We start from the raw sequence: 57671 nt of genomic DNA, 5'->3' as shown, positions 1-57671 counted from the left end.
TTCCTTCAGCAAGGATTCACCTTTATTGGCAACAACCAAACACATGCAGTTGCTTAGATTTTTAGCATTTTTCCTGATAGTCTCGACCATGTCCATCGACAGCTGACTAGTGACATACAGCAGACTCGAGGTGTTCATCTGCTGAAGCTCCCGGCCTATAGCCTGACCAACCGGTTTGTCCAAGTCGCTCTGCACTTTCGCCAAATGATACATCACCCGCTGCAGATGCTCCTCTGTTTGAATCAACGGGAAATAATTGCGATTTCGGCCAACTGACAGATAAGCCACGCTCGAATTGGCGCGCACAATCGACTGCAGGATAGAAGCTATCAGCTCTACCTGCAGCTCGAATTTTTCTGAAGGCTTTCGGTCATCCAGCAAAAAAAGTTCCTGCGACTGGCGATCCTCAAATTCTTTCGTCCGCAATGTCTGCGTGCGTGCATAAGATTTCCAGTGAATCCAAGATACACGGTCCCCAGGCTGGTAATCCCGAATTCCGCTGGCCATGGTCGTGTCCTTCACTAACGTAAACGGAGCCGCCATCGATCCTTGATCATAGCGGGATTCCATCGGCCGGTAAGCAATGTCTACTGTATTTGGATAAACCAGGACGATTTGTTGGATCGGCAGCAGGCGGTTTTTTTTCACCCATCCGAAAAAATCGGCAATTTCCAGGTGAATTCCTTCCAGCACATGCTCCCCCCTTGGCATCTGGTCGACAGTATAGGTCCAGGAATACTTTTTCCGAAATCCCGGAACAATCATTTTCTGCTGCTGGCCCGCCATTCTTTTATTCAGGGAAGATGAATTGGTTTGTTCGCTTAAAACAGTGTAAAGCAGCGGAAACGCGGTTTTCCGATTAATGGTCGTGGTAGCAGAAAAACTTCCGCCTTTCCGCACTTGGGCCGTATGAATTTTCCTCGATGCTTCAACATCCTGCAAGGGATAAAAAGTCAGCAAAACCGAATACAGGATAAACGGTAAGGACATGTAAAAGATAAACCAGCTGACAAAACCTCCCTGGAACATTGCAAAGGAAAATGTAAAAAAAAGGATGATTAAAACGATGAATAACCGTCCCCATAAACCTGTGATTTTTTTCAGTTGATTCATTGGCCTACTAGCCTTTGAACAGGTACACGGGTTTTCGCTAAGATTCGCTCTGTAATTTCCTCTGCGGTTATCCCGTCGTAACGGGCCTCCGACCGCAGCATGATGCGATGGCCAAAGACGAATTTCGCTAAATACTGCACATCATCCGGTGTCACATAATCCCGCCCCTTCAACAAAGCATAGGCTTGGGAAGCTTTCATCAGTGCAATCGAGCCGCGCGGGCTTACGCCCAAATAAACGTAAGCGTCCTGGCGGGTTTGTCTCGACAAATCGACAATATAGCTGCGGATGGTTTCGTCCACTTTAATCGTCTTCACCTGCTTTTGGAGTTCCAACAGCTCATTCAGGGAAATCACCGAAGTCAATTCTTCAATCGGTGCCGCAGATTGTGCACGATTCAACACTTCCATTTCTTCTTTTGGTGTCGGATACCCCATTTTTATTTTCAATAAAAAGCGGTCGAGCTGGGCTTCAGGCAGAGGATAAGTTCCTTCGTATTCGATCGGGTTTTGCGTTGCCATAACAAAGAATGGTTTGGGGATCTGCATCGTGACACCATCGATTGTCACAGAAGCTTCTTCCATCGCTTCCAGAAGAGAAGATTGTGTTTTTGGGGACGTCCGGTTGATTTCATCGGCTAAAATGATATTGCCCATGATCGGGCCGGGGCGAAAATGGAATTCCATGTCTTTTGGGTTGTAGATGGATACACCGATGACGTCCGACGGCAACAGATCCGGCGTAAACTGGATACGCTTAAAATCGGCGCCTACTGATTTAGCCAAAGCGCGGACCAGCATGGTTTTTCCGACCCCTGGAACATCCTCAAGCAGAACATGGCCATGAGACAGCATGGCAACGATGCTCAGCTCCGCAATATTGCGCTTGCCGATGATAACTTTTTCGATATTATCAATGACTTTTTCCAACCGTTCTTTTGCATTCATTTATAGTTCCTCCAATACAAATCAGAAAATGTTTTGAATTATCACAATCTTATCGTAATCATAACGAATTATGGATAATAACTCAACTGCACGGTTTTTCCCTCTAACGTTTTTCCCAAAACAAAAAACAGGACATCCCATAGGATCCCTGCTTTTTTGCTTATCATTTCCAAAAATCATCAAATACCGTAACAGGCATATGACGCTTATGCTGTGTTTTCAAATAATGGCCTTCCAGCGTTTCCTGAGCATCCGCCGGAATCTTCTTGCCTTCCAAATAATCATCGATCATTTCATAGGTGATTCCCAGAGCAACTTCGTCGGGGATTGCCGGTTTGTCATCTTCCAGATCCGCGGTCGGAATTTTCATGTACAGATGTTCAGGAGAACCGAGTTCCTTTAACATGGCACGCCCCTGACGCTTGTTCAAACGAAACAGCGGTGTCAAATCAGCTGCCCCGTCGCCGAACTTCGTATAAAATCCGGTGACAGCCTCTGCGGCATGATCTGTTCCCAATACGACGGCATTGTGCATTGCCGCCACCGAATATTGGACTTTCATCCGCTCACGAGCCTTTTCATTTCCTTTTGCAAAATCGGACAATTCGATGCCGACTTTTTCTAATGCCCGATCGCTCGCGTCGACAGCCTCTTTGATATTGATGGCATAAAGTTTGGTCGGCTGAATAAAATCCAGCGCATCTTTAGCATCATGTTCGTCAAACTGCATGCTGTATGGCAAACGGATGGCATAAAATCCGTAGTCCTGTCCACCAGTTTCTTCATTTAACTCATCAACTGCCATCTGGGCCATCTTGCCAAGCAATGTAGAATCCTGCCCGCCTGAAATTCCCAGCACAAATCCTTTTAAGAACGAATGATGCTTCAGGTACTCTTTTAAAAATGACACCGTGCGTTCAATTTCCACTTTTGGTTGAATAGAAGGCTGTACTTTCAGCTCTTCGATAATTTGCTGTTGTAAAGTAGTCATCTGAATCCTCCTTAGTCTCTGATATAATCTTGGACTGCCTGCCGCACTTCCTGAATATTCCTCATTTTATTGTCCCAGCATTTCTGGCTGAGATCAACTGGGTACTCTTCAGGATTCAATGAGCGTTTGTACTCTTCCCATAACAGGTCCATGTTTTTAATCGCGTAGGCCTGCATTTCCTTTAAGCTTGGATTTTCGTAGACAATCTTTCCATTTTCAATAACTTTGTGATGGATATTGACTGCTTCAAAATTCGTGACGAATTTCGATACAAAAGTATGGACAGGGTGGAACATTTTCAAACGTTCTTCGGCAGCGGGATCTTCATCATGCATGGCGATATAGTCACCTTCTGATTTCCCATTTTCCCTATCTATGATCCGGTAAACGTTTTTTAGTCCCGGAGTGGTAACTTTTTCTGCAGTTCCCGAAATTTTAATGGTATCTTCCATTTCGCCGTTGTCATTTTCAATCGCAACCAATTTATAAACCGCCCCCAATGCAGGTTGGTCATAGGCAGTAATCAGCTTTGTACCGATGCCCCACGAATCTACACGGGCACCCTGAGCTTTTAAATTTAAAATCGTGTATTCGTCCAAATCATTGGAAACCACTACTTCCGCATCCGGAAAACCTGCGGCATCCAGCATTTTCCGCGCTTCTTTGGACAAAAAAGCAATATCTCCGCTGTCCAGGCGAATCCCCAGGAAGTTGATCTTATCTCCCAGCTCCTTCGCTACCTTTATAGCGATGGGCAACCCGGATTTTAACGTATCGTATGTATCTACTAAAAACACACAGTCTTTGTGGCGTTTGGCATATGCGTGGAATGCTTCGTATTCGTCTTTATAAGCTTGTACCATAGAATGTGCATGGGTACCTGCTACCGGAATGCCGAATTTCTTTCCTGCCCGCGCGTTGCTGGTCGCTTCAAGACCGCCGATATAAGCCGCGCGTGTTCCCCAGATTGCAGCATCCATTTCCTGGGCACGCCTGGTTCCGAATTCCATAACCCGCTCATCTTTCACAATTTGCTTGATGCGGCTGGCTTTAGTCGCGATCAGTGTCTGGTAATTGACGATGTTCAATAAGGCGGTTTCAATCAATTGTGCTTCCACAAGCGGTGCCTCTATACGGATCAGCGCTTCATTTTGGAAAACCAGTTCACCTTCCAATACCGAATAAACATTTCCCGTAAACCGGATTGTCCGCAAATAGTCAATAAAATCCTGCTTATAGCCAAGCTCTTCCTGAAGGTATTCTAAATCACTTTCCGTAAATTTGAAGTTTTTCAAGTAGTCCAGCACACGTTCTAATCCAGCAAACAGGGCGTAACCATTGCCAAAAGGCAGTTTGCGGAAAAATAATTCAAATACCGCCTTCCGCTTATGCATGCCATCTGCCCAATAAGCCTCCGACATATTGATTTGATATAAATCTGTATGTAGCGCCAAACTGTCATCCGCATATTGCTTATCCATAAGAGTCTCCTTCTTCCACCATCAGTAATGCGTACAATTATACACCAATAAAGGAAAGACAAAAAATAAAAGTCATCTTGAGCTGTTTTATCGGCCCGATAGCCTAAATACTGGAAAATCTGAAATTGCTTGCTCTGCTCAACATATACAGTAGATTCATTTATCTCTACCAAGCCTATCCGTTGACATCTGTTTAAACATGTGAGATACTAATCTAGTTAACAAAAAGGTAACTGGTAAATTTTGATAATCTGGCATTCTACGATAATGTTTTTGAGAATACTTATTCACACTGGCGCGATTTGAGGATCGCAAGGACGTAAGAGAAGGTAGGGTTTACGTTGCTTAAGTTAGAAAGCACCCAGTGGAACAATGACCGCGGTACTGAAAGTAACACTTTCAATGGAAATGATTCTCCGATAAAACGGGTTGAAAAATTGAGTCAAAATAGATTATAGTTACCTTAAACAAACAAAGGGATGTCCTCTAATCGAGGACATCCCTTTTCCAATTCCACGCTTTAATATTTCAACGCCACATTCTTCAAAATGGTGTAATTGCGCAAAGCCTCCAGCCCTTTTTCACGCCCAAATCCACTCTTCTTGTAGCCGCCAAACGGCATTTGCACACCACCGCCTGCACCGTAATTATTAATGAAAACCTGGCCCGCGCGAATTTTGCTGGCCACACGATGTGCCCTTGCCCCATCTTTTGTCCAGACCCCAGTCACCAGCCCATAATCCGTGCCATTGGCCAGGTCAATCGCCTGCTGTTCCGTATCGAATGAAAACGAAGCAACAACCGGCGCAAAAATTTCTTCCTGAGCCACATAGCTTTTCGGTGCCAGCCCATCTATGACAGTTGGCTGGAAAAAGTAGCCATTTTCGAGTCCTACTGTTTCCTGGCGCCTGCCGCCTGTCAGAAATGTGGCGCCTTCTTTAGTGGCGACATTCATGAATTCGAGGATGCGTTCAAATTGTTTTTCATTAAGAATCGGACCGAGATCTAAATCGTCTATTCCTTTACCGATTTGAATCGCTTCCATTTTAGACACTACCTTTTTCAGAAACTCATCCTTGATCGTATGCTGTATCAACAAGCGGGAACCCGCCGAACAGGTTTGGCCGGCATTTTGGATTATGGATCGCACTACCCAATCCACTGCTTCCTCCTGATCGCAATCATCAAAGATGATGTTCGGTGACTTTCCGCCAAGTTCCAAAGTAACCGGTTTGACGTTTTTCGCAGCCCCCATCATGACAGCAGATCCTGTTTGGACAGAACCTGTGAACGTGATATGGTCGACATCCGGGTGTTCGGAAATTGCAGCTCCTGCTTCATAGCCATAGCCGGTCACCACATTAAAGACACCTTTCGGCAAATCCGTTTGATCAAAGATTTCCGCCAATTTGATGGCGGTCAATGGCGTGTCTTCCGCCGGTTTCGCTACGATTGTATTGCCGGTCGCAATTGCAGCGGCGGTAGAGCGTGAAATGATTTGCAACGGGTAGTTCCACGGAATAATATGAGCCGTTACGCCAATCGGTTCCCGCAGCGTATAATCGAGAATTCCCGGTTGAACCGGGATGGTTTCACCGAAAATCTTATCGGCCATTCCCGCATAATATTCAAAATACAGTGCCGAGCCCTCGACGTCTTTACGCGCCTGCGTCAAGGGTTTGCCGGTATCCAGGGTTTCCAGCAAAGCGATTTCTTCCGCATCCGCACGTAAGGCATCCGCCACTTTATGTAAGATGCGCCCTCTTTCAATCGGTGGGAAAGACTGCCATTCCTCCGACTCGAATGTTGTGCGGGCCGCTTCGACTGCCGCATCTACATCTTCTTTTTTCCCTCTTGGAATTTTTGCCAGCACTTCTCCAGTACCTGGATTTCTTGTTTCAAACTGTTCTTTTCCAATGCTTTCTACCCATTCTCCATTTATGTACATCTGCTGTTTTTTCACTTTTCTGCACCTCTCCTCGGTTAAATCCCACGTCCTCCGTCAACATTCACTACGCTGCCAGTCATCATTTTCGCCAAATCTGAACTGAGGTACAAGACACAATTAGCAATTGCTTCCGGTGTGATCAAGTCACCCAGCGGTACACTTTTGCGGAATGTATTTTCTTTTGTGTCGTCTTCATCACTTCCCGTTGCGGTAAATTCACCGAGCATCTTCGTATCCGCAGGGCCGGGATTGATGGCGTTGACGCGGATATTATAAGGCGCCAATTCAATGGCCAATGCTTTCGTCAATGAAATCGTCGCTCCCTTGGAAGCTACATAGGCATTCAAACCTGGACGCGGGCGATCTACAGAAACAGAGGCAATATTGATGATTGAGCCGCATTTTTGCTTTTTCATATAAGGCACTACGGCGCGCGAGGTTAAAAAGACGGCCGTTGAATTGATTGCCATGATGCGTTCCCAATCTCTCAAAGACACTTTTTCAATATCAGTTGCCGCTTGTGCAATTCCGGCTACATTTGCCAATACATCGACCTGTCCGAACAAATCAGCCGTTTTTTTAACCGCATCTTCCACGCTTTGTTCATCTGTCAAATTGCCTTCGATGACCAGCAATTGTTCTGGATATTGCGCTTTCAGTTCAGCGAGGCCATCGACTTGGATATCGATGCCTGCCACTTTTGCACCTTGTTCGAGAAATTGCTCTACAACCACTTTGCCCATTCCGCCGCCTGCACCGGTGACAATGGCTACTTTATTGTCTACTTCCATCCGACTCTCCCCCTATTTGGTTGCCAACTGTTCAAGCTTTTCCGCAATTGCGGATCCGACTTCCTGCGTCGTGGAACTGCCTCCCAAATCCGGTGTCAGCACCTTGCCTTCTTGGAGCACCTGTTCAATGGCTTCAACGATTGCTGTCGACAAGTCTGGCCGCCCCAAATGATCGAGCATTAAAGCTGCTGACCAGATTTGCGCGATCGGGTTGGCGATTCCTTTTCCTGCAATATCCGGTGCCGAACCGTGTATGGCTTCGAACATGGACGGGAAGTTGCCTTCAGGATTGATATTGCCTGACGGCGACACCCCCAAACCTCCAACTAAAGCCGCTCCCAGATCCGTCAAAATATCGCCGAACAGATTTGAAGCAACTACCACTTCAAATGATTCCGGACGCATGACAAAGTATGCCGCCAGGGCATCGATGAAATTGCTTTCCAGTTCGATGTCGCCATAGTCTTTTGCTACAGTCTCCACCACTTCATCCCATAGCTTCATTGAATGGATGATGGCGTTGGATTTAGTGGCGCTGGTCACTTTGGATTTGTTATTTTTCCGGGCATATTCGAATGCATATTTTGCAATGCGCTCAACGCCCTGCTTGGTAATGACTGTATTTTGAATAGCCATTTCCTGCGATTGCTGTTGGTACAGCCGGCCTCCTATATTCGAATACTCCCCTTCCGCATTTTCCCGGAACACCATGAAATCGATCGGCTGGTCATTTTTCAATGGCGATTCAATGCCTGCCAGCCGTCTGATCGGGCGCATATTTACGTATTGCTGGAAATTTTTGCGGATCGGCATGATCAGCTCCCATATGGTGATTTCATCCGGCACCCGTTTGTCACCCACTGCACCAAACAAAATTGCATCAAAGCGCTTTAGCTGATCCAATCCGTCTGCAGGCATGATGTGTCCATGTTCCAGGTAATATTCACTGCCCCACTCGAATTCCTGAAAGTCGATTTTAAAGGTGGCATCCTGTTGTTCCAGAGATTCCAAGACTTTGATCGCTTCTTTGGTGACATCCGGCCCAATCCCGTCCCCCGGAAGGACCGCTATTTTATAAGTTGCCATAAACTCTCCTCCAATTGCTTAGTCTCCAAGAAAGAATAAACTGATTCCTGGAATAAACGAAATAATGAGTACATCAATAATCATAATTAGGACAAATGGAATAATTGCTTTCACCAGGCTTTCAAATTTCGTGCCTGCTATGTTTGCAGCCACAAATAAATTGACGCCGACCGGAGGGGTGATAAACCCAATCCCCAAGTTGACGATCATGATGATTCCGAAGTGCACCAGGTCGATTCCAAGAGCACTGGCTATCGGCGCAAGAATCGGCGTTAAAATAATGATAGCCGCTGAAGTTTCCAGGAAAATACCACAAATCAGCAACAGCAGATTGATAATCAACAAAGCAATAATCCAATTATCCGTTATACTGAGCATCAACTCAGTCAGTTCCGCTGGAATCCGCTGCCGCGTCAAATAGTAGCCGAACACTGACGCTCCCGCAATAATGAACATGATGACTGCAGTCACTACAACGGAAGAAGAGAAAATTCTTGAAAGGTCTGCCAATTTGATTTCACGGTAAATGAAAATCCCGACAATCAATCCGTAAACAACCGCCACAACTGCAGCTTCCGTCGGTGTGAAAATCCCTCCATAAATACCGCCCAAAATGATCACTGGCATCATCAAAGCCAAAAATGCGTCAAAAAACGCTTTAAAGAAATCTTTGAACCCAAACTTTTCGCCTCCCCCATATCCTTCTTTCAAGGAAATCAGGTAGACCAGTAAAATCAGTGAAACCATAACAAACAAGCCTGGAATAATCCCTGCAATAAACAACTCACTGACAGAAACACCAGCTGCCACTCCGTAAAGCACCAGAGGAACACTTGGTGGAATCATGATGCCAATGGTTCCGCCTGCTGCCTGTATGGCCGTCGCAAAACTTTTGTCATAGCCTTTGTTGACCATCGCCGGAATCATTAAAGCCCCTACTGCTGCGGTTGTTGCAGCAGCAGAACCTGAAATGGCCGCAAAAAAGGCACAGGCGACAATCGATACAATACCAAGCCCTCCTTTGACACGGCCAAAAATGACATTAGCCAGATGGATCAACCGTCGGGAAATCCCTCCGCTCTCCATTAATTTACCTGCCAGAATAAAAAAGGGAATCGCCATCAGCGGAAACGAATCCACAGAATTGAACATCCGTTGGATAATAACAATTAATGAAAGGTTTCCATCGAGAAAGAATACGAGAGTGGAAGCCAGCCCAAGCGCCACAGCAATCGGAACATTAATTAAAAATAAAGCCATTAATAAGATAAACAGCACCAATGCCATCTTCAGACACCCCCGCTTTTAAAGTCTTTTGAAAACTGCGAGGCCATATTGATGATCAAAATTGCACCGCTGACCGGAATGACCATATAAATCACTCCCATTGGAATCCGCAAAACCGGCGATGTCTGGGACATCCCTTGCATTGCTAAGTCGTAGCCCTCGATCACCATTAACAGGAAAAAAAGCAAACTCGCAAATGTCGCTACTATATAGAGTACTTTTCGGATGGGGACACCAAATAAGTTCACAAAAAACTCCATTCCTATATGCGCCTTTGAAGACATTGCATAGGCTGCACCCAAAAATGTCAGCCAGATTAAGCTGTATCGAGCCAGTTCCTCGGTCCAGGCAAGCGGTGAATTCAAGAGAAAGCGAAAAATTACCTGGAGAAAAACAACCGTAACCAGTAATGCCATAATAAGGTTCAATACATATTTGATGCCGAAATTCATGTAGCCAATTAATTTGTTCATCGCCCTTCCCCCGATATAAAAAAAGAGAGAATAATCTCTCTCTTTCCAAATTTTCTTTTATTGATCTTTTTTACTGGGCATCCAGAATCTCATTTAGCAGATCCTGGTGTTCAATTGTTTCATAGACAGGCTGTACCGCTTCCTGGAAAGGAGCAGTATCAATATCTTCTATGATTTCCATCCCATTATCCTTCAAGGTCTGAAGCGATTCCTTCTCCATTTCGACAATCAGATCCCGTTCTCTTGCCCCTGCTTTTTGTCCTTCTTCGACAACAATATCACGCAATTCTTCCGGCAACTCATCGTATGTCTGCTGGCTCATCATGTAAATGGCTACCGAATAGACGTGGCCTGTTAAACTCATGTATTTCTGATTCGCATCGTATAGGCTAAACTGATCCGCAACGATCGCTGGATTTTCCTGTGCATCTACTACTCCCTGCTGCAACGCAGTAATCGCTTCGGTCCAAGCCATTGGAGTCGGTTGAGCACCTAGGGCTTCAAAAGCGGCTAAGTGAATCTCGTTTTCCTGCGTTCTGATTTTCAAGCCCTTCAAGTCTTCAGGCGTTTCAATCGGTCGAACTGCATTGGTGATATGGCGGTAGCCATTTTCTCCCCATGACAATCCTATTATTCCATTTTCTTCCATTTTTGCAAATAACTCATCTCCAATGTCACCTTCCAGAATTTCCACTGCCGATTCCCGATCCTGGAAGAGGAATGGCACGTCCAATACCCCTAGTTCCGGTACAAAGTTGGTGACGGGAGCTGTTGAAGAAACGACCAAATCGACTGTTCCCAATCCCATCCCTTCTGTCAATTCACGTTCTGCACCAATTTCACTGTTCGCAAAAACTTCAATTGTCACTTGGCCGTCAGTCCGTTCCTCAACGGCTTCTGCCATCTCTAGAAATCCAAGATGGTAAGGATGGTCATCGGGCAACGAATGCCCTGCCTGCAAAACATACGTTTCTCCCGAACCTTCTTCTCCTGATGAATCGCTGTCAGTTCCCCCACATGCCGTTAAGGCCAAGGTACTTGCCAACATCATTGAAACAAATCCAAACTTCTTCTTCGCCATCTTTATGTCCCCCTTTTTTATACTGCTCTAATTGCCCTGCCAATTGCACTTCTAATGAAATCCACCGGCTTTTAAAGTCAGGTTTGTTCAGCTTGCCTCTATTTGGAGACAACTTTTCTAAAAAATTTTTTCTATGTTAACTGGAACAATTCCGATGTATTCAATAAATTAAGCGGATCCAATTTTTAAGCGCTTGCATAATAGCCAACACACTGCCATGTTCAAGTTGCTGAAAGGATTCATCTTCGCTGTGCTGATCCAGAACTACATTGTTGGTGGAAAATCGATCAGCTGGAAGCAGATTTGCTAAGTCGTCAAAATAAATCTTGGCAACCTCTTTTAATACGCGTAATATTCCGATTCCTTAAATCAGAGTGGCTCAGCAAGAATTAAGAGAATCCTGCTGAGTACTTTTTCATCTGGCCTTTATTCAATTAAGCTCGGGAATCCGCTATACTTACCAGCTCATCTCTTGATCTTTGATCACCGATTTAAGTAATCAGTAACTGCTCCTTTTGAAGAACAAGAAACATTATGCGCATATTTGCCAAGTACGCCTTTTTTATGAAGCGGCGGAGCTACCCATTGCTTGCGGCGTTCTTCCAATTCGGCTTCGGAAACATCCATGGTAATTTCCTGCAACTCAGAATCGATGGTGACGACATCGCCTTCCTTCAGCAAGCCGATCGGTCCGCCGACTTGGGCTTCCGGAGAAATATGCCCAACCACCAAGCCATGTGTTCCGCCTGAAAAACGCCCGTCTGTCAATAACGCGACAGATGCATCCATGCCTTTGCCGACAAGAATTGCAGATACCGACAGCATTTCCGGCATTCCCGGACCGCCTTTTGGTCCTACATAGCGGATGACTAATACATCGCCTTCATTGATTTCGTTCGCCATAACGGCTTCAGTTGCTTCTTTTTCATTGTTGTAGACGCGAGCTGGACCCGTATGGCGTTTTACTTTCACCCCGGATACTTTCGCTACGGCACCGTTCGGAGAAAGATTGCCTTTCAGAACGATCAATGGGCCATCTTTGCGTTTCGGATTGTCGAAAGGCATGATGACTTTTTGCCCTTCCTCCAATGCCGGAGCTTCCTTCAGATTTTCCGCCACTGTTTTGCCGGTGACCGTCATGCAGTCCCCATGCAGGTAACCTCCTTCAAGCAGCATTTTCATCACAGCTTGTACGCCGCCGACCCGGTGAAGATCCTGCATGACGTATTTGCCGCTCGGCTTTAAATCGGCCAAATGCGGCACAGTTTTTTGCATGCGGTTAAAATCATCAATCGTCAGATCCACTTCTGCGGCATGGGCAATTGCCAATAGATGCAGGACGGCATTCGTCGATCCGCCAAGTGCCATGACTACCGTGATGGCATTTTCAAATGCTTCTTTGGTCATGATGTCTTTCGGGTAAATATCCAGTTCCAGTAGATTATGTACTGCTGCACCAGCTTTTTCGCAATCGACTAATTTTTCTGCAGATACCGCCGGATTGGAAGAACTTCCAGGCAAACTCATTCCCATCGCTTCAGCAGCCGATGCCATCGTGTTGGCTGTATACATCCCACCGCATGATCCCGCTCCCGGGCAGGCGCTGCATTCGATGCTGCGAAGCGTATCATCGTTGATGTCGCCATTATTGTGCTGGCCAACACCTTCAAATACCGATACAATGTCAATGTCCTGGCCATTGTGGCGCCCTGGAGCAATTGTCCCTCCGTAAACAAAAACAGCTGGCACTTCAGAGTTTGCGATAGCAATCAAACAACCCGGTATGTTCTTGTCACAGCCACCAATCGCCACTAAGCCATCCAGGCTTTCTGCCCCGACCACCGTTTCAATTGAATCGGCAATAACGTCGCGGCTTGACAAAGAATACTTCATGCCTGCTGTCCCCATTGAAATGCCGTCGGAAACTGTGATTGTATTAAAGATGAATGGTACGCCTCCCGCTTCCCTTGCTCCTTTTTTCGCGCTGATCGCTAAGTCATCAATATGTATATTACACGGCGTCACTTCACTCCACGTACTGGCGACGCCAATCATCGGTTTCTTGAAGTCTTCATCTGTAACCCCAACTGAACGCAGCATGGCACGATTGGGTGCTTTCATCGCTCCTTCACTAAATACTTTGCTGTTAATGCGCAAATCTTTTTTCATAATTATCCTATCCTTTCCTTTCTATATATTATAGAACACATTTATCAGAATTCAATGAATAAAAAAATAATATTTCATTATTTTTATAATCGTCAAATAACTTATACATGTATGCGGTTATATGTTACTATAACTTTTTTCTTTCTTGCTATATGCAATATATTTCTATATAATTACCATGTCTACAATAACTTTTCTTCAGAAAGCAGATAAACTTTCTTTCTCGATGTCATTGAAAACAATTATTCTTACTGAATATATTGACCAGCCATATTTTTTCACCAAACTCTAGAAAGTGCCTGAAATTCCGAGTAAAGGGAGATGGTCATTTGTTGATTCGTGAAGCCAAAAAAAATGAACTTTATTTATTGAAGAAGCAGCGCCTTTCTTCATATAAAACTTATGAAGAAGAGCTCTCACTCAAGCATTGGGAAATGCTGAAAGCCAACGTGTCTTCCGACAATGACCAGCAGCCAGGTGTTGAAGTATTTATTGCAGAAATGAATGGGCAAATTGCTGGCAGCGTAATACTGTTCCCTTCTGAATCTAAAGCTTACGAATGGAAATCGGAGACGGTTGCCTATCCAGAAATTCGGTTGTTGGCAGTCAGTCCAGAATTCCGTTCTCAGGGAGTCGGCAAAGCACTGGTTGAACATTGCATCGATATTTCCAAAATTCGCAAACAAAAATTTATTGGGCTCCATACCGGAAGCTTTATGAAGAATGCTATTGCCCTCTATGAAAAAATGGGCTTTGAACGGGTTGCGTCACTTGACTTCACCCCTTTGGATGACGGCATTGTTGTGAAAGCATTTCGTCTAGATATCTAAACCTGATAAAAATGGTTCCGTCAAATTTTGACGGAACCATTTTTATCAGGTTTTTTCTTCAGCAATTCTTCTTCAGCTGAAAGTTTTTTTATTGTTAATAGACCTGCTTTCAATTCCCGGTCACTTTCCGGAGTCGCAGCTTCGAACTCCTCTTGGGACAGAGACTTCAATAATGATACACTGATCAGCAGCATAATGACGGTAAATGGCAAGGCGGCTATCAATGCGATTGATTGAAGCCCCTGCAACCCGCTGCTGACGATCAATACACCTGTAATGACTGCGATCAATACAGCCCAAATGCCTTTAACAGCATTTGATGGATTTTCACTGCCATCAGAAGTCATGATGCCAAGCACGTAAACCGTTGAGTCGGCTGAAGTGACCAGAAAAATCATGATTAATGCCAACATCAGCGCTGACAGCAAACCGTATAGCGGGAACTGCTCCAAGAAAACGAAAATGGCTGTAGCGACGTTTTCCGAGACAGCTGTGGACAGTGCCGTATTTTGGAACAGATCCATGTAAATGCCTGTCCCTCCGAAAATAGCCATCCACATAAAAGCGATTATAGGCGGGACAATCAGAACACCACAAACAAACTGGCGAATTGTCCTCCCTCTTGATATGCGGGCAATAAACGATCCTACAAATGGTGACCATGTGATAACCCAAGCCCAGTAAAAGACTGTCCAATCTTTTACCCAAGGATTTCCCGTATAGGGCGCCATTTGAAAACTCATTCCAACAAAGTTTGTTATGTAATCACCGATTCCTAAAACAAAAGTTTCGAGGATAAAAACAGTGGGTCCATTAAACAAAAAGAACAACATGAATCCAACAACTAAAAACATATTGAGATTACTTAAAATTTTAATCCCTTTATTGACTCCGGTAAGAGCAGATAAGGTAAATAAGACGAACATGATGCTGACAATCCCAATCTGCATCCCGGCACTATCCGGCAATGCAAAGACATGGCTAAGGCCGGCGTTTATTTGAAGCACTCCCATCCCCAGGGAGGTAGCAACACCTGTCACCGTGGCAACAACCGCCAGAATATTAATGGATTGCTTTAATTTCCTGCTCATTTTCTTCTTGGAAACTCCATCAAGTGTCTCACTTATGAGCAATTTACTTTTTTTGCGGAACTGAAAATAAGCAAGAGCTAATCCAACGAGTGTAAAAACGGACCATTGATGCAATCCCCAATTAAAGAAAGAGTAATTCATGGCGACTCGAGCCGCTTCTGCGGATTGAGGTTCAATGCTGTTATTGGGAGGATTAGCGAAATGAGTCAACGGTTCAGCAACACCCCAAAAGACAATTCCTGCGCCGAAACCGGCCGCGAACAACATGCTAATCCAAGCAAAAAATGAAAATTCCGGTTTTTCATTTTCTTTTCCCAGCTTAATATTGCCGTATTTGCTGAAGGCAAGAAACAGACAGAATGCAACAAAAAACGCAACTGAAATCATGTAGAACCAACCGAATGAACTACCGATGTAGTTAGCGACAGCAGCCGCATTTTTTGTCATACTTTCTGGTGAAAGCATTCCCCACAAGGCGAATAACGTGACGATGACTGCTGAGATTTTAAAGACCGGATTATTGAATGATGCGCGTTCCAGGTTTTTCTTCGTCATAAGATTTCCCCCTTCACTTTCTCCGATGACTTCCTTTTACTGGTCAGACAGTTTAAAGCAGACAACTTTTGGCTCTGTCATTTCTTGAATCGAGTATTTGATGCCTTCACGACCTAAACCAGATTTTTTAACCCCACCGAATGGCATCGCATCAGTATAGTGTTACTGTGTGCTTTTCACGGACGATCTTATCAGGTCGATCAATAACGAGAAGCCTGTCTCTAATTTCCCGGCTCCGGCTCCACTTAATGTCACAGCCTCCAAGAGGTCAGTTACTCGTTTCTACCCCGATCCCAGTTTCTACTTTGATGACCCCAATTTTCTGTAAAGTTTCTGCAATATAGTGAGAGGTCTCAAACTCTTGAAAACTAAGTTCAGGATACTGATGAAATGTACGCCGCCATTCAATCAATTTGTCTGCTATGGAGTTGGCTTGCTCAACAATAAGATGACGTCCCGGCATTCACTCTGCACCTCGAATCCTGAAAATTAAACTTTCAGAGCGCTTTCCACGTGTTTGAAAGCTTGTTCAAAATCAGCTATGATGTCTTCGATGTTTTCAATGCCGCAAGATACCCGGATCAGGCCTTCAGGAATCCCCATTGCTGCGCGTTCTTCCGGTGTACATTCCACATGGCTTGTCGTACGTGCAGGTCCAACTGTCGTTTCCACTGCTCCCAAGTTCGCTGCACGATGAGCATATTGCAATTTGGGAAGAAGGTCCCGTACAGTATCAACGCCGCCTTTTACCGCGAAGCTGAGCATGCCACCGAAATCTTTCATTTGTTTTTTCGCGATATCATGATTTGGATGCGTTACGAGCCCTGGATAAAAAACGTCTTCAACCAATTCTTTTGTTTGCAAGTATTTTGCCAGTGCCATCGCATTTTTGCATTGTTCACGAACACGGAGATGAAGTGTTTTCATGCCACGTAAAGTCAAGTAAGCTGCCATCGGATCCATTGTTGCGCCATTGATTTCGCGATAATGATAAACTTGTTCAACAAGTTTATGAGAACCAACTAATACTCCCCCTAACGCATCCGCATGACCTCCGAGGAATTTTGTTGCGCTGTGTATGACCAAATCCACGCCAAGCTCCAGCGGATTTTGGTTGATTGGTGTACCGAATGTATTATCGATGATGACAAGAGCTCCTACTTCATGCCCCGCTTTCGCCATTCGTTCAATGTCCGTGATTTTAACTGTAGGGTTTGTCGGCGTTTCCAAGTAAAGGATTTTACAGCCTTTTGCGACTTCCGCTTCTATTGACTCATGGTTGCCGGTTTCGGCCAACGAGACTTCAATATTTTGCCGAGGAAGAAATTCCGTGAAGATTTTATTGGTGCCGCCGTACGTGTCTTTTACCGAAACAATGCGATCACCCGGCAGTAAGAATGTCGCTAATGTGTTGCTGATTGCAGCCATCCCGGTAGAAAAACTGGTCGCCGCTTCGGCGCCTTCCAAAATTTTCACTTTGTCTTCAAATGCCTGCACCGTCGGGTTTGTATTGCGTCCGTAAATATGGCCTTTTTTCTTTCCGATTGCCACGTCGTACCACTCATCCATATCATCATACGTATAAGCCACGCTTAATACTACGGGTACTTGAGTTGCGCCATGAGCCAAATACTCCTTTTCACCTGCCCATACCGCTTTTGTTCCTAGTTGAATATCTTTATGTGTCATATGACCACTCCTCTTAGTTTTTTTGTAGTTTATGATTATTGTCGATTTCCAATCCTATATGCTGTTTCTTCAATTCACGATAAGCAAACAGGGCAATGGCTGTATCTTGTACGCCGGTACCGGTTAAATCGCAAACCGTAATTTGATCATCATTATCACGGCCTTTCAACTCTTTGGAAGTTAATTGGCCCAGTTCTATTACTCTGGAAGCATCCTTTAAAGTTCCGCTGGCCAACGCATGGTGCAGTTCTCCAAATTCAGCGCATTGCGCTTTCGTATCACAGACTACCTTATCCGCCGCTGCCAGGACTTCCGTCTCGAGCTCTTGCTTATGTCCGGCGTCTGAACCCATTGCTGTGATATGGAGACCGGGATGCAGCCACTCCGCTTTCACTATAGGTTCAGTTGCCGAAGTTGTTGTGACCACCAGTTGGCTGTTTCTAACCACTTGTTCGGCACTTTCTGCCACTTGAACTTCTACGCCAAGTGCCGCGCTCATTTCTTCTGCGTATTGGCGGACGCGCCTAGCAGATCTCGCATATACAAGGACCCTTTTGAAGTCCCTGACCAAGGCCAAAGCTTTCACTTGAAATCTGGCCTGGCTTCCGGCTCCGATAATGCCAACCGTTTCAATGTCTTTACGCGCCAAGTAGTCAGCGGCAATAGCCCCAGCCGCTGCAGTCCGGACTTCTGTCAAATAACCATTATCGAGGAAAAGTGCTTGTGGAATACCGGTTTGTGTACTCATCAGCATCATGAATCCATTACCACTCGGCAAACCAATTTTGGGATTATCAAAAAAACCGGAAGATACTTTGATGGCAAACATTTCTTTGCCTTTCACATATGCGGTCTTCACATCCACTTCACCGTTGTGTTCATGGATGTCTATCCGCATAATGGGCGGCATCTCCACTTGCCGTCGCGCCAATCTATTAAAGCCATCTTCAATCACCGTTTTAGCTTGCTGATTCAACGTGATATATTGCTTCAGTTCTCGCTCTGTGTAGATCAACAATTTTTTCACACCTCCTTATAATGAAGCATTTTGCAGTGAAATAATAATTTTCCATTTCAACTCCCATACTCCGGTTGTCCTGTCCTATTTGCTTTAAAATATCAGAGATGAAATCCATTGGATGCTTCGTATCTGACTGAAGTACGTATCCGGATAAGGAATGATGTTGTCATGATATAGCCATGTCGTGATTTTCACCGCATTTGCATCCATTATCCGACCTACCCAGATTGGCTGGTCTTCGGCATTAATGACAATCAGCATCTGATGTACATAAAATGACTAACCATCGTAACCAGCGAGGCAGTTCATTTTTGCCGGATCTGTGATAAGCAAAACTTCTATCCCTTTTGCTGCCATTCGCTCTTTTGTTTTCCATATGCGTTCTTGATACTCCACTGTTCCAAATGACATAGGAGCTTTCTTGCCTTCAATATTTTTAAATTTTCAAAACATTATATCCGTAAATTCAGTATAGAACTTCCCCCGCCGAACTTTCATCCGCAATACTGTATGAAGTTTAAACTTTATTGCATTCATTTTTCTAATTACCCTGTTATTTTAAACCGGTAAAAACCGCCATCCGAACTTTTTTCAAAAGTCCGGATGGCGGTTTATCCATTTATATTTTCTGCAACTCCAATTTCCCAAGTCTTCAAGCTTAAATCCAGCAAGAATAAATCATCGGAATCAATAAGAGAAAGCCCCGTCAAAGATTCAATTTTTCTTAGACGATACAGTAAAGACTGCCGATGCAAACTTAAAGCCCTTGCTGCCTGACTAACATTTCCGTGGTTCTGGTTATAGGATTTCAAAGTCCCAATCAAATCCATATTCCGCTGTTTGTCATATTCTACAAGTGTTTGGATGGTGGCCATAATCACTTCTTTCATTTCTTCATTTTGGGCAAGAGTTAAAAGTACACGATCTATACGGGTATCACTGTAGAGCATGCGTTGGCCTTTCCCTTTTTTCCGTCGGCCGATATCCAAAGCCATAGTGGCGTGGCTGTAACTTTCAGACAATCCTTGAAAGCCTTCGCTGTAATCTCCAATTCCCCAGGAAATGGAGACTTCCGGCAACAGGTTCCTCAAGCGGCGATCTGCCAAATCCAAAAAATTGATGATGTGATCATAATTTGTTTCAGCTGGTTTTTCCAGATAAATCAGCAAGTGCTGTCCTTGATAAGTCATCATAATTTCTCTATTCAACGACTGGGCAGCAAAATAGAGTTCTTCTTCAATGTAACGAATCATGCTTTCTGTCCATTGAACATAGGAATTATAGTCCTTTTTATGCTTTTCAAATAACTCTTTGAATTTTTCAGGAAATCCGACCAGGCAGACATACGGTAACTCAAGATTATACCCAAGCAGTTTGGCCCTCGAAAATGCTTGATCAGCAGAAACAAATCCACCGGTGGCTACTTCTTGAACAAAATCGCTGCGCAGGTTTATTTTTGTTTCTTCAATGGCATTTTCCCTTGACAGCCACAACGATATCGTCGTCGCAGCATGTTCAAGCACCGCTACCCTGTAATGTGTCAAATAAGAAACCACTGGCATCTCCTTCGACAATACTACAAAAATATAGCCTTGTGGATCTTCTGAAATCTGCAGAACCGGAATCTGCAATATCATTCTACCGTCCAGAAATGCCGTCCGGAATTTCCGCAGCATGGGATCGTTGTTCACCAAATCCGCTTCTCTTCGAATCGGGAAATCACCCTGTATTACAGCATTTTTCCATTTCTCAATAAATTTTTGTGTATATCCGCTTTTAGTCTGTATAAACCCGTGTCGGTCAGTTATAAGAAGTTGGCAGTCCAGCTGCCGTTGAATGTATTTTGAAATATGTTCTAAGTCCGTGTCACCCAGGATAAGTTTCAACAATTCTTGCTGTACTTTCTCTGATCGCTCACGGTCTTTATACTGTGTATCATTGATGTTTCTCATCACTTCTTCAATAATATTAGAAAATCTCACTTCCCAAGGGAGTTCAATAATGATGAAGTTCTGTTGTTCAGCCAATTCAATGACTTCTGCTGGAATATCAAAAACATGGCGGCCAATCGCGATCATCAACGCTGAAGCATTTGAATCGATTATGTCTTGAACAAAACTTTTAAAATTCTCTACATCGCTATGGCATCCAATGGCAGTCGTCAGGACAAGCTCGTTCTGACGGACAAAGTTCTCGACTGGCATCTCCATTACAGATATCCACTGAACAGTGCGATCGGCCACCGAATCTTTTGCTGTTAAAATGCGGGAATTTTCTAAAATCTTATAGTTTACTACACTCTCTACCGTTAATTGCATGGTATCCCCCTTCGAGCTTAACCAGATTCATTTTTGCCACAAGCAAATAAAGCTTCAGCCAAATTGTTAACTCTGATTATAGCACTGCAGAAAATGCGAGGGAACATTAATCTGGATTACCAATTTTATTTCTTCACGAATAGACCCTTAAGGGCAAAGCCGGTGATCTTGTAGATAAAAGAACGATTCTTTAGTTAGAAGAATGAATGGACAATTTACGGTCTCCATAGCGGAATTCCAGGCGGACGAAGCACTGAGCCGCCTTTCACTCCGGATCCTGGCACTGGGCGGAATACCAAATGGCCGGACGTATTATCGTGTATACGATAATCAATGACAAGTATATTTTTGGAGCAACTCGAGCAAAATCGAACTATCAACGTTTTGTCCTGTAATAATCACCACAAGAGCTCGATTTTGGTAAGGGATTTGATTACCCAATACGGCTGCAATCCCAGTAGCCGCTGCGCCTTCCACGATCATACCTTTCTTGTCCATCATATAAGCCATCGCGTAGCCGATTTCTTCTTCAGAAACCAAAACCAGCTGATCCATATATTCTCCAACCATATTAAAAGTATGCTGGTTATCCAGACCGATCCCTCCAAGCAAACTATCCGCAAGCGTTTCACTTTCTTCAATCTCCAGTGGCTTACCTGCTTTTAAGCTTTCGTGCATGACAGCGGATCGTTCCATTGAAAGGCCTGTTATGCGGATTTTAGGACTGTTGGTTTTCAAAGCCAAGCCGATTCCCGAAAGCAGTCCTCCTCCCGATAACGGAACCAGTACATCTGCTAAACTTGGTATATCCTCTAAAAGTTCCAAGCCAATCGTTCCTTGTCCAGCAATAACATATGGATCGTCGAACGGCTCGATCACTGTATAGCCTCTTTCCTTCTGCAGTTCAAAGCACCTTACACCAGCAGCATCCTGGCTTTCCCCCACTATTTCAATTCGGGCCCCCAGTCTTTTCAAGGAATCCACCTTCATTTTCGGGACACGGCTTGAAATGCAGACCACCGCCTCAATCCCCAGTTTTTGAGCTACAAATGAGACTGCCATGCCATGATTTCCAGTTGAATATGTCGTGACTCCCCGCCTTTTTTCTTCTTCACTTAAACTTAAGATTTTATTAGCCGCTCCTCTTATTTTAAAAGCACCAATTTCATGAGTATTCTCCAACTTCAAGTAAACCGGCCGCCCCAATCTTTCAGATAAGATCGAAGACTCAATTAAAGGTGTTTTCTTTACGAGAGGAGCAATTCGTTTCCGTGCTTCCCATACTTCTTTTATTTCCATTGGTCTGTTCAAGCTCAACGCCCCTTTCTATACATTTATGCATTAGCTAAATCTTAGCCTTCCACATCGAATATATCTATTGCTCAAAATGGTTAGTTTATTAGTGGCGGTTTCATACAATTTAACTGCCACTAATAAAAAAGCGTCTCAACACTTTTTTCTCCACTGAAAACAAGCCGCAAAAATTCTTGCGGCTTGTTTTCTTACCTCCATATTCAAAGTTTAAATTTTTATACTACTCGGCTGTGCACTTCTCTCGCCATTACTGATGGAATGGATTTTTCCATTCCATCAACAAGGCATATCCTTCGGACTCTTCGTCATCCAAGTAATTGGCCACTACACTTACCGGCGTTCGGCCGCAGCGCAGCAAAAAGGAAATGACTGGATCTTTAATATCTCCTGCCACCACTTGTGCTGCATACTGTTCAGCGGTGAGCCGTTCAGAAAATTTATGGAACCCCGGCATTCTTCCGCCTCCCAGCAGACGCTCCAAATCACCCTGTACGACACGCTCATACATAGCCTGCATCAACAGCTGCCCGAGCTTTAATGAGCGATATTTCGGGCGGATACAGATATCAACAATATACAAGGTTTTGCCCTGAGGATTGTGGTTACGGATATAACCATTGTCAGTGGCATCCTGCCAGCTATGTTCAGGCTGCAAAGGATTAAAATCAGTCAGTAACGCTGTAATCGATCCGGCCATTTCGCCCTCGACTTCGATACAGAGAGCACCTTCCGGATACAATGCCACATGATTGGCCAACTGCTTGGAATTCCACCAAAGCTCGTACGGAAACGGCGGCGGAAAGCTTTCCTTTTGAATTTCAATCAATGCTGGAAAATCAGCCTCGTCGTAAGGACGGATTTCCACCCAGCGTGGTTTGTCCCCATTAAATACATATTGCTTTTTGTTGTACATTACTCTTCATCCTTCCTATTCCTATCATACGTGATTCCAGACAATGAAAAAGTCCTCATCCTACATTTCGCTTTAGGCGGACGCGTTCCACGGACACGGCTTCTGCCGCTACATTTAAAGAAGAAAGAGTTCATGAAGTGGTTTGGGAGAGCGTCCGCTCGACTCCTGCGGAAAAGCGAGACGGCCGAGACCCCGCAGGGAGCAAAGCGAACGAGGAGGCTTGGACGCGAGCCCGCGGAAAGCGAGCGGTAAGCTTCGGAAAACCACGGCTTGTTAGAAGTTTCTCGACAGTCTGAAAAAAAGCTGCTCAAGAATGAGCAGCTTTTTTACGGATGATTAAATTGGAGGCAACACATTTGGCCCACCGAGCGCAATAATAGCCATTAACCCTGCATACACAGCAGACAAGACAACTACTTTCTTTTTCATCATTCTTATTCACCGCCATTCTCATCCCAAAAGGATTGATAGAAATAAGCTTTTTCCCATTGCAGCTGACCGCTGTAATGGGTTGCAAGTTCCGCAGCAATATTTTTCGTTTCCTTTATATAACCATATTTTCTGAAAAATGGGAACATTATTTCTTCACAATAGGCCATAAGGTCCGGTTGGGAAAAATTTCTTTTCTCGAAATAATTGGCATAAATATGAAAATATTTATGCTCCGGCGTGCCACTGACTGCCTTTAATTCTTCAATCAATACTGAAGCATTCTGGCCTGTTTCGACCATGGACTCCAGCAAACTGGTCAAAACCGCTTTGTAGAAATAGGTATCGTCTTCCAGGTTTTCTTTTAATGCCTGAAGAATTTCCAAAGCTTCACCATGTGCATTTTTCATTCTCAGCAGCTCTGTGTAATTATAGAGCGTTTGATTGTGCAATGCTGATTGCTTTGTCAGATGAGTGTTGCGGATCAGCACTTCGTAGAGGCTTTCTGCCTGAACCAGCAAATTTCTGCGGGTGTAATTGATCGCTAGAAGCATCTGGGCGTGGAGCAGTCGGATGTAATTATGATGAAGCTGAAAAGACCGGGCCGCCAATTCCGCAAAATGTGCAGATAACTCATAACGGTCTGCCAGGACCAGCATACGGGCTTTCTGATAATAGAATTCCCCTTCAAACTTTTGTGGAATGCTTTGTATGCCAAGGTCCAGGCTGTTAAGAAATTCAAGAGACTTTGTATTGTCCCCCATCATGGAACAGTACAACGATTGGAAAAACTGATGAACCCAATGCTCCGGCGCTAAAAAAGAGGCTTTCATGCGTTCCAGCAGTTTTTTCTGCTGTTCTGCTTTGACCGGGTCATTATCGTAAATGTAAAAGCGGAATTTATAGAGTTCGTATTGATTGACCAAATCAGTGGATTGAATGTAATCGTTTTCCAGTTCCAGTTGCCTGTATATTTTCCGCATGGTTTCCAGATCATAATGCAGGGAACAATCGATGAACTTGCCAATCATCCTTTCCAGCTGTTTGTGCTTTTCCACCTCTCTGTTCAGCTGAACGCCCATTTTCAATAGCAACGCTTTGATGGTCGATTCATGCGGGATGTAAGCATTGGATTCAATTTTGCTTAAATGTGAAATCGAGCAGATGCCATCTGCCAATTGCGATTGAGTCAAACTGTTTTTTGTCCGATAGTACTTGATGATAGAACCGACATTCATAATTTCACCCTTTTTTACAGAATAAATAAAATATACCATAAAAAAACAACCCCGACATTTCTGACAGGGCTGCCTCTTTGAGTAAGTGCTTTAATTAATTATTGTACGCGTGCAAACCCGAATCCTGATGCATAATCGTCACCATATCCAGCACCCCATCCTGAAAGGATGTCGTATGCTGTTGCACGGTTTTGTAGATTATTCCGTACTTGGACATTCGTAGCGCTTGGGTTTGTCGCCCAGACTTTTGCAGCAAGTCCAGCTGCATGTGGTGAAGCCATCGAGGTCCCGCTGATCGTCGCATAGCCACCCGTATACCAAGCTGAGTACACTGCTGCACCCGGTGCCGAAATTTCAACATCGTATTTGCCGATCAAGTAATCACCGTCTGTAGAACTGTAGCCGCGTGAAGAGAAATCAGCTACTCTGTATGTGCCATTCTGGATAACATTTTCAAGAGCTGCCACTGCCACTGCATTCTGTAAGGCGCCTGGGAAGCCGATAGATCCCTGGTAAGGGCCTGAGTTTCCTGCTGCTGCAATAATCAAAACACCCTTGCTGTAGGCATAGTTGACTGCATTTGTGATCAGGCTGCTTTCAGCAGAAGATCCCAACGACATATTAATGACTACTTTCGTCTTTAATGCAGTTGCTTGATCCGCAACGTGGCGGATCGCTATGGCAATATCATCAGAAGATCCTGATCCATCATCTCCTAATACTTTGTATGCCCAAAGATCAGCTTGTGGAGCCACTCCATACAAACCTCCATTGCCATCTGCAAGCGCAGATCCCGCAACATGCGTTCCGTGTCCCTGACGATCTGTACAACTGCCATTTGTGATGCTGGCGCTGAGTGTAAAGTCTTTGCATTGTTCTACATTGTTCGCCAAATCTGCATGGTTTACGTTGACGCCCGTATCGAGTACGGCAATGTTAATGCCCGCTCCACCCGAGGTTTGAGAAAGATTTGAATTATTGTAGATGGCTTTGATGCCCCATGGCGTTGACTGAGCTGCTGCCATGGTGGAATACTTAGCCAACGGTTCAGAGGATGTTTCTTCAATGCTATATTCCGGAACTTTTTCAACATTTATATTTTTATTTTTCTGGAGAGCTTCGAATTGCTTTTCGTTCATATTGGTGGTAAATCCTTCGCTTTCAAAATCCCATTGAACACCGTATTGGTTTTTAGCATTTTTCAGTTCTTTCTGATTTGCCGCATCAATCAATACACGGAATTTCTCATTGCCATTCGCTTTTTCAACGGAATCCCCGTTTGCGCTGACGCCCATTGCCGGTATAAGCAAGGTTGCTGTCAGCATTGCTGTTGTAATGAACTTTGCCGATTTCTTCATTGTTCAATCCCCTTTTCCAATATGGTTTATGGCAGCCTGGGTCCAGCTGCGGCGTCCCGCGCTTTCACACTCTTCCTTGTTTGATCGCTCTGCCACATCTCTAAAGTTAGCAGAATTTTCAGTTTTCCGTAATTGGGAAATTTCTTCTCACTAATTGACCAAAAAAGCATAATGAGTCTATTTACTCACTTACATATACCTATAGCTGATTTTTTCCCTAATAAAAACAAGCCATAAAACCATTCTTACTGAATGGCTTTATGGCTTGTTAAATTTCGATGGTATCAGTAAATTGTTTTCTTCAAAAAGTAAACACACGCTTCATAAGGCTGCAGAACGCCTTTCACACGTTTTTCGTAATTGGTCAGAAGAAGTTCGGCATCGTATGGGGTATTCCAGGTGCACGGGTGTTCACTTAAATTTGAGGCAATGAGCATTTTTGTATAGCGGTCTTCCCGGTAGTATGCGTACACATCCGGACACCCCGAATCTGCCAAGCTCGTCGTTCCATAAACCAGTAGCTTCCAGTTTTGGCGCAAATGAATCATTTTCTTGTAAAATGACCAAATCGATTTTGGGTCATCCTTTTGGGCTTCTACATTCAGCCATTTATAATTCGGATTTACACCGAGCCAAGGCTCGGCTTTGGAGAACCCGGCGAAATCCTGATTGTTCCACTGCATCGGTGTGCGGGCATGGTCCCTGCTGACTTTTTTGATGATTTTCATCAAATCCTCATGGGGCACTCCTTCTTTTCGATTGTAGCGATACATATTTTTTGTTTCGATGTCATTATACATTTCAATATCATCAAAAGGGGCATTCGTCATGCCGATTTCCTGACCTTGATAAATGAAAGGGGTACCCTGCATGAAGAAGTACATGCAGCCCAACGCTGTAGCACTTTCAAACCAATATTTCCGGTCGTTTCCCCAAATGGAAACCGTTCTTGGGCGATCGTGGTTTTCAATGTAAAGAGAGTTCCAGGCTACGCCATGTGCAGCTTCTTGCCAACGGTTCAGTACTTCCTTTAAATCTTCGACATCCAGTCCGGCATCAAAGCTGTCGCTTGCCGCTTCATGTGCTTCCAGATGGAAAATCATATTGAATTTCCCTTCGTGTTCACTAATCCATTGCTCCATATCCTGTGATTTGGTACTGTTCGCTTCTCCTACAGTGACAATATCATCATCTGAAAAAGCTTCATCCCGCAGTTCTGCCAGTATATCCTGCAAGCCTTCCACATCGGTGAATTTTTCCCAGGCCGGAACATAAGTCAGGTTTTTTGGGTTGGGCATGTCACTGTAGTCTTTCTTCAAATGATTGATGGCATCGACACGGAAGCCATCAACGCCTTTAGCCAGCCACCAGCGGATCATTTCGTACACTGCCTGACGCATTTCTTTATTTTCCCAGTTTAAATCCACTTGGTTTTTCGTGAAAATATGCAAATAATATTGTTTGGTCTTCGAGTCGAAGGTCCAGGCTGGGCCTCCGAATATACTCTCCCAATTGGTCTGCCGGTCGCTCCACACATACCAGCCGCGCTTCGGATTGTCTCGGGAAGAACGGGATTCCAAAAACCACGGATGCTGGTCACTGGTATGGTTCAGCACCAAATCGATGATGAGCCTCATCCCCCGTTTATGCACTTCCTCCAGCAGACGATCAAAATCCTCCATTGTCCCCATTTCTTCCATGATCGCCTGGTAATCGCTGACGTCATATCCATTGTCGACGTTCGGGGATTTATACATCGGGCAAATCCAGATAATCGTGATGCCCAGTTCATCTAAATAATCCAGTTTTTCTGTCACACCATTCAAATCACCTATACCATCACCGTTGGAATCATTAAAACTTCTTGGGTAAATTTGATAGACCACTGCCTCTTTCCACCATGTTTTCTTCAAAGTCCTCTCCCTCTTCCTTACGCTGGAAATAACTATTGCCGAATCGGTTTTCCTGGCCAGCTTTTTCTTATACCAATCAAATAGTTGATACTTGCGCTTTCAAGCCTTGTGTCCATTTCCAGCCGCTGATTTCTGCAGCGTCCAAAACGTGCTGAGGCTTGCTGGCACCTAAAATTGCCGAAGTGATGGCCGGCTGATTAAGGGTCCACGCCAGCGCAAACTGCGATAGCTCGTAGCCTTGGTCACCCAATAACTCCTTATAGGCTTCGACCTTTTCGAAGTTCGCATCTGTAAAGTAAGGCTGGATGAGTTCTTCACCTTTAGCCGCCCGGCTGTCTTCCGGCATGTCGCCTTTTGACTTGTATTTCCCTGACAGCACCCCTCTGGCCATCGGACTATATACAAGCAAGCCCATTTTTTCAGCTGCACAATAAGGCATCACTTCGTTCTCCAATTCCCTGGACAGTAAATTATATTGCGATTGGCTCGAGACAAAATGCTCGAATCCTTCTAAGTTGCTGACTCCTCGCGCTTTGGCCATTTGCCAGGCTGCATAATTTGAACAGCCGATATAGCGGATCTTGCCCTGTCTCACCAAATCCGTCAAAGCGGACAAGGTTTCTTCCAACGGCGTATTATCGTCAAAGCGATGTACTTGGTAAAGATCAATCCAATCGGTCTGCAGCCGGCGCAGGGAATCTTCCGCCTGCTGCATGATGTGGTGCCTGGATGATCCTTGCTCGTTTGGTCCTTTGCCCATCGGCAAGCCTACTTTGGTAGCCAATACCGCTGAATTCCGCTTTCCTTTTAAGTAACGGCCGACAATTTCTTCACATTCCCCCGTACCGTATTTAAAAGCCTCATCTTGACCTTTGCCATAAAAATTAGCCGTATCGATCAGGTTAATCCCTTGATCCAGAGCAACATCCATAATTTCATGGGATGCCCGTTCGTCAATCCAGCGGCCAAAAGCCATCGTCCCCAAGCTTATATTTGAAACCTTCAGCCCTGTGCCTCCCAAGTTCTTGAATTCCACCCAATCCCCCCTTTATTGATTACTCTCCAATTCCCGTAACAGTTCACTCTTCTTTCTATTCAATATTTCCATGGAAATTCCTGCTATCCACGTCAGTTTTTAAACAATAAATCCGTGTTCTATAAGTCGAACTTTCTATTATTATATAAGTTGAACTAATAATCTTTCACAGCAGATATTCTGCAAGACAGCTGCTAGTATGTGAGTAAAGAAATATACGATCATAATTAAGTGAAGTGAATCTCTTAGCATCGCCATCCCCAAAGCTTCCGAAGCATTTTATAAAATGATGATTCTTAAGTTCAACTTATTTATTCGTATTTCCCCATAAAAAGGCCACCGGCAATAAGTGCTTGCCGGTGGCTGTTTCCTTCTATTATTCAGCATTATATTCTTCAAATACTGTAGTGGCGAACCCAGCAACATAATCACTGCCGCCATTGTCTTCGATCGATTCGATCATCATGGCCAGGATGAAATCCGGGCTTTCCGAATCGTAGGCGACAAAAAAGCCATTTTCCTGTCCTTCTTCGCCAATCGCGCCTTTTAATTCAGCGGTACCGGTTTTTCCGGCAATTTTCACGGAGGGGCTGTTGGCTGATTGGGCATAGCCATCCACTACAACATTGCGCATGCCCGTGCGGAGAGTTTCTGCATTTTCTGCGCTCAGCAATCCTTCTTTCCATACCTGGCTTTTTTCCTCATCCATAAACAGCAGCGGCTTGTACATGATGCCATCTGTCAGGAACGGCTCATACATGGAAGCCAAGTGAAGGATATTGGTCAGCATTTGTCCTTGCCCGAAAGAAGTATCCGCAAGCTGGCCTTCAGACCCTAAAGTTCCTTCATTGGAAATCTGCGACGGCTGCAGCTCTAAAGCGAATGGGATTTCTTCTCCAAAACCATAGCTCTGCAAACCTGATACAAGTGTTTCATTGCCCATGTTGAGCGCTTGGCGGGCAAAGTAGATGTTGTCCGAGTACACCAATGCTTTGTTCAAATCAATCGGATTGGGTGCTTCTGGATGCAGGCGGGTTACCCGGTAATCTCCCCAGGAACCGTCTTTTTGCCATGTGGCGCCGTCAATCTGCAGACCATCCGCAGGCTCCAGCGTTCCCGCTTCCATGCCGATTGCGGCTGTCACCGGCTTGATAGTTGAGCCTGGTGCATAAGAAGCTCCAAACCGGTTGAACAAAGGATTTAAGGGGTCTTCACTCAATTCTTTGAAACGGCTCTTGCTGATTCCCAACATGTATTCGTTCGGATCATAAGCCGGTGAACTGACCAAAGCCAGCGTTTCACCGGTTTTTGGGTCGACTGCGGCACTTGTTCCCGCTTCGCCTTCCATCGAATCAAAAGCTGATTCCTGGAGCTCTGCATCAATGGTCAGAACGACCGTTTCTCCGTTTTCAGCAGGTGTTTCCGCAATTGTCAGCTCTTCCCCGTTGTCGCCTTGCTTTTTAATAAGAATTTTCATGCCTTTCTTGCCATGAAGGCGGTCTTCAAGTGTTTGCTCAAGGCCTCTTCTGCCGATTGAATCGGTTGCTGTATAGCCCTGATCTTCAAGCTCTTCCAGTTTCTCAGCAGTAATAGGGCCGATATAGCCGCTCAGATGACCCAGCGCTTCTCCGTATGGATATTCACGCATCGCTGTTTCCTGATAGGTTGCACCCGGAATCGCTTCTACTTTTCCCAGCAATTCCGTATCATTTTTAGCTGCCTTGGAAATTGGCACAAACTGATCCTTCTGGACCCAGCTTTGTCCCATTTTTTCATCAATAGAGGCAACTGAAATTTCCAGGATTTCCGCAAGTTCGTCTTTATCGGATTCTTCGGTGAAGCTTTCAGGAACCACACCGATATTATAGCCTGTTCCGTTGACGGCAATCGGCTGTTCGTTGCGGTCTAAAATCTCACCGCGCTCTGCATCTGATGCTGAGACACGGACTTCGTCACCCGTTTCCAGCTGCTCAAAAATAAAGGAAGGATCCCATTCGACAAACCAATCTTCCGTATCTTCCTGCGTTTCATACAGCAAGGTCATGGATTTTTTAAATTCGACCGGTCCGGCCATCGTGTCCATTTTTACCTGTACCGGAAAATCTGCCGGACTTTCAGTATCCCATTCGGCATCTTCTTCCGGTTCCGTATAAGTCACCTCGACATTTTCAATGGCCAAGTCATCATAGAGCTTTTGCTGACGTTCGACAAAATCTTCCGAGGCGTAAGCTTCCTTCGTGCCTTGATTTAAATAGGCGCTGTACATCTCTGAAAACTCTCCTTTGTTCCAGTGTTCTATGTATGCTTTCAGCCGATCTTCGGGTGTCGCCTGTTGCTGGCAGCCTGCCAGAAAGCCCAGGAAAATCAATGACAATACGATTGTTAATTTCTTAGCCATACCATTACCCCCAATTGTTTTCTTTATTTTACCAATAAACAACTAGAAGTTGAAAGGATAACAGCTCTTAGGCCAAGTCCATATCACATTGAAAAATCCTTTAGTCTCTGCTCGGTGTGTTTTAGGCACAGCTGTTCAAAAAAATTCCCCACTTCTTCTTATAGAGTTTCCAGGACGCATAATTTCCTCTGCAAAACATCCGCAATTGCCAGTTTTAATATGGTAAACTGATTAACAAAAGACAGGAGGGTGAATATGGTTAAAATTACATTTTCAGAATCAATTGGCGCAGTACTAACACTTGAAAAAAGAGCACAGTTAAAGCAAATTCATGAGAATCTTTACAGCAAAAAAGGGAAAGGCTCTGATTTTCTCGGCTGGCTGGATTGGCCAAGCACACTTGAGGAAGAGTTTTTGAAGAAAGTCGAAAAAACGGCAGCACAAATCCGTGACACTGCGGATGTTTTGGTCGTCATCGGCATCGGTGGATCGTACTTGGGTTCTAAAGCAGTACTATCGGCATTAGATCCATATTTCAACAAAGAATCGGGGCTGGAAGTGGTCTTTGCGGGCCATCAAGTCAGCGGCGAATACTTAAAGCAACTCCTTGCCCATCTTGACGGCAAGCGTGTCATGGTCAACGTCATTTCCAAATCAGGCAAGACGACAGAGCCTGCCATCGCTTTCCGTTTCCTGAAGGATTATATGGAAAAGCGCTATGGCCAGGAAGCGGCTGAGCGGATCATCGTCACAACGGACGCTGAAAAAGGCGCCTTATTGACACTCGCTGAAGCTAATGGCTACCAGCGCTTTGTGGTTCCTGAAGACGTAGGCGGACGCTATTCTGTTTTCACTGCTGTTGGATTGGTGCCAATTGCGGCTGCCGGCTACTCTATCCGCGACTTGATTGCAGGAGCTGTGAATGCCGAGGAGCTTTACAACAACACCGATGCGGATGAAAATCCAGCGCTGCAATACGCGGCAGTCCGCCATCAGCTTTATGTTGAAGGTTACACAACAGAAGTGATGGCGACGTTCGAACCAAAGCTTTCATTCGTACAGGAATGGTGGAAGCAATTGTTTGGCGAAAGCGAAGGGAAAGAAGGCAAAGGCATCTTCCCTGCTTCGGTTTCCTTCACGACTGACCTTCACTCTATGGGACAGTATATACAAGACGGCAAACGTAATTTGTTTGAAACCTTCCTGCTGGTCCAAGAAGCGAAAGAAGACCTCTCGATTTTCGAAGCCGAAAACGATGGCGACGAATTGAATTACATGGCTGGACTTTCTTTACAGGAGTTCAACCATGTAGCGTATAAAGGAACATCGAGCGCCCATTTAGACGGCGGCGTACCTCAGCTCAGCCTGACCATTCCGAAAATCGACGAATACAACCTGGGTCACCTGCTGTATTTCTACATGCTTGCTTGTGCCTACAGTGCTTATCTGCTCGACATCAATCCGTTCGATCAGCCAGGCGTCGAAGATTACAAAAACAATATCTTCAAACTGTTGAATAAACCTGGATTTTAAAACCATAGAAAAAGCTGGCCTGTAGAAGGCCAGCTTTTTCTATGGTAAGGTCCGGATTACTTTTCTTTCAAAACGAGGGAAGCTCCAACCATAACAGAAGTTTTAAAATCCAATCAATTGTGTTAACTAAAATTAAAAATAAGTTGACTTAAATATTCCACCTAAGTATACTCAATTTATATTGAAAAATCAGGAGGAACCCGTATGACAACCACTACTACCAGATCGGCCAATCATTCCCGCACGCTGCAATTGGTACATATCGCCATGTTCGCCGCCTTGATGGCTATTGGCGCAAATATTGCTACATTTTTGGTTGTTGGTGGCGTCCCCATCACACTTCAAACTTTCTTCGCAATTTTGGCAGGCATTCTGCTCGGCAGCCGGATGGGCTCTGTATCGATGATTGTTTATGCGTTTATCGGCCTTGCTGGCGTACCTGTCTTTGCAGGATTTTCCGGCGGCATGGACACTTTGCTCAGCCCGACGTTCGGTTTTATCATTTCTTATGTTTTTGTCGCCTATTTTGCCGGGTTGATCGTGGAAAAATGGCCTTCACGAAAAGCCTTTGTGGTTGCAGCCCTGGTTGCCACAGCCATCAATTACTTGTTTGGCACCAATTGGATGTTTGCGGCATACAAGCTATGGTTTGCCGCACCAGAAGGATTTTCTTATCAGATGGCCTGGGCCTGGATGGCAGTGCCGCTGCCAAAAGATCTGATCCTGGCAGTTCTTGCCGGTTTGTTCGGGTTCCGCTTAAAACCCATTATCCAAAAATATCTATAAAAAACCGGATGCCTTTGAGGCATCCGGTTTTTTTATTTAGTCGGAGCTGATTTCCACTGGTCTTCCAACCATTTCTCGAAATCTTCGCCTTTGTCGCCTTTATACGTATCATAAATATCCACACGCATTTTTTGAAGCTTCACTTTGAATTCTTCATAGCTGTGGTCTGCAGGCAAACTTTTTTTGATGCGCACAAGCACTTTGGAAGTATCTTTGATCAAGTCAAATTTCTTCCGTTCCGGCATGTGGACATTCTCGCCAAAGCCTTTTAATTTTGCATAAGCAGCTTCCTGCACTTGATAGACAGGGTCGTGGTTCATGCGGTGCGTCAAAAGGTCGATCGTTGGATCACTTTTCCAGTTGCCAAGCTCTTCAACCGCAGCCAAACGCTCTTTCCAGTTTGCTGTCCGGTTCGCCGCTTTTTTCAATTCGTCGTAATTCGGTGGTAAGTTAGGTGTGTTTTTGTTCGGTTGTTTCAAAAAATTCATTCTCCTTTGTTCATCTCCCTTTGCGGGAAATGGGGTAATGCTCTCCGTTGACGGAACAAGTTGCTACCAGTATACCATCAACTGATGCAAAAGGAAAAAAGCCGATTATTCTGCAAGCCGAGTCTACCTCGAAAAAGGAATATTTAGAAGCCCTAAAGTTTTATACGCCTGTATTTTCCATAAGTCTTATTACCTTTTTTAACTAATATTTGATAAAATTATTAAAAATAAATTGAATATTAAGTAAACTAAAGATAAGGTGATGATGTATTAAATAAATTATTGGAAAAGGAGGAATATTTATGAAGAAAAAAATAAGTGGAGTCATCTTCGGCTCATTTTTGGTGTTGAGTTCAACACTAAACGTGGGTGCTGTAGAAAATGATAGGGATTGTGGAGAATTTTCATCTCAAGAAGAAGTAATGGCTTTCTGGTATGACAACGGATATAGTGCAAGCAACGATCCACATGATTTAGATCGTGACAGTGATGGTTTACCATGCGAAACTAGTCAAAGTGAATACGATAGTTACGTAGCAAGCCAGGAAACTGATGACTCTTCTAAGGAAACAGTTGCTGAAGAAGAAGCAGCCACTGAAGAAGATGAAACAGAAGAAGGTGCTGCATTGCCGGACACAGCTTCAAACGGGCCATTGATGATGCTGTTTGGTGCAGGGCTTGCTGGTGCAGGTTCTCTTCTATTATTCCGCCGCAAAAACCAAAATGCTTAAAATAAAATCTGCCGCCTGGAAATTTCCTGCCGGTTCTCTTTGAGGTGAAGGCTGATGAAAAGATGGCTGGGTGTATTTTTACTTGTCTCAGGACTGGCAATCGGACTCTACCATTTATTTGAATGGCAAACCGCTGCAAGCTCAGCACAAAATTTAACGGTGGAAGAGCTCCAAACAATCCAGAAATTTAAAGAGCACTCTGCAGTCGAGATACCGGAAGAATCTATTGAAATAGAAGACAAGGCGACAGCTATTCCTCTTCCTGCTAAAGAAACGGCACCTGTATTGACCACTTCTGTCCAACAGGAAGCTGGTGAAAAAACAGCGGCTTTGCTGATTCCCAAAATCGAACAAAAATATTCGGTTTATTGGGGAGCCGACGAGGAAACTTTGGAAAAAGGCGTCGGCTTATATGTCAGCGACTTAACGACCATTCCAGGTGAAAAGGGACATACTGTATTAAGTGGGCATCGGGATACGGTTTTTACGGGACTGGGTAAACTTGAAGATAAAGATCAGTTGATGGTTCAATACGACGACGAGACTTTTGTCTATGAAATTACCGATATTTGGATCACACATGAAGATGACAGGACCGTCATTGTTGAAAAAGATCAATCCACGCTGACATTGACCACCTGTTATCCATTTGATTTTATCGGCTATGCGCCTGACCGATATATCGTTCAAGCGGAACTGGTTTCAACACATGACACTGCTTCAAAATAAACAGGGCAACAGCCGATGATTCATCAGCTGTTGCCCTGTTTATTTTCATTCACAATTTTTTTGATGGCGCCGATCAAACGTTCTACTTCTTCTTCTGTACTGTAAGGCGCCAGCCCCGCTCGCACCCATCCGCCGCTGTCGTTGACGCCAAGGACATCGCCAAGCGTCGAAGCATAGAAATGCCCCGCAGCGGCAAAGATGCTGTACTCTTCAGCCAAGACTTTGCAGATTTCCGACGATTCCATGCTGCTGACCTGGAAAGCGACTGTCGGTGTTTTCGGCACATCTGCGGCCGCCTGAGTTACCGTCACGCCTTCAATTGCGGCTAAGCCTTCCCGCAGCCGCTGGGCCAAGCTGTTTTCGTAGGCTTCAATTTGCTCTATTCCGGACAGAATACGCTCCCTGCGGGTTTCACCTTCGCCAAACCCTGCAAAAAACTCGACGGCCGGCCGAATACCAGCGATGCCTTCATGGTTTTGCGTACCAGTTTCCAGTTTATCGGGATAATACGCGGGTGAAGTAGTCAGCTTATACGGCTCAAGGTCCTTGAAAACCTCTTCTTTAATTGCTGCAATGCCGATATGCGGCCCAAAAAACTTGTAGGCCGAGCACAATAAAATATCAATTTGCTGCCTGTCCCGATCAATCGGCAGATGAGGAGCGGCATGAACAGCATCCGCTACCAGCAAGGCACCCACTTTTTTTGCCCGTTCAGCAAAGGGTACGAGGTCGACTACTGTGCCGATGGCATTGGAAGCCATTCCGACAGCAACGATCTTTGTCTTAGCGTTGATCAGCTTGTCCAAGCCTGTCAGATCCAAAGTTTTCGTTTCGGGATCGACCTTGATCCAGCGAACTGTTAATCCACGGTCCTCCGCCATCATGATCCATGGATCGACATTGGCGCGGTGGTCCATTTCTGTGACAACGATTTCGTCGCCTGCTTGGAAGTTTTTGCCGAGTGCGTTGGCTATAGCAATCGTTAAAGTGGTCATATTGGCACCGAATGCCACTTCCTTTGCCTGGACATTCAGAAAGTCAGCCATTGCCAGCCTTGCCTCTGAGATGATTTCTTCCGTTTCCCAGCTGGATGGGAAAGCCCCGTGGAGATTGGCGCCTCCGCTTTCCATATAGGCTGCAATCGCCTGGATTGCCGAACGGACGACTTGTGAACCTCCAGGACCATCAAAATAAGCAACTTGCTTGTCTTTATATGTTCTGGCCAAAGCCGGAAACTGCTCCCGCACTTTGGTGATGGAGAAAGTCGCTTTAGTGGATTTCATCGTCTGCAGCTCCTTTTCGAATAAGGTACTGTTACCATATTCAATTTCCCGGTGGAATCTCCTTTATTTTTCATCGATTTTTGGAATACAATCCATTGTGGGTGAAATACGATCCATTACGCCTGAAATACAGTCCACAACAGACAAAATACGATCCGTTCCAACCCAAATACGAGCCAAACACCATTTTCCCACCAAAAAAACGCCGCAAATCGCGGCGCTCTACTTCGTTTCATTAAACTGCTTTCTGGCACACCAGAATTTCGCGCAGGAACAACCCTTTTTTCGCAACGCAGCGGTCCGTAACCACAAATCCGGCTTCTTCGACCATATGATCCATCGTCTCGATGGTAACGACCAATAGTTTTTCCGTGAATGGATGGGCATCTTTCAAAATCGCCAATTGGTCTGCAGGCGTTGCGTGCGTATACAAATTATACGGCATGTCGATAATGGCCACATCGTAGCTTTTCTCGACTTCCGCAATCGGACCCAACTCCACGTTGCCCATCAACCCGAAGTGGGCAATGTTCTCGCGAGACCCTTCGACGACCAACGGATTGATGTCGCGTCCGACAATATCAATGCCCATCGACAGCGCCTCCACCAAAACCGTACCGATGCCGCAGCACGGATCGATGGCTTTAACGCCTTCCGGTTGTGGCACCGCGATATTTGCCACAGCCCGAGCCACGCGCGTGCTGAGTGCCGTTGAGTATTCCCGCGGCTTTTTCATATGCTTGAACCAGACCGGTTCGCTTTGGAGATAACGCCCGAAGTACCAACGGCCCTCAAAGGGAATCAACCCGAATGTCACATCTGGATGATGGACATCCGCTTCGCCGGTAATGGCTGATCCGATTTGCCGTTCAATGTCCCGTTTCCCCAAATAGTCGACCTGGTCCTGCTCAGACAAGCCATTGATCTTCAGAAAGATCACTTTGAATGTTGCATCCCCCATGTCTACTCTGGCGGATTGTTCCAGGATATCCTGCAATGTATCACCTTCAAAATACAATTCAATGCGTTCCTTGATAAACGGGCTTCGGCTTGGGTCTATCGCCACTCTGCTCTTGACGATTTTTTCGCTGGTGTCCCTTCCGAAAAAAGACCGCATTTCCAATTGGCATAGTGCTTCTTCATCATTCGTATAGGCGTATGTATAAATATAGTCGCCTGTTGCAGTTAATCGATTCAATTCATCCCGTCCTTATCTGCCCTTTTGTTCAGGACAATATCCCATAAGTATAGCAGAATCCATCGAAAGTTAGTCGACTTGAAGATCATAATTCGCTTCAATGACTTTGATGATTCCTGTGATCAATTCATTGTACGGGGTATCGATACTATGTTGCTTGCCGAGTTTCGCTACAGCTCCGTTGATGGCATCAATTTCTGTTTTCCGCTTATGCAGAACGTCCATCAGCATCGAGGATTTATTGGCACCGATATCCTCCTGACCCATCTTCAGGCATTTTGCGATGATTTTCTCTGCATCCACAGAGACACCTTCCGCTTTGGCTACCTGCACCGCTTCCGTGACGATGCGACGCAATAAATCCTGACCTTCATCGGTATTCAGGATATCACCATTCCTTAACCGCGTCAGCGCAGTCAGCGAATTATAGGCAACATTGACGAATAGTTTATTCCAGATAACCGCTTGGACATCTTCCGCTAATTCCGTTTCCAGACCTGAGCGGTTCAGCAGTTCAATGAATTCCAGCAGTTTTTTCTGGGCATCCGCGTCTTCAGACTGGCCGATATAATTTTTGCCCCAACCTCGGTGAAGGATCCGTCCGTCACTTTCCACACTGGCGCCGCAGCCCATCGTTCCAGCAACTGATGGATTGTCCGGAAACAGCTCAGCAATCACTTCCGAATTTCCAAGGCCGTTCTGCATGGTGACGAACAGGGTTTGCGGGGAAAACGAATCCCTTATAGCTTCCAATACCCTCTTAGTTGCATGTGCTTTCACCAGTACTAAAACAAGATCGTAGGTATCTGTTTTCGAAATTTCCTGCACAACTTTCAACGGAACCGTCGTTTCCTGGTTATCACGTTCTACAATCGTCAATCCGCTATGATTGATTTTTTCTACATGCGGATTGTTCCTATTATATAGAAGAACTTCAACCTGCTGAGCTTTGAGGCGGCCGCCAAACAAACTGCCCATTGCTCCTGCACCTGCAATCAGTATGTTCATTAAATCCCTCTTTTCAAGCAGTTGTTCTAGCTGCTGGGTAGCCTGAATATACCACAAAAAAACCAGCTTCCTCTACAGGACAGCTGGTTTTTCAAAACTATTTTTTCACAGTTTTTCCGGTTTTGCGAATATCCGCGACCACCAGGGCACCTACCAATAAGAGGCCAAGGTAACCGACAACCGGATAAAACCAGTTGACGAGTGCAGTAAATCCAAGAAAGCTCAAGAGAAATGCCGCTGCGCCTGAAATGATGACAAAAATGCGGAATCGGCTTGTTCCCATTTTCATGAAACGGGCTGAAAACGACAGCAGCATGCTGATGGCCGTGTTATAGATCATCGCAAAAATGACAATTGCCATGATCACGCCCAATACAGGAGAAATATTGTCGGCAATGGCCAGCATCGGCAAATCTGAAGAGCCGACCACATCGACTTTTGCAAATATCGCGAAGTAGCTTAAGAGAATTAAAAAACCATAACCAAGTCCACCAATCAAACCGCCACGGGCCGCGACTTTTTCATCTTTCTCCGCTCCCCCCATGACAAGTGACATGGATGCCCCGAGCGCAATGGCCAGCGATACGTAGTTGATAGCAGATAAAAACCAGTGCGGTGTCGAAGACAGCTGTTCTCTAGCTACCGGCTCCAATTCTGCAAAGCTTGAATCCATCGTCATTATGCTGTAGATAGTAATTCCAACAACCAATAAGACCAAAAATGGGGTGATGCTGCTGATGATGATAATAACTTTCTTAACATTCAACATGATGGTTAAAATAACGAGGATTATCATGATGCTCCGGCCAAATGCTGGCGCCAGATCAAATTGCTGGGAGAAAATCGACCCTGCTCCGGCAATCATGACAACCAGAATACCAAACAAAGTTAGAATGAGGGTATAATCGATTATTTTCCCCAATACTCTTCCACCTATCGCGTACACTGCGTCTTCATGAGAAATGGTCTGCATCCGGCTGCCCAGACGTGTCAAAACCATGCCCAAATAGCCGAACAATGCTGTCGCCACAAGAACAGCCCCAAATCCCCAATAGCCAAAACTTGTGAAGTACTGCAGAATTTCCTGGCCGGAAGCAAAACCGGCACCCACTACAATACCGATAAATGCACTTGCAATCTTTAAACTTTTCTTCATCATCTCTTCCTTCCATTCTTTTGCATCTGTCATTTTCTTAGCTGCCAAACGAGAACTCTCCCATTTCTAATTATTAAACCACCTCCTATTTTTCCCTCTATTGATGTACTTAAACATAAATCTCCAAAAAAATTTCATACTTCTTGCTTTTACTCGCTTTTTGGATTATCCTACCTTATTAGCATACACATTTAGAGAGGTTGGGATCGTGTGGAGCAATTCGATCAATCCCTCGAAGTTTTCATGGATAACGTCGGCTGGCTGGCACCATTTCTTTTTATCTTATTGCATTTAATACGTCCACTGCTCTTTTTGCCGGTTATTGCTGTTTGCCTTGCTGGAGGTTTTCTTTTCGGTTTTATTGAAGGTGCTTTCTTGTCGTTTATCGGGTTGACCTTAATGAGCTGGGTATCTTACTTGCTGGTTCATAAATTCCCGAAATTCGAAGCGAAAATAGCTCGGTTGAAAGACAAGTTTTTTCCTGACCGCACTTTATCCGTTACCCAAGTCATGATTTTGCGCATTATGCCTTTTGTACACTTCCACCTCTTATCTCTGTATTTGATGGAAATGACGAAAACTTTAAAAGAATATATGATTATTTCTGCACTGGGCCTAATCGCTCCGGCAATCCTTTACACAGCTTTTGGCCAGGCCATCACGGAGTTTCCCTGGTATATCACCGTCAGCATGTTTTTACTGCTTGCGGCGGTCTTCAGCTTTATCGGAAAATGGCATAAATCCCGGCACAGTCCAATTGAATAAAGGAGAATTCTAACTGGTGATGCATCAGTGAAACCCAAGAAGTTTTCAGCACAACTTTTGTTGTGCTTTTAGTTTTCCCTGAAAGCCATAATCTCTTTAACATAGGGTACTACAGACAAGGGGCCATCAAGCAAACAATCGAAAAAGGAGAATAACTATGCCCGTTTTCAAACACAACGAGATTGAATTATTTTACGAAGATATCGGGAAAGGCCGTCCGCTTCTCCTGCTCCATGGATTGACCAGCAATTCGGCGATGTTTTATCGTGAAATTGAATTCTTTAAAAAAGAACGCCGGATTATTGCATTGGATTCACGCGGCCATGGCAATTCAAGCCGCCTTGAAGAGTACACATTACAGGATCATATAGAAGATGCCAATGCCCTTCTTGCTCATCTGGCATTGGATGCTGTCGATGTTCTCGGCGTATCGATGGGCAGTTATATCGCACAGGGAGTTGCCATCCAAAATTCAGAAAAAGTCAGGAAGTTGATATTGGTGGCTACCAAATCCTACGGTGAGCAATCATCCATAGCAGAGCTTTTTGACCGCTACCCTACCAAATTTGACGGCTTGAGCATACTTGAAAAATTTAATGCTTCCTACAGCTATATTTACCATAACCAAAGCCGGATTGATGAATGGCTCAACAAAACAGCTCAAAATAGCCGACAATTGACCATGAAGGAGCAAGGCATTGCAGCAGATGCTTTAAAAGAATTTGACTTTCGACAGCAGCTTATCAACATCACTGCTGAAACATTGGTTATCAGCGGTAAATTTGACGGCTTGAATTCTCCCGAAAAAGGGCGCGAAACAGCTGTTTTCATTCCGGATGCCACCTTTATGGAATTCAAACGCTCCGGCCATGCCCCTAATGTTGAACAAGCCGATCTCTTTCTTGGAATTGCAGAGAATTTCCTGGAATGAATTTAACTAACTTTCAGGAATGCCGTGAAGCAATAGCCCAATTCCTGGTTCAATGAATAACTGCCTCTGACTATGAAAAAACCCGTTCAGCTTAAAAATGCTGAACGGGTTTTTTCATAATTATTGAGCTGTATAGCCGCCGTCCAAAACTACGGCTTGCCCTGTTACGCCTGATGCCTTGTCACTGGATAGGAACATCGTATAATCCGATATTTCTTTCACAGCCAGTAGGCGCTTTTGAGGAATCAACGGATATAGCACTTCTTCAAAGACTTTTTCAATCGGCACATTGCGCGTCTTGGCCAAATCGTTCATCTGATTTCGGACCAGTGGCGTGTCCACATAACCCGGGCACATGGCATTGACGGTGATGCCGTGTTCTGCGCCTTCGAGTGCAGCGACTTTGGTCAAGCCGATGACGCCATGTTTGGCGCTGTTATAGGCTGCTTTCCCCGCAAACCCGACAAGTCCATTGATGGACGCCATATTGATGATCCTTCCTGATCCTTGCTTCTTCATGATCGGGAATGCATGTTTAGTCGCAATAAATGGTGCAATCAGCATAATCCGGATCAGCAGTTCATATTTTTCTGTTGGAAATTCCTCAAGCGGTGAAATGTACTGCAATCCGGCATTATTGATCAACACATCAAGCGATCCAAAATGGGCCACGGTTTGTTCAATGGCATTTTTGATATCGTCTTCTTTTGTCACGTCGCATTTGATGCCGATGCAGTCCAATCCCTTCGACTTCAATGTTTCTGCCGCTTTCTTAACCGCTTCTTCATTGATGTCTGTCAACACGATCTTTGCGCCTGCCTCTGCAAAATCAGAACTGATTTCATAGCCGATTCCGCTGGCAGCTCCTGTTATCAATACCACTTTATTGTCTACCATAGTCGATTACCTCCATAGCTTTTATTAAATTCCAAGTCCCAATGTAAACAGGACAATCGCGATAGCCAGTCCAAGCAACGGAACGATAACCGTAACCGCGCCAACAGCTCCATATGCGGCTTTATGTGTTTCTCCGCATATTCCCTGAATTGTTGTTACTACATAACCATTGTGCGGCAATGAATCAAGGGCTCCGGATGAAATAGCAATCGTTCGGTGCAGCGCTTCTGTATTGACGCCCATGTCTATATAATGTGGTGCAATCAAAGGCAATGCGATAACCTGTCCGCCGGAAGCAGAACCAGTGAGTCCAGCAATGACACTGACTGCGATGGCTCCGCCAATCAACGGGCTTCCTGGAATGTTGGTCATGGCATCTACTGCCGTCTGGAATGCCGGCACCGCTTTTGCCACGCCACCGAATCCAACTACAGCCGCCGTATTGCCGATTGCGATCAATGCACCAATTGTTCCGTCTGACAATGCTTTGCCTAGATTCCGGAAATACTTGCGATTTAATAAATATGTTGTAATAACACCGCCCAATAAAGCAATAATCAAAGCGGACGTCATCAATGAATCATGGAAAATAAATGAAATTGTCAGCACCACAAGCAATGGGATCAAGCCCATTAATGGATTTGGAAGCTCGCGATCTTCAATAATGGGATCCGTGGAACGTGCTTCAAAACGTTCTCCCTTGTTGACTGCTTTTTGAATCATTCGCTTTAGCCACCAGTAGCCGAACACGGCCATAAAGACAGCCACCAGAATACTGACTTCCCATCCTGCATAAGGAGTCGTATTCAGATATTCAATTGGAATCCAGTTTTGGATTTCCGGGGATCCGGCAGACGTCATCGTGAAGGTCACCGACCCCAATGCCAAAGCGGCCGGAATAAACCGGCGCGGCAGATCTGCCTGCTTGAACAGGCTGAGTGCCATCGGGAAAACCGAAAACGCAACAACGAACAAGCTCACTCCGCCATACGTCAATACAGCACACGCAATGACAATCGCTAAAACTGCTTTGGATAAGCCGAACTTGCCGACCAGCCATCTTGATACACTGTCAGCAGCTCCGCTGTCTTCCATCACTTTGCCGAATATTGCACCGAGAAGGAACATCGGGAACCACGAAGTGATAAATCCAGAAAAACTGGTCATATAATTTGTTAATAAATTCGCTTCCCCTTCTCCCACTAGCTGTGGAAACAATGGTAAACCACTGAAAATTGCTACAAACAATGCGGATAATGGACCCGCAATCAATAAATTCATGCCTCTCATCGTCAAAACGATAAGCAGTACCAGTCCACCAATCATTCCAAACATACTCAACATTTTAAATCCCCCTTTTTCTGCCCCCATTTTTTGTAAACGCTTACTTAAAATCTTTGGAAAAGCATTGAATTGTCTAAAAATTTAGATCTCCTGTTGCTTTCATTAGTGTACAACTACGACAATGATAGGTAAAATGAATAATAACTATAAGTTCTATAATAATTAGTTATAGGTTAGGAGAATGATATGGACATCCGTCAATTAACGTACTTCGTAGAAGTCGCCAAACACAAAAGCTTTACAAAAGCTGCACTTGCTCTTCATGTGACACAGCCGACTTTAAGCAAGATGGTCAAGAACCTGGAGGAGGAAATGGAAGTGGTGCTGTTTGACCGTTCTGCCCGTCAAATTGGATTGACGGATGCCGGTGAAGTGGTCTATGAGCAAGCTCAGAAAATCATCTACAGCCTCGATGATTTGTCGGCCTCTCTGTACGATGTCATGAACTTGAAAAAAGGGAAAATCAATATCGGACTCCCCCCGGTCATCAGCACTTTGTTCTTTCCGACAATCATTGCTGAATTCCAGCATTCCTATCCTGACGTTACGATCATGCTGGCTGAGGATGGTGCTAAAACAGTGGAAAGAAAAGTATACGAAGGCGAAGTCGATTTGGGATTTGTCATGCTTCCGGTTGATATGGAAAAATTCGAGGTTGTCCCGTTTGTAGACCAGGAGATCAAACTGTTGGTCCACGAATCACATCCGCTTGCCCATCATGACTTGATGGATCTCATCCAGTTTAAAGATGACCCTTTTCTTCTGCTCAGCAAGGAGTTTACCTTGAACAGCCGGACAATCGAATTCTGCATCAGTGAAGGCTTCACACCGAAAATCGCCTATGAAAGCTCGCAATGGGACTTTATTGTTGGCATGGTGGAAAAAAATCTTGGAGTCACGCTGATGCCTAAATTGATTTGCGATCGCGTCAAGCACGGGCCCTTCAAAATGATTTCGTTGACACATACATTTCCGTGGAGACTGGGCATCATCATGGCAAAAAACCGGTATGTCCCTTATGTTTCACGTGAATTCATCACTTTGGTCAAGGGCTTGCCAAAAGTTTGACAGACAAAAGGAGCCTCCTCGCGGAAGCTCCTTTTGCTGCTGGCTATACGAAAACAATAATAGCCAATACGGCTGCCAATACCAGTCTGTAAATCGCAAATGGCATCAGTTTGATGCGGGAAATGAGTTTCAAGAAAAAACGGATGGATATCAACGCAAAAACAAAGGCTGAAAGGAAGCCGACAATATAGAAAGACAGGTAGTCCATCGACAGCGTATCCCAGTTTTTCATTACCGACACAAGGCTTGCACCGAACATGATGGGAACTGCCATGATAAACGTGAAATCTGCTGCGACCCGATGATTCAAACCGAACAGCACACCTCCTGAAATCGTGGCACCCGAACGGGAGAATCCTGGCCATAACGAAAGACATTGCACAAGACCTATTTTCAATGCCTGAAAGTACGTAATTTCATCCAACGAGTTGACCTTCGGCTTTTTAGGGCCGAACTTATCCGCAACGATCATCAGGATCGATCCGGCAACCAAAGCGTAAATGACAGTCTCGACACCAAACAGATGGTCATCGATTAAATCCTTGAAAGCAAATCCAAAAACCACTGCCGGCAGCATGCCGATGATGACATGCAATAAGTTGAAGCTTGTGCTTGCCTGCTGCCCTTCAATCTTATACAAACCAACCAGACTGAAAAGACGTTTCCAAAACACCACGACAACCGCCAGGATGGATCCCAGCTGGATGACGATTTTAAACGTATTTGCTGGATATTTCCCTAGAAACTCCTGGGATTTCAGCCACATGTCATCGACGATGATCAAATGGCCTGTAGAAGAAACTGGAGCAAACTCTGTCATGCCTTCCACAAAACCTAAAATTAATGCCTTAAGTAAATCAAACCAATCCATGTGCGCTGATCCTGCTTTCCCTAGTAAAATAAATGCTCAAGCTTCGCTCAATAGAAGATGACTTTTTTTGTTCGACTATTATAGAACGCTGCAATACCCAGAAAGGTTGCATCAATCCCAACTTAAGAAAATGGACTCGTCAGGCTCATTTGCCCGCTTTTGCTCTCACAGCTAAGCCAATCGGCTCTTCGCCCTGCACCACTTCCAATATTTGTCCTGCAGTTTCAGGATAGTTGAGCAGTTCCGCCAGTACAGCAGCTACATCTTCACGGGAAATGGTGTCATACATCAATGTATAGCCTAAATTCACTTTGCCGGTACCGGCTTGATCTGTTAAAGTGCCTGGCCGTAAAATTGTCCAGTCTAAAGCGGTCTTCACCAAATCGACTTCGGACTGCCGTTTAACCTGCATATAATGCTCAAAGCTTGCCACGGTTTCTTTGCTGCGCCCAGCATCAGGAAATGCCGATACCAGCAAAAAGCGGCGGACTTCGGCCAAATCGGCAGCTTCCGCAATTTTCACCAAGCCCTGCCCATCGATAGCGCTGGTCAATTCGTCTCCTGCTCCACCGGCTCCTGCAGTGAATACGACCGCGTCACAGGCCTTTAGAAGACGTGAAAATTCCTCCACAGACGTCTCGACCAGATCTGCAATGACCGTTCGAATACCCTTTGCCTCCAACTGCTCAGCCTGTTTTGCATTGCGGATGAATCCGATAGGCTCATCCCCTCTGTCAGCCAGAATCCGGCCCAACTTACTTCCTACTTTTCCGTTTGCTCCGATAATTGCCACCTTCATATGCCGCACGCTCCTTCACTTTCGTATTTTTGCATGTTCGGATCTACCAAAGACCCAATAGCTTCCACCATAATCCTCCTGCCCATCCATACCACAATATGGGTCAGTGAAATGATAAATTCCAGTTGCCACCATTTCCGGATACCGAGCGCAGCCTGCTGAGCAGCTATAATGCGCCATGCCTTGGTCTGGTCATCATCATTTCTTATCAAAATTCAAAAGACACAGCGGTAATGACCAAGATTTCGAATTTCATGGCTTGACACAGAAAGACGCTCCGACATTCCTTCATCAGGAATATTGGAGCGTCTTTTCGTTATTCTTCTACAAGACTTGCGTAAACCATCAATCTTTCTTCGCGCGTTCCCCGATCAAAATCATAGGTTCCTGAACAAGTGACTAGAACCAACTCCGGAGAAGAAGTATATCCGAAAACCTTTGAAACATCCGCCAGATCCAGTGGTATGGATTCCATGGTATGAACCTTAAATGTTAAGGTCTTGTCTTTATCCTGGACCACAACTTCGTCTCCTAATTCGAGCTCGGAAAGGTCCCAGAAAATAGCAGGGCCATCCACACCATCAACATGTCCCGCGATAACAGCACGGCCATTTTGTCCCGGCTGGTATCCAGGAGAAAACCAACTGACGTCTTCAATATTATCCGGCACTGCCATTTCACCATTCTCCGTTATTCCCAGGTGCTGGACTTGTGCTTCCAGATCAATTGCAGGAATTTCAAGAGAGGTCGGCTGTATGCCAGTACGTTTTAATCCGTTAATGGGATTTTTCGCTGGAACCGATTTCTGGACATTGACTGCAGCCGGTTCATCCAGCGTAAATCCCACGTTTTCTGAGCGGACGCTTACTTCATCAACAGGTTGCTGGCAACCTGCCAATAAGAAAAGAGCCAGAATTGCCAGGAACTTGTTATTGAAACCGTTTCTTCCACACAATAGTGCTGGCTCCAATCAGGACCAGGGCTCCACCCAACAATAACCACATAGCTTGAGATTGGTCAGGTGTTCCAAGGCCAGTAGTCGGCATTCCATCTGGTGATTCTGCTGCTTCGTAATCGACCAGCGCAATCACTTCCAATGAATCGACTGTGTTTACAGCAAAGATGCTATAGACTGTATCTGCAGCTAATTCAGTTCCTTCCAATGGCAATACCTGTGTTCCATCCGGCAAGCGGATTTCCAAGTCATAAGTACCTGGATCCAATTCTGCATAATCCGTAATTCCCGGGAATTCTGCTCCGCTGAACAAAGCGTCTCCACCGATTACGCCAACATCAACTGCAGGTGCATCCGGTGACAAATGGCCAACGCGGACTTTTGTCTGTCCTTCTGTTACTTCCATTGAATCTTCTGCAACCACAAATTCAATCGATTCCAAAAGGTTTGCTGCAGCAACTGTATAAGCTTTTCCGGCTTCTACAGCCAGATCCGCCTGCAGTACGCCTTCACCTGCAGCGTATTCAGTTCCGTTTGCAAAAACTTCTACATCATGTGTTCCGGCCGGCACTTCCAAATAGCCCGAATCCGCTTTAAAAGGTACATTTTCAAGTGTTAACTCCCCATTGACATAAACGTCAACAGCAGGTGCATCTGGTGAAGCGTGAACCACTCTCAGTTGAGCGGTGTGGCTGTCTGCCATAACCCCCGCGGCGAGCAGTGAGAACACAAGAGCCATTGCAACAGAGAATGAAACTAAAATTTTCTTCATTTTTCCCTCTCCTTCATGTGTGTAGTTTTTGCACAAGTATTGTACAATTTATTTATAACCTATTACTCCCAATTCCGCAAGAGAAAAAACAGACTATTCTGATTTTTGAATATAAAGTACTAGATTGCTTTTGTGCCACCAGAGTCAACTGCCCAAATTCCAGTTTTGCATGCCGTCAAAAACCAGACTCCCTCCTTTCCTGTCGGCCATACAAGTATTTATATAGTAACTCCTTAAGCAATAATTTCACTTGTTGCTGCTATTCGAATCCCATTCAAAGCTTGTGTAGCCAGTTTATCGGCTTCTGCATTGGCTTTGCGCGGTATTAATTCATATTCAGGCCGAATACCCAGTTCAACTATTTTTTCTTCAATTCGCCCGGTCCAGGAAACCAGTTGCTCTTCGATCGCCGGCCATTCATCGGCCATTCCGTTTATGACAATTCGTGAATCCCCGATAAAACGGACAGGCAGATGGTGAACCTTCAAATATTCCAGTTCCTGCAGACAAAAATAGAGGGCGGCATATTCCGATTCATTATTAGAAGAAAGTCTATCGACAATTGCATTGGTCCTCAGCCGATAAGATTTACCATTTTGTTCGTAATAGATGACACAACCTAGGCCTGCGCTTCTGGTGAGTCGCTCGTAGCCTCCATCAAAATAAACAATTACGTTATGAGGTTCGGTTTCAATCCCTTTCAAATAGACCTTCATTTCCTTTATAGTCCAGCTACTGTCGAACCTATCGACAAAATGAAGATTTTTTGACCGCCCATTGCGCTCCAGATCCTCAGCAATCACCAAAGCCATCGCTGCCGGCATTTCTTCAGAAAAGAAGTTTGTCTCTGGGCCTTTGGGAATTTTATAGGTCCATTCTATTCGAATTTCCAACCTCAACTCCCCCATCCCCTGCAAAACGATTCACTTTTTCTTTCTATATTATAGGCAGTATTCCCGATGAGTGAGGTCATTAAACAGCATTTCGGGATGAAAATAGCCGGCTCTCAGATGGAGCCGGCTGTCTATACGCTATAGTGCTTTATCCTCTAGGCGCTTCAGATCATCTTTATGTCCCATCACAATCAGTATATCGCCTTGCTCGACAAGGTCATCTATTGCTGGTGCAATATTGACATCTTCCATTCTTTTTATTGCCAGTACGACGCAGTTGAATTCTTTGCGGATGTCCAGACTAATCAAGGTTTTATTGGCCATCTTGCCGGAAGCCACCAGCTCGATAATGCTGTAATCCCGGGAAAGGTCAATATAATCCACAATTTTTTCCGAATCGACATGATGGGCTACACGGATTCCCATTTCTTTTTCAGGCTGAATGACACGGTCAGCACCGACTTTGTGCAGGATTTTTTCATGCTGCAGATCCCGCGCTTTTACCCACACCTTCGGCAAACCAAGTTCCTTCAGCATCAAGGTACACAAGACACTGGCTTGAAGGTTGTCTCCGATTGCCACTATGGCATGCTCAAAATTCCGGACACCCAAAGATTTCAACTGGTTTTCATCTGTGGCATCCGCAAGGACGGTAAAAGATGCATAATCCCTTAAAGCATCGACTTTTTCCGGATCCGTATCTATGGCCATAACTTCATGTCCCATGCTGTACAGCTCTTTGCAGACACTGCTTCCAAAGCGCCCTAACCCGATGACTACAATCTGTTTTTTCACACACTTTCCTCTTTTCTTTTCTGTTTCATTATATCTACTCTATTCTCAAACCGGATCGATTGCAATGAAAGGTGTTGGACTTTTCAGCAGGTAACTGATACAAAGAAACTACAGAGGCTTACTACTCAAACAAAGGAGGATTTTTATGCAAACTTTGAGATATACATTGGTCGACGTTTTCACCACCGAGACTTTTGGCGGCAATCCATTGGCCGTTTTTCATGACGGCTCTGGTGTGGATTCAAAAACGATGCAGCAGATTGCCAATGAGCTGAACTTATCGGAAACAGCATTTATCTGCCCACCCAAAAAGCCGCACAATCAAATCAGTCTACGGATCTTTACACCCCAAGTGGAATTGCCGATTGCAGGGCATCCTACAATCGGAACGGCTTTTGTCATGGCTTATCTTAAAATGCTGCCTTCACAGCATGGGCTTAATAGATGGATCATTGAGGAAGGATTGGGAGACATCACAGTGACTGTCCAGAAGGAAGGAGAAAAAATCAGCAAAGTGGAAATGATCCAGCCCCTCCCCGTTTTCGGAGAAATATTGACAAGACAAGCCCTGGTGGCAGATTTGCTGTCGTTGCCCAAAGGTGAACTGGATACACGCTTTCCTATTCAAACCATTTCTTCCGGCCTGCCATTCCTGTTCGTTCCCATTCGCTCTCTCGCTGCCATCAAGGAAATCAATTTCCGCACCGATGTCTGGGAACGCCATTTCAGCGGCATTCCCGACCGCCAGCACATTTTCGCCTTTACGACAGAAACCGAACACGACACATCGACTGTCCACTGCCGAATGTTCGCTCCTGCCATGGGCATCCCAGAAGATCCAGCAACCGGCGCTGCCTGCGGACCTCTCGGTGCATTCCTGGTGGAGCATGGCGTTATCGACAGCAGCGAAGAAGAGAGCTACTCCATCCGTAGCGAACAGGGCATTGAAATGGGACGGCCGAGCTTCATCGACATTACCATCACCAAGAAAAAACAAAAGTACCAGGAAGTTAAGATCGGCGGCACTGCAATCGTCATTGGACAAGGCGAGCTCTATGTGCCTTAGATCGTATTAAACGAATAGCTGGTCTGCGAAGCCTCATATGATTCCGGATCCCGCTCTCTCGTGCAGCCCCCATTCGCAGGCGGGTTCTGTCGTTCCATAGCCTGCCTGCGTCCCTTTTTCTATTTTCCAGAATCTTTTGCTGTTGATTGGTAGGATCCAGTAAAAAAACAAAAATAAGTATACTTTCGAAACATTCATCTATTGATTAATTGCGCTCTTCCATAACGATTTTCTTTCCAGTTCTCAAGGATTTATAGCAAGCGTCGATCACCCGCATATTCTTGATTGTGGAATCGGCTGTAATGGCCGGCACTGAATCCGTTAAAATCGCGTTGGAAAAACCTTCAATTTCCAGCCGGTAAATATCCCCCTGCACTTTTTCTTCTCGTACAATCCCCTCTTTTTGGACGAGTATTACTCCTTTATTGTCATTAATATCCGGACGGAAGGCAAATGGCACTTTAATGCTTCCTTCTGTGCCGATCAGCTCGTATTCATTTCTGCTGGCCATATCGAAGCTGCAATCGAACAGGGCATGAATTCCGTTGCTCATCTTCATGTGGACGATTCCAGTCAAGTCGATCCCTTTTACCGGATCGATTTCTCCTTGAGCCATGATTTCCATCGGCTCGGCATCCGTAAGATGGCGGATAGCTTGAATCGAATAGCATCCGACATCATAAATGCTCCCTCCCCCCATTACGGCATCCATTCGGATATCACTTGAGCGATTATGTAAATAAAAAGAGTGGCTGGATTTCACCAACTTGATTTCTCCGATTTCACCTGAAGCGACGATTTCTTTTACCCTTGCATGCTGAGGATGCAATTGATACATGAATGCTTCCATGAATTTGACGCCATGTTCCAGGCAAGCTGCAATCATTTCTTCCGTTTCCACCTCACTTAATGCAAAGGGTTTCTCACAAAGGACATGCTTGCCTTTTTGTGCCGAACGAATTACCCATTCTTTATGCAAATGGTTTGGAAGCGGGATATAAACAGCATCAACTTCCGGGTCGTCCAGCAGTTCTTCATAACTTTCATAGGCTTTTGGAATCTTCAATTCCTGAGCTGCCGCATGCACTTTACTGGTTCGGCTTGCTATGGCGACGATTTCAGCGTTGTCAGCGCGGCCAATAGCCGGAATCACTTGTGTTCTGCCAATACGGGCTGTACTCAGTACTCCCCAACGAATTTTCTCCATCAAAATCTCTCCTTTTTTAAAACTCTTGAACACTTAAGCAAAATCGCCAAAAAAGCATTTCACCTTCTTAGCGGTAAGGCTTTTTTAATACACGCCTCTTATTTCCGAGTGTACATGCTCTTTGTAGAATTTCGCCAATTGCTCTATTTCTTCTGGTGAAAAATTCTGGGCATCCAGCGCCTTCAGATTATCTTCTGTCTGCGCTACATTTCTGAATCCTGGGATGACCGATGTGATTGCTTCCTGCTGCAAGATCCATTTTAATGCGGCCTGTGTACGATTGCCTCGACCGTCTGCAATCCAGGCAAGCTGGTCGCTCAATTCCACGCCTTTTGCAAATTCTATCCCCGCAAAGGTTTCTCCGACATTGAATGCTTCTCCGTCGCGGTTAAAGTTTCGGTGATCATCCGATTCGAATTGTGAATCCGATTTGAATTTACCCGTCAACAACCCACTTGCCAGCGGGACACGGGCCAGTATTCCGACATTTTTCTCTAGCGCTTTCGGGAATAGCTCTTCCATCGGTTTTTGGCGGAACAGATTGAAAATCACCTGCAAACTGCTGACATTCGGATTATCAAGACATAAGAGCCCTTCCTCCACTGTTTCCACACTGACTCCGTAAGAACGGATTTTCCCTTGTTCCTTCAGCTTGTCCAGCACCCCAAAAACACTGGCGTCCTCTAGAATTTCCATCGATGGACAATGAATCTGAAACAAGTCAATTCGCTCACGTCCAAGACGCTTCAAGCTCGCTTCAGCATATTTCGAAACCTGTTCCATTGAGTAAGTCTGTGGATCATGAATATCCCCTGCCCGACAAAACTTCGTGGCGATATGGATTTCGTCATGCTTCCCTTTTGTCGCTTTCCCAAGCAGCTCTTCACTGTGTCCATCTCCGTAAACATCTGCTGTATCGAAGAAATTCACACCTTTTTCCATGGCGTATTCCAATGCTTTTAACGATTGCTCATCATTGATGTTGCCCCATGAACCGCCGATTGCCCATGTTCCAAAGCTTAATTCACTTATTTTCATATCTGTATTGCCAAGTTGACGATAGTTCATTATTGCTCACCTCTTTTTAAGATTGGGTTTTCTTTACAGAAAAAACCTCAACTGTTAAGTTGAGGTTTTATTTTGGGCACCGCCTCCGATGGATACAATCGTATCCATCGTTTTTTAGCGGCTTTCCCTGAAAATCGAAATCGATTCGTTCAAGGAAAATCTGATTCCTTCCAGAACTGCACAGGCAAAATCTTTCCGGCGATGCGAGCCGTCCATCCCAATAAAACTGCCGCGAATCGCAGCATCTGCATGTGGTGTTCTTTCCCCAACAAGATACGGTGTAAACACCAATCCGTTCGATCCTATAGCAAGTGTTCATTAAACGTGCCTTTAAATTTCTCAAGACATCAGAGATTTACTTGATGCGATAATGTAGAACACATAGTCTGCGAGTTTATGAAAATCGGTTTGGCCATTGACGATAGCCGATCCGTAGGAACTCCCAGTATTTATCAGGATGGCAGCCTGCTGATTTTGATTACTCCATCTATAAAGAATCAAAAGAATAAGGCTGCCTTTTGGGTCTATCCTGCATTTTCCGCAGAAACTTTTTTCTTCTGCTCACTGCGGACAGCAACAAATTTAACAAACGGCACAATCAATACCGTTAAAAATAAAATTCGGAACAGCTGGAAAGCTGTCACTACAGTTACATCCGCATGAACCGATGCTGCGATGATGCCCATCTGGTCAAGCCCGCCCGGCACCACGCTCAGAAAACTGGTGGAAAAGCTCAAGCCGTAGAGATCCTGCAGAATAAAGCTGATGCCGTAGGCAAAGGCGATGAGTACAGTACTCGAAAAAAACGAATAGAAAATCATCCCTTTCGTCAATTTCAGATCCTCTTTCTTCAACAGCAACCCGATGTAAATGCCGATGAATAGTTGTGCGATGTGCAGGAAAGAACCCGGCATGACCGGTACTGCCACGCCAACCAGGTTAAACGCCATGATTAGAAAAACCGGTCCCAGCAAAAAAGCGGTCGGCACTTTTCCTTTTTGTGCCAGCATCCCCGCTCCGTAACATAGCACCAACAAACCGAAAAGCTGCGCAGAGTAATCCCCTTGCCCCAGTTCTTCGACATGCGAAGACCCGCCATTTGCGACGATGAATGGAACAATCGCGACAATCAATAACACACGGAGAACATGATAAAAAGTCACCGCCGTCAAATCGATGGTTTTCTGTTCCTCGGCAAAAGTGATGATCTGAGACAAGCCTCCCGGAACGCAGCAGGTCATCGCCGTTGCCTGATCAGCATTTGTCCGTGAAGCCATCAGTGAACTGATAAACAGGAAAAGGACGAAAAAGGCGATATTGATCAACACCATCGCCAGGAAATACTGTTTCATTCCCTGCAATGCTTCCAGTGTAAAGGCATGGCCGATAACATAGCCCGCCACAACCAATCCCCCATTGCGGAAGCGGGAATGCCATTTCAGCGAAACCGGTGTGAATAATTGCATGAGCAGGACCGCGAACAAAGGGCCAAGCAGCCAGGGCATCGGCGCTCCCGCTGCCAAAAAAAGTCCTGCGCCGGCCAAGCCGATTACAAATGCTTTTGCCATCGGAGAAATCGTCATATGGTCATCTTCTTTCTACTACATTCACAGCTGATTTATCCATTATATCCCTTTCCAGCTGCGAAATAAAATCTTCTCACTTTCCACAGCAACAGAAGCGTCAGTCATCCTGCCTTTTTGCTAGAGCAAATCCGATATGTGCTGTAGAATAAGTCAAAGCTTACTTATCTGTCCATTCAACTGACCTCAACCATATTCCAGTTCCTTCAATTCAATTCGATCCGTTCCGTTCAATTCAAACCACTTTAAAGGAGCCTGAATAACCGTGAATAAAACCCATTTAAAAAATCGGATAGACGCCGCCAATAAAACAAGAAAAGCCGACCTGGTGATTCGCCATGCGTCCATTGTCAATGTCTTCACGAAAAGCCTGACCACAGGTGACGTAGCCATCAGTGATGGCGTCATTGTCGGCATCGGGGATTATGAAGGCATTCAGGAAATCGACGCCACCGGAAAATTCATTGCTCCTGGCTTAATCGATGCACATGTCCACATTGAATCGTCTATGGTGACACCGCAGCAGTTTTCACAAGCCGTGCTGCCCCATGGCGTCACGACAGTCATCACCGATCCGCATGAAATCGCCAACGTCAGCGGCACTGCCGGGCTCGAATATATGATGAAGGATGCCGAATCGACATTGCTCGACATAAAGTTCATGCTGCCTTCTTGTGTCCCTTCCACAGGGTTCGAAAATGCAGGCGCCCAGCTTTCTGCTGAGGACCTGGCACCTTTTCTGCAACGGGATGGAGTTCTCGGATTAGCCGAAGTCATGGACTTCCCCGCTGTTCTGCGTGGAGATGATGCCATGCTTGATAAACTTCTGCTAAGCCCTCAAATTGATGGGCACGCAGCCGGACTCTCAGAGAATGATATCAACGTCTACGGATCTGCCGGCATTCTGACCGACCATGAATGTGTCTCGAAAGAAGAAATGATCATGCGCCTGGAACGCGGCATGTATGTCATGCTCCGCGAAGGATCCGTTGCGAAAAACCTCCACGCTTTGCTCGAAGGTGTCACAGAACAAAATGCCCATCGCTGCTTGTTCTGTACAGACGATAAGCACTTGGATGATTTGATTGAAGAAGGCAGCGTCGACTACAATGTCCGGACTGCCATCAAGCAAGGCATCCATCCCGTTACTGCCATCTCGATGGGCAGCCACAATGCGGCGCAATGCTTCGGACTGCGGCAAAAAGGCGCTATTGCTCCGGGTTACGACGCAGATTTTCTGCTGCTCGATAGCCTGGAAGAGTTCACGATCAAAGAAGTCTATAAAGGTGGGAAACTGGCAGCACAGAACGGATGCTATGTAGGGCCTGTCCAGAAAAAAACGGATGCAACTGTGGTTCAGGATACGGTGCGCATTGCAGAACTTTCGGCCGCCAGCTTCCAAATTCCGATGGGCAACAGCACCAAGGCACATGTCATCGGCATCAACCCCAACAATCTCATCACAGAACATTTGATTTTGGAAATGCCGGTCGTTAATGGTTTCTTTGTTTCAAATCCAACTAAGGATCTTCTGAAAATTGCTGTGATTGAGCGCCATCGTGCCACCGGCAATATCGGCCTTGGCATCGTCCAGGGGCTTGACCTGAAAAATGGAGCCATTGCTACTACCGTCGCGCACGACTCGCACAATATCATCGCTGTTGGCACAACTGACAGTGACATCAAAACCGCAGCTGAAGCCGTGCACAGCCTAAAAGGCGGATTGGTCGTTGTACAAAATGGCAAGGTGTTGGCGAGCCTGCCCCTTGCCATTGCAGGATTGATGACAGAGGAGCCGTTCGACGCCGTTTATGAACAGCTCAAAATGCTTGATGAAAGCCTTTTGCAGATTGGCGCACCGACCCATTTCAACGCCTTTTTAACCCTGTCGTTCCTGTCATTGCCAGTCATCCCCCATTTAAAGCTGACCGATTGCGGCTTGTTTGATGTCGCCAGTTTTCAGCATATCGATGTGGCTGTAGCTGCAGAATAAACACCAAAAAACCACGTTGCCTTTTCTGAGGCAGCGCGGTTTTTTTAATTTCCATATAGGTCGAAATAAAAATTTTATAATACGTACTATTTCGCAAAGTCTGTTTCGGTTTCACAGGACAGGAATCATACAACCGACAAATAGCTAGAAGAAAAAGCGGAGAACGTACGCCTGAAGCGATTTCTTCACCTCATTCTTCTTGTACAGCGTGGAATGTCGTTTCTTTAGTCCGACTTACATCGTCGTCAGTGGACAGGATGGGTCGCTGGCCCATTCATTCAG

Annotated in this window: 51 protein-coding genes and 4 pseudogenes (2 of these 55 running past the window's edge); 10 read left to right on the top strand and 45 right to left on the bottom strand. The window is 45.2% G+C overall.

What is annotated here, in order from left to right; genetic code table 11:
- The 11 genes from J7I83_RS03820 to ilvD all read right to left on the bottom strand — a co-directional run.
- A protein-coding gene (locus J7I83_RS03820; RefSeq protein WP_215099350.1) for a DUF58 domain-containing protein crosses the window boundary here: on the bottom strand, positions 1–1113 show its 5' portion. Its footprint begins 102 nt before the window's first position; the window shows 1113 of its 1215 coding nt (coding positions 1–1113); its start codon is at positions 1111–1113; its stop codon lies beyond the left edge, outside the window.
- Positions 1110–2060, bottom strand: coding sequence for an AAA family ATPase (locus J7I83_RS03815; protein WP_215099349.1), 951 nt, complete (start codon positions 2058–2060; stop codon positions 1110–1112). Before J7I83_RS03815 ends, J7I83_RS03820 begins: the two co-directional genes overlap by 4 nt.
- A 163-nt stretch (positions 2061–2223) precedes the next feature.
- Complete coding sequence (gene nadE / locus J7I83_RS03810) at positions 2224–3051, bottom strand: ammonia-dependent NAD(+) synthetase (protein ID WP_215099348.1); 828 nt, start codon at positions 3049–3051, stop codon at positions 2224–2226.
- 11 nt (positions 3052–3062) lie between these two features.
- Positions 3063–4532: a nicotinate phosphoribosyltransferase gene (locus J7I83_RS03805; RefSeq protein ID WP_215099347.1), complete on the bottom strand. Its 1470-nt coding sequence runs from the start codon at positions 4530–4532 to the stop codon at positions 3063–3065.
- Between the two features lie 520 nt (positions 4533–5052).
- Positions 5053–6495: an aldehyde dehydrogenase family protein gene (locus J7I83_RS03800; protein ID WP_215099346.1), complete on the bottom strand. Its 1443-nt coding sequence runs from the start codon at positions 6493–6495 to the stop codon at positions 5053–5055.
- 20 nt (positions 6496–6515) lie between these two features.
- Positions 6516–7271, bottom strand: a complete 756-nt coding sequence (locus J7I83_RS03795; RefSeq protein ID WP_215099345.1) for an SDR family NAD(P)-dependent oxidoreductase — start codon at positions 7269–7271, stop codon at positions 6516–6518.
- 12 nt (positions 7272–7283) lie between these two features.
- Positions 7284–8357, bottom strand: a complete 1074-nt coding sequence (locus J7I83_RS03790; protein WP_215099344.1) for a tartrate dehydrogenase — start codon at positions 8355–8357, stop codon at positions 7284–7286.
- Between the two features lie 18 nt (positions 8358–8375).
- Positions 8376–9644 carry a TRAP transporter large permease gene (locus tag J7I83_RS03785; RefSeq protein ID WP_215099343.1) on the bottom strand — a complete coding sequence of 423 codons (1269 nt, stop codon included), beginning with the start codon at positions 9642–9644 and terminating at the stop codon, positions 8376–8378.
- A gap of 2 nt (positions 9645–9646) precedes the next feature.
- Positions 9647–10117 (bottom strand): TRAP transporter small permease, encoded by a 471-nt coding sequence (locus J7I83_RS03780; protein ID WP_215099342.1) that lies wholly within the window; start codon positions 10115–10117, stop codon positions 9647–9649.
- Between the two features lie 70 nt (positions 10118–10187).
- The gene (locus tag J7I83_RS03775; RefSeq protein ID WP_215099341.1) at positions 10188–11198 is read right to left on the bottom strand and encodes a TRAP transporter substrate-binding protein; all 1011 of its coding nucleotides are present in this window, start codon (positions 11196–11198) and stop codon (positions 10188–10190) included.
- A 483-nt stretch (positions 11199–11681) separates the two neighbouring features.
- Positions 11682–13367 (bottom strand): dihydroxy-acid dehydratase, encoded by a 1686-nt coding sequence (ilvD, locus tag J7I83_RS03770; RefSeq protein WP_215099340.1) that lies wholly within the window; start codon positions 13365–13367, stop codon positions 11682–11684.
- Positions 13368–13696: 329 nt separating this feature from the next.
- Between ilvD and J7I83_RS03765 the strand changes: the two genes are divergently transcribed.
- Positions 13697–14197, top strand: coding sequence for a GNAT family N-acetyltransferase (locus tag J7I83_RS03765; protein WP_215099339.1), 501 nt, complete (start codon positions 13697–13699; stop codon positions 14195–14197).
- Between the two features lie 20 nt (positions 14198–14217).
- Here J7I83_RS03765 and J7I83_RS03760 read toward each other — a convergent pair whose 3' ends face one another.
- The 15 genes and pseudogenes from J7I83_RS03760 to J7I83_RS03700 all read right to left on the bottom strand — a co-directional run bounded on the left by J7I83_RS03760 (position 14218) and on the right by J7I83_RS03700 (position 31470).
- Positions 14218–15843, bottom strand: coding sequence for a BCCT family transporter (locus J7I83_RS03760; protein WP_251047435.1), 1626 nt, complete (start codon positions 15841–15843; stop codon positions 14218–14220).
- A 36-nt stretch (positions 15844–15879) separates the two neighbouring features.
- Positions 15880–15996, bottom strand: a pseudogene (locus J7I83_RS03755) (aldehyde dehydrogenase family protein); the annotation flags it as partial.
- Positions 15995–16113 (bottom strand): annotated as a pseudogene (locus J7I83_RS17735) (homoserine dehydrogenase); the annotation flags it as partial. The pseudogenes J7I83_RS17735 and J7I83_RS03755, both read right to left, overlap by 2 nt.
- A complete protein-coding gene (locus J7I83_RS03750) occupies positions 16112–16306 on the bottom strand; it encodes a hypothetical protein (protein WP_353048223.1) in 195 nt (64 codons plus the stop codon). The gene J7I83_RS03750 and the pseudogene J7I83_RS17735, both read right to left, overlap by 2 nt.
- A 26-nt stretch (positions 16307–16332) precedes the next feature.
- Positions 16333–17532: a cystathionine gamma-synthase family protein gene (locus tag J7I83_RS03745; protein WP_215099338.1), complete on the bottom strand. Its 1200-nt coding sequence runs from the start codon at positions 17530–17532 to the stop codon at positions 16333–16335.
- Between the two features lie 13 nt (positions 17533–17545).
- On the bottom strand, positions 17546–18550 hold the full coding sequence (locus J7I83_RS03740; protein WP_215099337.1) for a cyclodeaminase: 1005 nt from the start codon (positions 18548–18550) through the stop codon (positions 17546–17548).
- Between the two features lie 22 nt (positions 18551–18572).
- A pseudogene (locus J7I83_RS17730) lies at positions 18573–18964 on the bottom strand (aminopeptidase P family N-terminal domain-containing protein); the annotation flags it as partial.
- Positions 18965–19164: 200 nt separating this feature from the next.
- The gene (locus J7I83_RS03735) at positions 19165–20871 is read right to left on the bottom strand and encodes a PucR family transcriptional regulator (protein WP_215099336.1); all 1707 of its coding nucleotides are present in this window, start codon (positions 20869–20871) and stop codon (positions 19165–19167) included.
- A 330-nt stretch (positions 20872–21201) separates the two neighbouring features.
- Positions 21202–22170, bottom strand: a complete 969-nt coding sequence (eutB, locus tag J7I83_RS03730) for a hydroxyectoine utilization dehydratase EutB (protein WP_215099363.1) — start codon at positions 22168–22170, stop codon at positions 21202–21204.
- Positions 22171–22432: 262 nt separating this feature from the next.
- Positions 22433–23098 (bottom strand): GNAT family N-acetyltransferase, encoded by a 666-nt coding sequence (locus J7I83_RS03725; RefSeq protein WP_215099335.1) that lies wholly within the window; start codon positions 23096–23098, stop codon positions 22433–22435.
- A gap of 434 nt (positions 23099–23532) precedes the next feature.
- Positions 23533–24765: a helix-turn-helix domain-containing protein gene (locus J7I83_RS03720; protein WP_251047433.1), complete on the bottom strand. Its 1233-nt coding sequence runs from the start codon at positions 24763–24765 to the stop codon at positions 23533–23535.
- A gap of 98 nt (positions 24766–24863) precedes the next feature.
- Entirely contained in the window at positions 24864–26123 is a 1260-nt protein-coding gene (locus tag J7I83_RS03715; protein WP_215099333.1) for a S8 family peptidase, read from the bottom strand.
- A 284-nt stretch (positions 26124–26407) separates the two neighbouring features.
- Positions 26408–28036 (bottom strand): alpha-glucosidase, encoded by a 1629-nt coding sequence (locus tag J7I83_RS03710; protein WP_215099332.1) that lies wholly within the window; start codon positions 28034–28036, stop codon positions 26408–26410.
- A 76-nt stretch (positions 28037–28112) separates the two neighbouring features.
- Positions 28113–29072 (bottom strand): aldo/keto reductase, encoded by a 960-nt coding sequence (locus tag J7I83_RS03705; protein ID WP_215099331.1) that lies wholly within the window; start codon positions 29070–29072, stop codon positions 28113–28115.
- Between the two features lie 376 nt (positions 29073–29448).
- A complete protein-coding gene (locus tag J7I83_RS03700) occupies positions 29449–31470 on the bottom strand; it encodes a penicillin-binding transpeptidase domain-containing protein (RefSeq protein ID WP_215099330.1) in 2022 nt (673 codons plus the stop codon).
- Positions 31471–31725: 255 nt separating this feature from the next.
- Between J7I83_RS03700 and J7I83_RS03695 the strand changes: the two genes are divergently transcribed.
- Both J7I83_RS03695 and J7I83_RS03690 read left to right on the top strand, forming a co-directional pair.
- Positions 31726–33003 carry a glucose-6-phosphate isomerase gene (locus J7I83_RS03695; RefSeq protein WP_215099329.1) on the top strand — a complete coding sequence of 426 codons (1278 nt, stop codon included), beginning with the start codon at positions 31726–31728 and terminating at the stop codon, positions 33001–33003.
- A 204-nt stretch (positions 33004–33207) separates the two neighbouring features.
- Positions 33208–33789 (top strand): biotin transporter BioY, encoded by a 582-nt coding sequence (locus J7I83_RS03690; protein WP_215099328.1) that lies wholly within the window; start codon positions 33208–33210, stop codon positions 33787–33789.
- A 32-nt stretch (positions 33790–33821) separates the two neighbouring features.
- On the opposite strand, the gene J7I83_RS03685 is transcribed toward J7I83_RS03690, so the two are convergent.
- Positions 33822–34277, bottom strand: a complete 456-nt coding sequence (locus J7I83_RS03685) for a HEAT repeat domain-containing protein (protein ID WP_215099327.1) — start codon at positions 34275–34277, stop codon at positions 33822–33824.
- 302 nt (positions 34278–34579) lie between these two features.
- On the opposite strand from J7I83_RS03685, the gene J7I83_RS03680 reads away from it, so the two are divergent.
- Together J7I83_RS03680 and J7I83_RS03675 are read left to right on the top strand one after the other, a co-directional pair.
- Positions 34580–35008 (top strand): excalibur calcium-binding domain-containing protein, encoded by a 429-nt coding sequence (locus tag J7I83_RS03680; protein WP_215099326.1) that lies wholly within the window; start codon positions 34580–34582, stop codon positions 35006–35008.
- 54 nt (positions 35009–35062) lie between these two features.
- On the top strand, positions 35063–35737 hold the full coding sequence (locus J7I83_RS03675; protein WP_215099325.1) for a class D sortase: 675 nt from the start codon (positions 35063–35065) through the stop codon (positions 35735–35737).
- A 23-nt stretch (positions 35738–35760) separates the two neighbouring features.
- Here J7I83_RS03675 and J7I83_RS03670 read toward each other — a convergent pair whose 3' ends face one another.
- The 4 genes from J7I83_RS03670 to J7I83_RS03655 all read right to left on the bottom strand — a co-directional run bounded on the left by J7I83_RS03670 (position 35761) and on the right by J7I83_RS03655 (position 40382).
- Positions 35761–37020, bottom strand: coding sequence for a cysteine desulfurase-like protein (locus tag J7I83_RS03670; protein ID WP_215099324.1), 1260 nt, complete (start codon positions 37018–37020; stop codon positions 35761–35763).
- A gap of 235 nt (positions 37021–37255) precedes the next feature.
- Positions 37256–38218, bottom strand: a complete 963-nt coding sequence (locus J7I83_RS03665) for a TRM11 family SAM-dependent methyltransferase (RefSeq protein WP_215099323.1) — start codon at positions 38216–38218, stop codon at positions 37256–37258.
- A 69-nt stretch (positions 38219–38287) separates the two neighbouring features.
- Positions 38288–39226 (bottom strand): ketopantoate reductase family protein, encoded by a 939-nt coding sequence (locus J7I83_RS03660; protein ID WP_215099322.1) that lies wholly within the window; start codon positions 39224–39226, stop codon positions 38288–38290.
- A 97-nt stretch (positions 39227–39323) separates the two neighbouring features.
- Positions 39324–40382 carry a YkvI family membrane protein gene (locus J7I83_RS03655; RefSeq protein WP_215099362.1) on the bottom strand — a complete coding sequence of 353 codons (1059 nt, stop codon included), beginning with the start codon at positions 40380–40382 and terminating at the stop codon, positions 39324–39326.
- Between the two features lie 210 nt (positions 40383–40592).
- Between J7I83_RS03655 and J7I83_RS03650 the strand changes: the two genes are divergently transcribed.
- Both J7I83_RS03650 and J7I83_RS03645 read left to right on the top strand, forming a co-directional pair.
- A complete protein-coding gene (locus J7I83_RS03650) occupies positions 40593–41147 on the top strand; it encodes a TVP38/TMEM64 family protein (RefSeq protein ID WP_215099321.1) in 555 nt (184 codons plus the stop codon).
- A gap of 157 nt (positions 41148–41304) precedes the next feature.
- Positions 41305–42078 (top strand): alpha/beta fold hydrolase, encoded by a 774-nt coding sequence (locus J7I83_RS03645; protein WP_215099320.1) that lies wholly within the window; start codon positions 41305–41307, stop codon positions 42076–42078.
- Between the two features lie 120 nt (positions 42079–42198).
- Here the strand turns inward: J7I83_RS03645 and J7I83_RS03640 are convergent, their stop codons facing one another.
- Both J7I83_RS03640 and J7I83_RS03635 read right to left on the bottom strand, forming a co-directional pair.
- Positions 42199–42975, bottom strand: coding sequence for a 3-hydroxybutyrate dehydrogenase (locus J7I83_RS03640; protein ID WP_215099319.1), 777 nt, complete (start codon positions 42973–42975; stop codon positions 42199–42201).
- A gap of 24 nt (positions 42976–42999) precedes the next feature.
- On the bottom strand, positions 43000–44319 hold the full coding sequence (locus J7I83_RS03635; protein ID WP_215099318.1) for a GntP family permease: 1320 nt from the start codon (positions 44317–44319) through the stop codon (positions 43000–43002).
- A 186-nt stretch (positions 44320–44505) separates the two neighbouring features.
- Between J7I83_RS03635 and J7I83_RS03630 the strand changes: the two genes are divergently transcribed.
- Entirely contained in the window at positions 44506–45387 is an 882-nt protein-coding gene (locus J7I83_RS03630; RefSeq protein WP_215099317.1) for a LysR family transcriptional regulator, read from the top strand.
- Positions 45388–45430: 43 nt separating this feature from the next.
- Here the strand turns inward: J7I83_RS03630 and J7I83_RS03625 are convergent, their stop codons facing one another.
- From J7I83_RS03625 to J7I83_RS03595, 7 genes are all read right to left on the bottom strand, one after another.
- A complete protein-coding gene (locus J7I83_RS03625) occupies positions 45431–46258 on the bottom strand; it encodes an undecaprenyl-diphosphate phosphatase (RefSeq protein ID WP_215099316.1) in 828 nt (275 codons plus the stop codon).
- A 145-nt stretch (positions 46259–46403) separates the two neighbouring features.
- Positions 46404–47057, bottom strand: a complete 654-nt coding sequence (locus J7I83_RS03620) for an SDR family oxidoreductase (RefSeq protein WP_215099315.1) — start codon at positions 47055–47057, stop codon at positions 46404–46406.
- Positions 47054–47269: a hypothetical protein gene (locus J7I83_RS03615; RefSeq protein ID WP_215099314.1), complete on the bottom strand. Its 216-nt coding sequence runs from the start codon at positions 47267–47269 to the stop codon at positions 47054–47056. The genes J7I83_RS03620 and J7I83_RS03615 overlap by 4 nt, the downstream gene beginning before the upstream one ends.
- Positions 47270–47373: 104 nt before the next feature.
- On the bottom strand, positions 47374–48012 hold the full coding sequence (locus J7I83_RS03610; protein WP_215099313.1) for a class F sortase: 639 nt from the start codon (positions 48010–48012) through the stop codon (positions 47374–47376).
- On the bottom strand, positions 47987–48784 hold the full coding sequence (locus J7I83_RS03605; RefSeq protein WP_215099312.1) for a DUF4397 domain-containing protein: 798 nt from the start codon (positions 48782–48784) through the stop codon (positions 47987–47989). Before J7I83_RS03605 ends, J7I83_RS03610 begins: the two co-directional genes overlap by 26 nt.
- A gap of 233 nt (positions 48785–49017) precedes the next feature.
- Complete coding sequence (locus tag J7I83_RS03600; RefSeq protein WP_215099311.1) at positions 49018–49677, bottom strand: reverse transcriptase-like protein; 660 nt, start codon at positions 49675–49677, stop codon at positions 49018–49020.
- Between the two features lie 138 nt (positions 49678–49815).
- Positions 49816–50472, bottom strand: coding sequence for a potassium channel family protein (locus tag J7I83_RS03595; RefSeq protein ID WP_215099310.1), 657 nt, complete (start codon positions 50470–50472; stop codon positions 49816–49818).
- 145 nt (positions 50473–50617) lie between these two features.
- Here J7I83_RS03595 and J7I83_RS03590 point away from each other — a divergent pair, with 145 nt between their 5' ends.
- A complete protein-coding gene (locus J7I83_RS03590) occupies positions 50618–51538 on the top strand; it encodes a PhzF family phenazine biosynthesis protein (RefSeq protein ID WP_215099309.1) in 921 nt (306 codons plus the stop codon).
- A gap of 205 nt (positions 51539–51743) precedes the next feature.
- On the opposite strand, the gene J7I83_RS03585 is transcribed toward J7I83_RS03590, so the two are convergent.
- The 4 genes and pseudogenes from J7I83_RS03585 to J7I83_RS03570 form a co-directional block, all read right to left on the bottom strand.
- A complete protein-coding gene (locus J7I83_RS03585; protein ID WP_353048222.1) occupies positions 51744–52745 on the bottom strand; it encodes a Gfo/Idh/MocA family protein in 1002 nt (333 codons plus the stop codon).
- 84 nt (positions 52746–52829) lie between these two features.
- Positions 52830–53813 carry an aldo/keto reductase gene (locus J7I83_RS03580; RefSeq protein WP_215099307.1) on the bottom strand — a complete coding sequence of 328 codons (984 nt, stop codon included), beginning with the start codon at positions 53811–53813 and terminating at the stop codon, positions 52830–52832.
- Positions 53814–53933: 120 nt separating this feature from the next.
- Positions 53934–54119 (bottom strand): annotated as a pseudogene (locus J7I83_RS03575) (FGGY-family carbohydrate kinase); the annotation flags it as partial.
- Positions 54120–54337: 218 nt separating this feature from the next.
- Entirely contained in the window at positions 54338–55396 is a 1059-nt protein-coding gene (locus tag J7I83_RS03570; RefSeq protein WP_251047431.1) for an AbrB family transcriptional regulator, read from the bottom strand.
- A gap of 265 nt (positions 55397–55661) precedes the next feature.
- On the opposite strand from J7I83_RS03570, the gene ade reads away from it, so the two are divergent.
- The gene (ade, locus tag J7I83_RS03565) at positions 55662–57389 is read left to right on the top strand and encodes an adenine deaminase (protein WP_215099306.1); all 1728 of its coding nucleotides are present in this window, start codon (positions 55662–55664) and stop codon (positions 57387–57389) included.
- A gap of 234 nt (positions 57390–57623) precedes the next feature.
- On the opposite strand, the gene J7I83_RS03560 is transcribed toward ade, so the two are convergent.
- Positions 57624–57671, bottom strand: the final stretch of a protein-coding gene (locus tag J7I83_RS03560) for a sulfurtransferase (RefSeq protein ID WP_215099305.1). The gene runs 843 nt beyond the window's last position; only the last 48 of its 891 coding nucleotides appear in the window; its start codon lies off the right edge, out of view; the stop codon is at positions 57624–57626.

It is taken from the genome of Planococcus sp. ISL-110 (genome assembly GCF_018613575.1).
Classification (GTDB): domain Bacteria; phylum Bacillota; class Bacilli; order Bacillales_A; family Planococcaceae; genus Planococcus.
The sequence above is the reverse complement of the archived record's forward strand: the minus strand, read 5'-3'. Positions and strand labels throughout refer to the sequence as shown.

Excerpts from the sequence above, each read along its gene's own strand:
- J7I83_RS03815 (WP_215099349.1), bottom strand. The coding sequence starts at position 2,060 with ATGAATGCAAAAGAACGGTTGGAAAAAGTCATTGATAATATCGAAAAA.
- nadE (WP_215099348.1), bottom strand. The coding sequence starts at position 3,051 with ATGACTACTTTACAACAGCAAATTATCGAAGAGCTGAAAGTACAGCCT.
- J7I83_RS03805 (WP_215099347.1), bottom strand. The coding sequence starts at position 4,532 with ATGGATAAGCAATATGCGGATGACAGTTTGGCGCTACATACAGATTTA.
- J7I83_RS03795 (WP_215099345.1), bottom strand. The coding sequence starts at position 7,271 with ATGGAAGTAGACAATAAAGTAGCCATTGTCACCGGTGCAGGCGGCGGA.
- J7I83_RS03790 (WP_215099344.1), bottom strand. The coding sequence starts at position 8,357 with ATGGCAACTTATAAAATAGCGGTCCTTCCGGGGGACGGGATTGGGCCG.
- J7I83_RS03785 (WP_215099343.1), bottom strand. The coding sequence starts at position 9,644 with ATGGCATTGGTGCTGTTTATCTTATTAATGGCTTTATTTTTAATTAAT.
- J7I83_RS03780 (WP_215099342.1), bottom strand. The coding sequence starts at position 10,117 with ATGAACAAATTAATTGGCTACATGAATTTCGGCATCAAATATGTATTG.
- J7I83_RS03775 (WP_215099341.1), bottom strand. The coding sequence starts at position 11,198 with ATGGCGAAGAAGAAGTTTGGATTTGTTTCAATGATGTTGGCAAGTACC.
- ilvD (WP_215099340.1), bottom strand. The coding sequence starts at position 13,367 with ATGAAAAAAGATTTGCGCATTAACAGCAAAGTATTTAGTGAAGGAGCG.
- J7I83_RS03760 (WP_251047435.1), bottom strand. The coding sequence starts at position 15,843 with ATGACGAAGAAAAACCTGGAACGCGCATCATTCAATAATCCGGTCTTT.
- J7I83_RS03750 (WP_353048223.1), bottom strand. The coding sequence starts at position 16,306 with ATGCCGGGACGTCATCTTATTGTTGAGCAAGCCAACTCCATAGCAGAC.
- J7I83_RS03745 (WP_215099338.1), bottom strand. The coding sequence starts at position 17,532 with ATGACACATAAAGATATTCAACTAGGAACAAAAGCGGTATGGGCAGGT.
- J7I83_RS03735 (WP_215099336.1), bottom strand. The coding sequence starts at position 20,871 with ATGCAATTAACGGTAGAGAGTGTAGTAAACTATAAGATTTTAGAAAAT.
- eutB (WP_215099363.1), bottom strand. The coding sequence starts at position 22,170 with ATGGAAATAAAAGAAGTATGGGAAGCACGGAAACGAATTGCTCCTCTC.
- J7I83_RS03725 (WP_215099335.1), bottom strand. The coding sequence starts at position 23,098 with ATGTACAACAAAAAGCAATATGTATTTAATGGGGACAAACCACGCTGG.
- J7I83_RS03720 (WP_251047433.1), bottom strand. The coding sequence starts at position 24,765 with ATGAATGTCGGTTCTATCATCAAGTACTATCGGACAAAAAACAGTTTG.
- J7I83_RS03715 (WP_215099333.1), bottom strand. The coding sequence starts at position 26,123 with ATGAAGAAATCGGCAAAGTTCATTACAACAGCAATGCTGACAGCAACC.
- J7I83_RS03700 (WP_215099330.1), bottom strand. The coding sequence starts at position 31,470 with ATGGCTAAGAAATTAACAATCGTATTGTCATTGATTTTCCTGGGCTTT.
- J7I83_RS03695 (WP_215099329.1), top strand. The coding sequence starts at position 31,726 with ATGGTTAAAATTACATTTTCAGAATCAATTGGCGCAGTACTAACACTT.
- J7I83_RS03690 (WP_215099328.1), top strand. The coding sequence starts at position 33,208 with ATGACAACCACTACTACCAGATCGGCCAATCATTCCCGCACGCTGCAA.
- J7I83_RS03685 (WP_215099327.1), bottom strand. The coding sequence starts at position 34,277 with ATGAATTTTTTGAAACAACCGAACAAAAACACACCTAACTTACCACCG.
- J7I83_RS03680 (WP_215099326.1), top strand. The coding sequence starts at position 34,580 with ATGAAGAAAAAAATAAGTGGAGTCATCTTCGGCTCATTTTTGGTGTTG.
- J7I83_RS03675 (WP_215099325.1), top strand. The coding sequence starts at position 35,063 with ATGAAAAGATGGCTGGGTGTATTTTTACTTGTCTCAGGACTGGCAATC.
- J7I83_RS03670 (WP_215099324.1), bottom strand. The coding sequence starts at position 37,020 with ATGAAATCCACTAAAGCGACTTTCTCCATCACCAAAGTGCGGGAGCAG.
- J7I83_RS03660 (WP_215099322.1), bottom strand. The coding sequence starts at position 39,226 with ATGAACATACTGATTGCAGGTGCAGGAGCAATGGGCAGTTTGTTTGGC.
- J7I83_RS03655 (WP_215099362.1), bottom strand. The coding sequence starts at position 40,382 with ATGAAGAAAAGTTTAAAGATTGCAAGTGCATTTATCGGTATTGTAGTG.
- J7I83_RS03645 (WP_215099320.1), top strand. The coding sequence starts at position 41,305 with ATGCCCGTTTTCAAACACAACGAGATTGAATTATTTTACGAAGATATC.
- J7I83_RS03640 (WP_215099319.1), bottom strand. The coding sequence starts at position 42,975 with ATGGTAGACAATAAAGTGGTATTGATAACAGGAGCTGCCAGCGGAATC.
- J7I83_RS03635 (WP_215099318.1), bottom strand. The coding sequence starts at position 44,319 with ATGTTGAGTATGTTTGGAATGATTGGTGGACTGGTACTGCTTATCGTT.
- J7I83_RS03630 (WP_215099317.1), top strand. The coding sequence starts at position 44,506 with ATGGACATCCGTCAATTAACGTACTTCGTAGAAGTCGCCAAACACAAA.
- J7I83_RS03625 (WP_215099316.1), bottom strand. The coding sequence starts at position 46,258 with ATGGATTGGTTTGATTTACTTAAGGCATTAATTTTAGGTTTTGTGGAA.
- J7I83_RS03620 (WP_215099315.1), bottom strand. The coding sequence starts at position 47,057 with ATGAAGGTGGCAATTATCGGAGCAAACGGAAAAGTAGGAAGTAAGTTG.
- J7I83_RS03605 (WP_215099312.1), bottom strand. The coding sequence starts at position 48,784 with ATGAAGAAAATTTTAGTTTCATTCTCTGTTGCAATGGCTCTTGTGTTC.
- J7I83_RS03590 (WP_215099309.1), top strand. The coding sequence starts at position 50,618 with ATGCAAACTTTGAGATATACATTGGTCGACGTTTTCACCACCGAGACT.
- J7I83_RS03585 (WP_353048222.1), bottom strand. The coding sequence starts at position 52,745 with ATGGAGAAAATTCGTTGGGGAGTACTGAGTACAGCCCGTATTGGCAGA.
- J7I83_RS03580 (WP_215099307.1), bottom strand. The coding sequence starts at position 53,813 with ATGAACTATCGTCAACTTGGCAATACAGATATGAAAATAAGTGAATTA.
- J7I83_RS03570 (WP_251047431.1), bottom strand. The coding sequence starts at position 55,396 with ATGACGATTTCTCCGATGGCAAAAGCATTTGTAATCGGCTTGGCCGGC.